The organism is Brevundimonas sp. UBA5713 (assembly GCF_002419815.1).
Classification (GTDB): domain Bacteria; phylum Pseudomonadota; class Alphaproteobacteria; order Caulobacterales; family Caulobacteraceae; genus Brevundimonas.
Genome location: NZ_DIGV01000048.1, coordinates 1 through 52,181, shown reverse-complemented (window position 1 = coordinate 52,181; position 52,181 = coordinate 1). Strand labels below are relative to the sequence as shown.

Here is a 52,181-nt window from a genome sequence, read left to right as displayed (position 1 = left end):
CGCCTCTTGCGCCTGAAGGGCGGCGGTTTGGGCGGCGGCCGAGGCGGTGGTGGCCTCGGCGACGGCGGCCTCGGCCTCGCGCAACTCCTTGCGCGCCCCCTCGGCAGCTTCCTTTGCGTCAGACCAGCGCACATAGAGCAGGGCGGCCTGCAAGGCGCGAATCTCGGCGCTGATCTTCTTGTATTTCTCGGCCTGACGGGCTTCGCGCTTCAGGCGGTTGAGAGTCGATTCCAACTCCTTGCCGATGTCGTCGAGGCGGTCGAGATTGGCTTCGGCGGCCTTGAGGCGCAACTCGGCTTCGTGGCGTCGGGTGTGCAGACCCGACACGCCACCCGCCTCTTCGAGGATGCGGCGGCGGTTCTGCGGTTTGGCCGCGATCAGTTCGGAAATCTGCCCCTGACGCACAAGGGCAGGCGAGTTGGCCCCCGTCGAGGCATCGGCGAACAGCAGCTGGACGTCCCGCGCCCGCACTTCCTTGCCGTTGATCCGATAAGTAGAGCCGCGCCCGCGCTCGATCTTGCGCGAAACCTCTAGCACGGCTTCGTCCGTATAAGGCTGGGGCGCGCGGCGCAGGGCGTTGTCGATGGTCAGGGTGACTTCGGCGTGGTTGCGCGGCGGACGGCCTGCGGCACCCGCAAAGATCACATCCTCCATGCCCTGACCGCGCATGGCCTTGGCCGAGTTGGCCCCCATGACCCAGCGCAGGCTTTCCAGCACATTCGACTTGCCGCAGCCGTTCGGTCCGACGATCCCGGTCAGTCCGGGTTCAATCTGAACCTCGGCGGGATCGACAAAGGACTTAAAGCCCGAAAGTCGAAGGCGCTGAAAATGCATCGGCGGAGGTTAGCGGACCAGCGGTTCGATGGCCGCCACCATACCCTCTAGGTTCGGTGCCGGCACGCGCTGGCCGTTCACGAACAGGGTCGGTGTGCCGGTGACACCCGCCGCCTGCGCGGACTGGATGTCCCCTTCGATGCTGGTGCGCATGGCGTCGGTTTGCATACAGGCCAGAAGTTCAGCCTCGGTGCGGCCCGTCACCGGAATGGCACCCCGGATCCAGCCATTCACGTCGCTGGAACGGAAAGCCGCTTCCTGACCCTGCATCAGATAGTCGGCATAGTCGAAGAACCGGTCTGGAGCCGCGCAGCGCCCCATGGCCACCAGTGCACTGGCCACCTGAACCGGCGGGGTCGGCAGATCACGGAAGACCAGCTTGGCCTTGCCGGTGTCGATATAGCGCTTCTTCAGTTCCGGCAGCACCTGCGTCGAGAAGGTGGCGCAGTGCGAGCAGGTGAAGCTCGCATACTCAATGATAGTGACCGGCGCATCGGCGCGACCCAACACGCGGTCCGACGGCAGGCTGGCCGGAACCGGCTGTGTCGGAGCGGCAGGGCGCGGTGCCGCCGACCCGGGCAGGGTCGGCGAGTTTTCCGCCACCGATGCGGCGGGGTGAACCAGAAGGGCCGCAGCGACGGCCAAGGCAATACGCCCGCGCATCGGCATCACCTTACTTGGCCAGCTCGGCGTCGATCACAGCCGACAGACCTGCCAGCGAAGGATCGTTCACCTTCACCCCATTGACCATGAAGGTCGGGGTGCCTTGAACGCCCGCCGACACACCGGCGCGGATACGCTCTTCCATGGCGGCGATGGCGTCCTTGTCACGCACGCAGGCGTCGATCTGCTCGGTGCTAAGGCCAGCGGCCTGACCGATACGGTTCAAGGTGACGCGCGGCGACACGCCGGCCTGCCACTCGCGCTGGGCAGCCATGATGTCGTGGATCACGTCGAAATATTTGTCCTCACCGGCGCAGCGGGCGATCAGGAAGCCTGCGACGGCCACGTCTTGCGGCGGGGTCGGGAATTCGCGGAAGACAAAGCGGACCTTGTTGTTGTCCACGTACTTGGTCTTGAATTCCGGCCAGACCTGCTCGTTCCACGCGGCGCAGGCACCGCAGGTGATCGAGGCATATTCCACGACGGTGACCTTGGCCCCTTCGGCCGCGCCCTTGGCCATGTCGCCCTCGGCCGAGGTAGCGCCCTTGGGCGAGCAGCCCGCGACGGTCGCCATGGCGGCCAGAGCGGCGGCGGTGAGGGCGGCGCGACGGCTCATGGCCGAAAACTTAAAGGTGGGAGCCATGGATCAGACCTCGATCGTCAAGAGTAACGCTTTTGGATGTGCGGGCGACTGAGCGTCAGGACGCACTGTGTTCGGTGTACGGCAAACAGAGCGCCGTGAATTTGTCAACGATAAGGATCATCGCCCTGTTCGGCCGTTCGCGCCATGGCCGCTCGACCCAGCTTCATCAGAGCTGATTTCAGCGCGTCGGGCACCTGTTCCAGCTGTTGGCTCAGTTCGGCTTCGGCCGCTGGAGGCATGGGCGGAAGCGGCGGGCGCTTGGGCGATTTGGGGGCCGCGCTGCTGTGGGGCAGCGGCTTGATCGGACCTTGCGAAATCCGCAGCTTTTCGACGGCCTTTGAGCCGAGGAACAGGTTCACCCGATCGACGATATCCTGCGTCTGGTGCTGGACCAGCAGGGCGGCAGGACCGACGACGCGCAACTCCAGCACGCCACCGGCGTTCCCGCGGCCTTTAACCAGCTTCATCGGACGGCACACGCGGGCCAGCCGGTCGCCCACAATCTCGACCCAGCGGGCCTCCAGCGCGGAGGCACCACGGCCAAACTGTTCGTCCAGCTTCTTGATGAAGGGGGCCAGCTGGCGACCCGCGCGCGGCGGAGGACGCATGGGCGGACGCGTCTTGCGTTGGGCCAGAATCTGGCGCGCTTCTTCTTCGGTGGGCAGGGGTCTGCGACGCATGCCGATACTATAGGCCAAAGTTGCGCCTCTGCCGATGGCAAGATGGGCTGCCGATGATGAATAAAGCGGCTATGGGACGGGTATGAAATCCGCTGACATCGCCAAACTGCGCTCGGCCCTGCTGGACTGGTATGACGCGCACGCGCGTGACCTGCCTTGGCGCGCGCCGCCGGGGGAGAAGGTGCGCACCGATCCCTATCGGGTCTGGCTGTCGGAGATCATGTTGCAGCAGACCACCACGGTTCATGCGGCTCCCTATTTTCATAAGTTCACCGAGCGCTGGCCGACCGTCAGCGATCTGGCCGCCGCCGAGGACGCCGATGTCATGGCGGCGTGGGCGGGGCTGGGCTATTACGCCCGCGCCCGAAATCTGCTGGCCGGTGCCCGTATGGTGGCGCATGACCACGACGGCGTCTTTCCCGACACCGAGGCCGAACTGCTGACGCTGAAAGGCGTGGGAGCCTATACGGCAGCGGCGGTGGCCGCCATCGCCTTTGGCCGTCCGGCCAATGTGGTGGATGGCAATGTCGAGCGGGTCATGAGCCGCCTGTTCGCGGTAAAGGTCGAAGTGCCTTCGGCCCGTCCCGAGCTAAAGCGACTGGCGGGCCTGTTCGTGACCGATCATCGACCCGGTGACTGGCCTCAGGCGCTGATGGACCTTGGCGCGCGGGTGTGCCGTCCAAAATCGCCTCTGTGCGAACAGTGCCCGCTGTCGTTTGGATGCGCCGCCTATAAGGAAGGCGACCCGCAGTCCTATCCGCGCAAGGCCAAAAAGGCTGAGCGCCCACACCGCTATGGCCATGTGTTCGTGCTGCGTGACGACAAGGGCAGGGTGGGGCTGGTGCGCAGGCCAGAGAAGGGCCTGCTGGGCGGTATGCTGGGGCTGGTGGGATCGGACTGGTCGGCGGCTCCTGCCTATGATCCGCCGTTCAAGGCGGACTGGGTCGAGGCGGGCACGATCAACCACGTCTTCACCCATTTCTCGCTGGACCTGACGGCCTATGTGGCGACGGGGCGTGCGGATGACCCCTCGCTGATCTGGATGGAGGAGGGCGAGGCGCTGGCCTCCTTGCCGACCGTGTTCAAAAAGGCGCTGGAGCGGGCGTTGGCCTAGGCGCTTTCCATTCCCTGCTTTTGCTGAGGACGAGGGGACGATGCGCGAAAGAAAAAAAGGACCGCACCTTATCGGCGCGGCCCTTGGCAGTTTCGGGCGATGCGCCGCCCTTAACCCTTACTGCATGCCTGCGCGGATTTCGGCGCGCAGGGCGTCGATCGGGCGCAGGCCCTGATCGGTCTTGATGCGCCAGTAGGTCCAGCCGTTGCAGGCCGGAGCATTCTCCAGCAGGGCCCCCAGTTTGTGGATCGAGCCGGTCAGCGAGCCGGACACCAGCGAGCCATCGGCACGCACGCGGGCCTCGCGCTCGCCCTTGGGGCAGTACAGTTTGTCACCCGGCGACAGCAGGCCTGCCTCGACCAGAGCACCAAACGGCACCTTGGGTTCGGCCTTCTTGGAGCCGGTGATCTGAAGGTCTTCCGGTGCAGCGGGGATCACGGCGTCGATGCGCGCCTGCGCCAGATCGGCATAGGTTTCGTCGCGCTCGATACCGATGAAGTGACGGCCCAGACGCTTGGCTGCCGCACCCGTGGTGCCGGTGCCAAAGAACGGGTCGAGGATCACATCGCCAGCGCGCGTGGCCGACAAGATCACACGGTGAAGCAGGGCTTCCGGCTTCTGGGTCGGGTGGGCCTTGTTGCCGTCAGCGTCCTTCAGACGCTCCGAGCCGGTGCACAGGGCCAGCGTCCAGTCCGAACGCATCTGGGTATCTTCGTTAAAGACCTTCAGCGCGTCGTAGTTGAAGGTATAGCGCTTTTGGTCGCGCGACTTGGCGGCCCAGATCAGGGTCTCGTGGGCGTTGGTGAAACGCGTGCCTTTAAAGTTCGGCATCGGGTTCGACTTGCGCCAGATGATGTCGTTCAGGACCCAGAATCCGAGATCCTGCATCGCCGAGCCAAGGCGGAAGATGTTGTGATAGCTGCCGATGACCCACAGCGTGCCATCGTCTTTCAGTACGCGCTGGCATTCGGCCAGCCAGGCACGGGTAAAGGCGTCATAGGCGGCGAAGCTGTCGAACTTGTCCCAGTCGTCGTCTACCGCGTCGACCTTGGAGTTGTCCGGACGCAGCAGGTCGCCACCCAGCTGGAGATTATAGGGCGGGTCGGCAAAGACCATGTCCACCGACTTGTCCGGCAGGCCTTTCAAACGTTCGATGCAGTCGCCTCTGAGGATGACGTCGGTTTGAATGTCGGACATGAATACGCGGCCCCTGTGGTGTTGAGGGCGCATGGTGAGTCATCGTGGTTAACGGCTGGTAATCAAAACGGTTTTGCGATTCTTCGCAGAGTCAAACGCTGATCTTTGTGACTCTCAAGAGTCCGGTGGATAAGGGTTTTGGCGGATTCAGAGTCCGTAAAAAATATTTTCATACGGCCTCGCCTGGCGGTGGTTCACAATGTTCGGCCATCGGCAGTTTGTTAATTTCCCCAGCCGTTCGCCTGTCGGAGACTTCGCACGCACGCCGGACGGGTCTATGAGGCGTTTATGATCCGTCGTCTTCGTCCCGTCCCGTTCGCCCTTGGCCCCGTCCACTTCGTCGGTATCGGCGGCATTGGCATGAGCGGCATTGCCGAAATCATGCTGAAAATCGGCTATCAGGTGCAGGGCTCGGACGCCAAGGCCAGCGCCAATACCGAGCGCCTCGAAAAGCTGGGTGCGCGCATCTACATCGGCCACGACGCCGCCCACATCACCGAGGGCGTTTCGGCGGTCGTCTATTCGACGGCAGTCAAGGCCGATAATCCCGAGATGGTCGAAGCGCGCGAACGCCGCATTCCGGTGGTGCGCCGCGCAGAGATGCTGGCCGAGTTGATGCGCCTGCAGTTCTCGATCGGCGTCGGCGGCACCCACGGCAAGACGACCACGACTTCGATGGTCGCGGCTCTGTTGGACGCCGGCAACCTCGACCCGACCGTGGTCAATGGCGGCATCATCAACGCCTATGGCACCAATGCCAAGGTGGGCGACGGCGACTGGATCGTCGTCGAGGCCGATGAGTCGGACGGCTCTTTCCTGCGTCTGAAATGTACCGTGGCGATGATCACCAACATCGATCCGGAGCATCTGGACCACTACGGCGACTTTGAAGCCGTTAAGAAGGCATTCCGCGACTTTATCGAGGACACGCCCTTCTATGGTTTTGGCGTGGTTTGCCTCGATCACCCCGAAGTGCAGAAGCTGGCAGCCCAGATCGTCAATCGTCGCCTGATCACCTATGGCCTGAACCCGCAGGCCATGGTCCGCGCCGAGAATGTGCAGATGGACCCTGATGGCTCGACCTTCGATGTCGTGATCCGCAGTTCCCACGCCAGCGACGAAGATATCCGCATCGATGGCGTACGCCTGCCGATGGCCGGTTGGCACAATGTCTCGAACGCTCTGGCTGCCATTTCTGTCGCCCGCGAAGTCGGCGTGGACGACGAGGGCATCCGTACGGGCCTTGCCAGCTTTGGCGGCGTGAAGCGCCGCTTCACCACCACCGGTTTTGCCCATGGCGTGCGCATCATCGATGACTATGGCCATCACCCTGTCGAAATCGCCGCCGTGCTGAAGGCCGCGCGTCAGGTTGTACAAAATGCCGATCAATCGGGCCGCGTTATCGCGGTGGTGCAGCCGCACCGTTTCACCCGTCTGCGCGACCTGATGTCGGACTTCTCGACCTGCTTTATGGACGCGGACAGCGTGCTGGTCGCCGATGTCTATCCGGCAGGTGAACAGCCCATCGAAGGCGTCGACAAACACGCACTTGTCAGCGGCATCAAACAGTTCGGTCACCGCCATGTGGCTGCGCTGGAAAGCGCCGATACGCTGGCGCAGGTGATCCGCGACGAGGCCAAGCCGGGTGATCTGGTCGTCTGTCTCGGTGCCGGTGACATCACCTCCTGGGCCTACGCCCTGCCGGCCCAGCTCGAAGCCATCGCTTAAGATCGGAGACTGCCATGTCTTGGACTGACACCCTTCCGACCGTGCGCGGCAAGCTGCTGCTGAACGAACAACTGGCCCCCTATACGTGGTTCCGCGTGGGCGGGGCGGCGGACGCGCTGTTCATTCCGGCCGATGAAGACGACCTGATCGACTTCCTGAAAGCTCTGCCCGAGGACGTGCCGGTCTATACTTTCGGCGTCGGCTCGAACCTGATTGTGCGCGACGGCGGCATGCCCGGTGTGGTCATCCGTCTGGCAGGCCGTGCGTGGGGGCAGGTGGTCGCCGATGGCCTGACCGTCACTGCCGGTGCGGGGGCACTGGATTCCATGGTGGCGCGCGCCTCGGCCAAGGCCGGTATTGCGGGGCTGGAGTTCTATGCCGGTATTCCCGGCTCCATAGGCGGCGCGCTGACCATGAATGCGGGGTGCTATGGCTCGGAGACCAAGGACGTTCTGGTGTCTGCGCGCGGCGTGAACCGCAAGGGCGAGAAGGTACAAATGACGGTCGACCAGTTCGGCTATACCTACCGCCACGCCAATGCGCCTGCGGACATCATCTGGATCGAGGCGACCTATCAGGGCACGGCTGATGAGCCCGAGGCTGTCGCCGCCCGCATCGCCGAAATCACCGCGCGCCGAGAAAAGACGCAACCGATCCGTGAAAAGACGGGCGGCTCGACCTTTAAAAACCCCGAGGGCCACTCTTCGTGGAAGCTGGTCGACGAGGCGGGCTGGCGCGGAAAGCTGTTCAAGATGACCGGCGGCGGTGCCAAGTTCAGCGAACTGCACTCCAACTTCATGATTAACCCCGGCGAGGCGACCGCAGCAGACCTCGAAGGGCTGGGCGAGACCGTGCGTCAGGACGTATTTTCCAAGACCGGCGTGCAACTGAGCTGGGAAATCAAGCGCATCGGGCGACCGGGCTGAGCCTGCGGGCGGGGGATAAAAAACATCCCCCGTTAATGCACTTTTTTAAGCGTGGCAGGAGCCGCTGGGGCCTATCGTTTCCAAGTGGTTAACCCTATTGAGGCGATAGGGGGAGGCTAGTCTTCGGATTGTCTCATGCACGCGCCTCTTGAATCCCTACACGTCGCTGTCCTGATGGGCGGCATCTCATCGGAACGCGAGGTCTCGCTGGATTCCGGTGCCATGTGCGCGGACGCCCTCGAGGGGCAGGTGGCCAAGGTCAGCCGCGTGGATGCCGGTCACGATCTGGCGCAGGTGCTGGGGGAATTGAAACCCGACGTTGTCTTCAACGCTCTGCACGGTGCATGGGGCGAGGACGGCTGCGTTCAGGGTATTCTGGAAACGCTCGAGATTCCCTACACCCATTCAGGCGTCATGGCCTCGGCGCTGGCGATGGACAAGCATCGCACCAAGGCTGTGCTGCAACAGGCAGGGATTACGGTACCCGGTGGCGGTCTGTTTGATCGCAATGAGGTCGCCAGCCGTCACGTGATGCCAACCCCCTATGTCGCCAAGCCGAACCGTGACGGGTCTTCGGTCGGTGTGCACATCGTCAAAGAAGGCGATGCGCCGGTGGCGGAAATCGGCACCGAACAGGAACGCCACGGTCGCCATATTCTGGTGGAGCCGTTCATTCCCGGTAAGGAACTGGCCGTCGCCGTGCTGGGCGAGGCCGAGGGACCCCGTGCACTGACCGTCACAGAGATCACCTCGACGCGCGGCTTCTATGACTATGAGGCCAAATATACCGCTGGCGGCTCTGTCCACATCCTGCCTGCGCCCCTGCCTCAGCATGTCTTTGACAAGGCTTTACGAATGGCAGAGGCCGCCCACGCTGCACTGGACTGCCGCGGGGTGTCGCGTTCCGATTTCCGTTATGACGACGTTAACGATGTTCTTGTCTTGCTGGAGGTGAACACCCAGCCCGGCATGACCCCGACCTCGCTCGCCCCCGAGCAGGCGGCCCATGCGGGCATGGATTATCGCTCTCTGGTTCGGTGGTTGGTGGAGGACGCTTCATGCCGGCGGTAGTACGGGGCGGAAAGCGACAGTCGGGTAAAGGGAGCGCCAAACGTGGCGCGCCCAGCGGCCGCATGGATGCCGTCGGGCGTCTGGACCTCTCGCCCAAGCTGATCGTCGCCAGCCTCATCGGCGGCGTGGCCCTGATCGGTGTGATTATGGCCACGGGCGCGCGCGCAGAGCGTATCTCGACTGCCGCTGTCGAAAAGTTCGATGCGGTCACTATCGGCATGGGGCTGAAGCTGCGTCAGGTGCATGTCACCGGCGCCTCGCCCGAGGCGCTGGGTCCGATCCAGCGCGCCGTCAACCTGCGCCAGAACCAGGCCATCGTCAGCCTCGATCTGGACGGTATCCGCCAGAATGTCGAACAGGTGGGGTGGGTGAAGGAAGCCCGCGTCATCCGCCTGTTGCCCGACACCATCATCGTGGACGTTAAAGAGCATAATCGTCTGGCCGTTTGGCAGGTGGATGGGCGCGCCCATGTGATCGACGCCAGCGGGCTGGTGATCGACGGGGCTGATCCCGGTCGTTATCCCGAACTGCCGCTGATCGTCGGCAAGGGTGCCGATCAGGCCGCAGCCGACATCCTGCCGCTGTTGCGACAGCGCCCGCGCCTGATGACCCGCGTGGATGCTCTGGTACGCGTGGACGAACGCCGCTGGGACCTGCGTCTCAAGGACGGTTCGCTGATCCAGCTTCCGGCTGTGGATCAGGATTCGGCCCTCATCCGTCTGGATGCGCTGGACCAAAGAGAACGACTTCTGGATCTGGGCTTTGCCCGGGTCGATCTTCGCACGCCCGAGGAAGTGGCCATCCGGCCCACCGAAGGCGCGGTTTAAACTTCTGATCGCAGGACTATGACATCATGGTTGGATTGATCCGGGACAGGAAGGCAGAGCAGGGCAGGGGGCACGTGCGTGCGCCGGTCGTGGCTGCGCTTGATCTGGGCCAGTCCAAGGTCGCCTGCTTCATCATGAAACCGGACGGTGTGCGCCATGCCGACCGCACCATCCGTGTGGCCGGTGCCGGCCATGTACAGTCGCGCGGCGTGCGCGGCGGGGCCATCGTCAATATGGATGACGCCGCCGAGGCCATCGCCCGCGCGGTTGAACGGGCCGAGCGCGCGGCCAGTGCGCCGGTCTCGGGTGTGATTGTCACCACCTCTATCGGTCAAATGGCCAGCCACCGCGTCTCGGTCAGCGTCTCTCTGGGCGCGCACCCGATCAGCGATGCCGATCTGGCACGGGCCATCGGGGCCGCTCTGGCCAAGATCAACCTGCCGAACCGTCGTCCGATCCACCTGCTGCCCGTGGCGTGGTCGGTGGACGGCGCGCGTGGCGTGCATGATCCGCGTCACCTGCAAGGCCGCTCGCTGGGGTTGGACCTGCTGGTCGTTTCCATGGCCGAGGGCGTGTTTGGCGCGCTGAGCAGCTGTCTGGAACGCGCTCACCTTGATCTGCAAGGCGTGGCGTCGGCGCCGGTGGTGTCGTCTCTGGCGGCGCTGGAAGAAGACGAGATGGAACTGGGCAGCCTGTGCATCGACATGGGTGCAGGCACCACGACCGCTGCCGTCTGGGGCGGTCGCTCGCTGCTGCACATCGAAAGCCTGAACGTGGGCGGTGATCACGTGACGGCCGACATCGCGCGCGGCCTGTCCACCTCGCGCACGGGCGCCGAGCGTTTGAAGACCCTGCATGGCTCGGCCATGGCCAGCGCCAATGAAGACCGCGAAATGCTGGAGGCCCCGCCGCGTGGCGAAGATCCGTCGGCAGGTCCGGTCATCGTGCCGCGTTCGATGCTGAAGACCGTCATCGCGCCGCGAGTGGAAGAGACTCTGGAACTGATGCGCGACCGTCTGCGTCATGCGGGCGTCGGGCTGGAGCCGGGCACCGGTATCGTCCTGACCGGTGGTGCCAGCCAGCTGAACGGCGTGCGTGAACTGGCCCAGCGTGTGTTCGACCATCGCCCTGTCCGCTTGGGCCGCCCGCAACGCGCGCCCCACTTGGCGGACGCTGCCGCAGGCCCTGCCTTCTGTTCGGCTGCCGGAGTGCTGCTCCGGGCCGCCTACGGCCCCCGCGAAGCCGTCTCGGCCCGAAAGCTGATGGCCCGCACCATCACCCCCGCCGACGGACCCCGTGTCCACAACGGTGGCGTTGTCACCCGCGCCGTCGGCTGGCTCCGCGAAAACTTTTAGAAGCGACCATTGTGTAGAGTTTGCACAGGGTTGCCAGCTTACTTCCCAGCCTTAAACTAAACAAAAAGGGCGGCAGGATTATCCTGCCGCCCTTCTGCTTATTCCGCCGTGATGATTACCAGGTGCGGGTGATGCTCAAGAATCCGCGACGGCCCAGGATATCGTACTGCGACGAGCGTGGCACATTACCCCAACCGCTGGCACGACCACCGCCCGATGCCGATGTGATGCTCGGTATTTCATCGAATACGTTCTGGATGCCAGCATGGAGTGTCCACTTATCCAGCTTGCGACGAACCGATAAAGTATGGTTGGCGTAGGCGTCGACCGTGCGGTCGTAGAAGACCGTTTCACCGAAGTATGTGCCTCGATTTGAGGCATATAGGTGATCGTTGGAGGTCTCCGGCACGTAGTTCATGGTCCAGTAGAAGGTCCAATCCTTGTGATCGAAGCGAGCGTTCATGTTCGCGACCCATTGGGGGTTGCCAATGCGGTCCACCAGAAGGTTTGGTTCGGAGTCCGTGAACAGTTGGCGATCCCATTCGAGAATGTACGACGCACGCGCGTTTAGTGTCAGGTCACCAAACGAGAATTCGCGGTTGTAACGGGCGGTCAAGTCGAGACCTTCGTTACGTTGCGAAGCAATGTTCACGTAGGAGTCGTTAACCTCCAGGATTTCGAACTTGCGAGTGGCATGATTCCCATCGGCGCGCGTGAACAGTGTGCAGAACGGATCGTTCGGGAAGTTTTCTGACAGATAACAGGCATTCACGATGTTGCCTGCGCCGAAGGTGGCGACTTCGTCCGAAATCTCGATATTAAAGTAGTCGAGAGCGATGTTGATATCGGCAAACTGTGGGGTCCAAACGATACCGGCCGAGTAGGACTTGGCGGTTTCAGCATCCAAGACTCCTTTGCCTCCGTTGCGGTATATCGTGGCGGATGATGATACGGCCGTCCCATGATCTTCCGGTACGCCAGCCGCCATGCAGTTCTGTTTCAAAATTTCATTCGTGGACAGGCCCCAACTGCGGCAGGGGTCAACCGACGTCTGGTCCAGGAAGCTTGACTGGTTGCCCAAGTACATCTCGTACAGAGCCGGGGCCCGGAAAGAAGTGCCGTGTGAGGCGCGGATACGGAACGACGGGTTAATCGCCCAGTTCAGACCAATCTTATAGGTGCTGTTGTCACCGTAAGAGTCATAGTCCGAGAAGCGGCCTGACAGGCTTAGGGTCAAATCTTGGACAAGTGGCAGGTCTTTCAGCAGCGGGAACTCCAGTTCCGCAAATAGCTCCTTAATGGTGTCATCGCCCACGGTCTGCTGGGCGTCGGACGACCCCCATAGATTGCCGTTGCGCTCTTGTTCACCTGGCATGTCGTTCAGACGTTCATAGCGGACCTGAAAGCCGAGTGCCGCGGCGACGGTGCCTGCCGGCAGGTCGAATAGTTCACCCGATACCACGCCCTCGATATAGCGGTGGTCATAGGTGGTGCGACCGACTTCATAACCCATAATGAAATCAAGGTGCTCCTGAGTCATCTCGCCGCGACCGACAACGCCTGGCGAGAAGAAGTCCACACCCCCTGCCGGACAGGCATTAGCGGTCGTCAGGAATGTTGGATTACAGCCGCTGGCCAAATAGCTGTTGTATTGAGCCCAGGTTAAAGGGCTGCCGTCAGCGTTTTCATCCATAATCGAAGCAGCGCTGATGCGGTCGTTATAGATGAAATTGCCGCCGTATTCGGCTTCAGAACGTGTCGCCTGAATCGCCAGTTCCCAGTCGAACCCGCGGTGGAAGTTGGACTTGCCACGGATACCTGCAACCACGCGACCGTAATCAACTTGTTGTTTGGCGCGGCTGTTGAGCAGCAGCGTCGGCTCAATATACGCCACTTCATAGGACTGGCCTGTTACGGGATCGTCAACGAACCCGAACTGGTCATTGCGAGGATGGTAGGAATCGATCAGGCCCCACCACTGACGCCACGAATTTTGGGAAGACTCGCGACGGTTAAGGAGGACTTCGCCGAATAGTTCGGTGGTAGCATTCAGATCATAGGCTCCGAAGAGCGAGGCGCTGTAACGACGGACCGGGGAAATAGCGGTGCGGCTGGCATAGCGGTCTGAATGTGCAGGTGATGCGCCAGCATAGTCACGTAGCACCTGGTTCCATTCTGCTTGAGTGCCCGTGAAGTAGGTCGGAGCAGCCGCCGGAAGGGCGCAGCCACGATAGCCGGTGAAGAAGGTCCGGTTTTGGCGCCACCCACTCAGATCGCAGCCCATCGCTCCTCCACCTGCGCTGGCAAGGGGGTCCGGCGAATAGTCGATGCCCCCGCCCAGGCCACCGGTGTCCGGATTGATGAGGTACAGCGAAACCATTTCTGCACCATAGCTGGAGCACTTATAGTCGCCGGTTAGAGGGTTAACGACGTCTGCGCGACCCTTCATGCTTTCCGAGTAATAGACCACGTCGTTGGGACACTTGAACGCGTCTCGGTCTCCGAACAGCATTTCCTTTTGTTCGTAGTAGTCCACAGCGGCGGTCAGGTAGCCACGGTTGAATGTCCAGCCTTGACCGAGGCTGATATTGAACTCTTCACCACCTGACTCGAAGGGTTGATTGTAGATGATAGCAGCCTGGCCACCATCAAGGTTCGTACGGGTAATGATGTTCACGACCCCGGCCACAGCATCCGAGCCGTAAACAGACGAGGCTGAATCCGTCAGGATTTCGACACGTTCGATCAGCGAGGCAGGGATGACATTGAGGTCAGTAGGCCCAACCTGACCGCGTGCACCTGCGGGACCAGCGCGTCGACCGTTCAGAAGCACGAGCGTACGCTGTGCGCCCAAACCGCGCAGCGACAAAGTGTTGACGCCCGGGCCACCTTCAACAACGGCACCGGTGAAGAAGTTATTGATCTGGCCAGCGGTATTGGCGGTCGTGGAGCCTTGCAGAATTTCGGTCGTGTCTACGAGGCCTTCCAGAGTGGCTTCTTCGGCGTTGATCACCTGCACAGGTTGGGTGCTGTTGAAGGTTGAACGGCGGATACGGGAGCCGGTAACCACAATGTCCTGAACCTGAGTGGCTCTTTCGGTGGAAGAGGCCTCCTGTTCCTGTTCCTGTTCCTGTTCCTGTTCCTGGCTCTGCGAAATGGTTTGCGCCCACGCAGTAGGAGCCAGCGCGAGGCTGCTTACCAGCAGACTGGTGGCAAGTAACTTTGCCTTATCGATTCTCATGAATGTGCCCTCCTTGGTCTCAAAACCACTCGCGGCCCCGAGTTGGGTCAGTGCGAATGCCATGTTTCCGACCCTATTCAGATTGTGGCGGTTTTTAAACGTATTGAAGGTTGCGGTGTCGCGAAGTTGTGGCGTTTGTCTCAAATTCGCCACATGATAGCCCTGTTTCACAAAACAAAGGAATTCGATGATGGTCGTGCTCAGGAATCCCGGGATTTTGACGGCTATTGGCTTGGGTGTGTTCGGAGCTACCGTTTTGGCCTGTTCGCCTGCGCAGGCCTTGGTAAACCAAGTGGCTACTCCGCCCACCGCGCAGGCGTTTGCGCGCCGTCAGGCGATTTCAAGCGTATCCATATCGCCCGATGGCAGCCGGGTGGTGGGCATAATTGCTAGCGATGGGAGCCAACGGGTCTTGGCAATCTGGGATACCGCCAACCTAGAGGCTGCCCCGTATTTGATCGGAGTGGACGATCGTTCCGAGTTAGTGGGGGTGCAGTTTGCTAAGGACGACCGTTTGTTCGTTTCCACGCAGCAGATGGTCAATTTCTCCCTTGGAGGGGAAGCGCAACGAAGTTTCCGTCGGCGAACGCAGATTGTCGATCTTCAAGGTCAACCGGTGCGAGTAAATTTGACCTTTGACGGCTTAACTGCGGAGCAGCAGGCCTACGTCGGTGTTGGGTCAGTCGTGTCTATCCTGCCGCGGGACTCGGAATCCATTCTGACTTCAGATCCAATGAGAGGAGATATTTATAAACTTAATCTCTACGACGGTAGGGCCGAGCGTGTTCAACGTGGCTCGTCGCGTTTCTCCACCGGAGTTGCTGATCATCATGGAGAAGTCCGCTCGCGCTCTGAGATAAATTTTGATAACGGCGCCGTATATTCCGCTTTATGGCTGCGAGACGCCCAAGGTCAGTGGGCCGAACATTTCCGATCCTATGCCCGAGATCGTAAATCAGTCAGTGTTGCAGGGTTTTCTTCTGACCCCAACATCATCTTCATTAGCATGGTCCCTGATAACGGGGAGCATGAGGCGATCTTTGAGTATAATATAGCCGATCGAAAAGTCGGAGAAGAAGCGTTCGCTCACCCTATCTTTGACGCTCAGGGTGTCATTACGTCTTCATCAGACGAGGATTTCGGCGAAGCCATCGGATTTAGCTATTCGGGAGAGCGTTCACGCACGGTTTGGGTGGACGAACGTATCGCTCAGATTGAGGCGCTGGCTCGTCGCGCTCTGAATATAGAAGAAGGGTCGATTATCTGGCAGCGCGCCAATGGGGCCCCCGCGCGGCTGGGCGTTTTTACTGGCGCGGACGTGTCCCTCGTTTCCATCTCGCGCGATCGCTCCAAGGCGATCCTGAGAAAGTCGGGGCCTGACGCCCCGCCAGAGTACTACATATATCAGAACGGTCGCTTTGCCCTGCTAGGACGGGCGTATCCTGAGCTTTCCGAGCAGAACCTTGCTGAGATGGAGCTGGTTCAGTATCGGGCGCGGGACGGCCTCTATATCCCAGCTTTCTTGGTCAAGCCGGATCCCGAAACGTTTGGCGCAGGCCCTTACCCAGCTATCGTAGTGCCGCACGGGGGGCCTTGGGCGCGTGACGATGCTGAGTGGGATCTTTCAGCGTGGACACAGTACTTCGCAACCCGAGGCTATGCGGTGATACAACCGCAGTTTCGAGGGTCGTTAGGCTGGGGGCAGACCTTGTGGCGGGCAGGGGACCGTCAATGGGGGTTGGCCATGCAAGATGATTTGGACGACGCAGTGCAATACATGATTGCCGAAGGCGTAACCGTTGCTGGTCGGGTGGCTATCCACGGATATTCTTATGGAGGCTATGCCGCCATGATAGCAGCAACGCGCGAACAACCGGTTTTCGCTTGCGCTATTGCCGGGGCGGGTCCGGCGACAATCGATCTGTTCAAAAAGGGCACTTACCAAAATCGTTACCTGCGAGAGTTCCAGCACCCGACGGCGGAAGGCATTGATCCCTTGCGGTACGTGAACTCGGTATCCATTCCAGTATATCTTTACACAGGTGATCGCGACACAGTTGTAGTGCCAGCGGAATCCCGCACTTTCGCTGCCGCTCTGCAGCGAGCGGGCAAAAAGGTGAAGCTAGAGATATTGCCCAATATGGAGCATTCTTTAGGGACCTGGACCCCTGACAATATCGCTCAAATCCTCACGACAGTAGAGGAGTTCTTGAAGAACGACTGTGGCCTGCCTGGGGCGGCTAAGATCGGATAACTTTGAAATGAGAGGGTGATGCGGGCAGATTAAACGTCTGCCTGCTGACCAAAAGCAGTAATGCGTATTAAATGTCAAAAAGAAGGCCTTAAGAACAAAGTTATTTATTATACCGTATACTGCAACGCCCAAAACAATATTTAATATCATTGGTATATCGGACGAGGTCGAGCAAGTTGATCAAATTGGAATATATTTCGATTAAAATGTACGATAACGAGATTTTTTCCGCTTCACGGCTGCTATAATAATCGCAAACTGCTAATATCACCGTTTTGTCAGAATAACGGTGCGCTCCTCGTGCGTGACAAACATGTAACGATATATTCTATACCAGTGTTACTTTAAGACTTAAATACGGCGAAGTGTTGCGCCCTATGGTCAAGCATGAGACCTCGACGCGTTCATACCGTGACCCTTGTCTGACGAGATCGCGGAGTTTCGTGAAAGAGTTGTTGAATGCGCACTAAACGTACTTTCCTGCTGGGGACTTCGGTTCTGGCAGGTGTGCTGGCAGCCTCCACTGCCATGGCTCAAGAAGCCACCGGCTCGGTCGATACCGAAGCCACTCAAGTCTCCGAGATCGTTGTCACCGGTTCGCGTATCCGTCGTGACCCGGCTTCGGCTCCGACCCCGCTGATCCAAGTCTCGCAAGAGCAACTGGTCTCGAGCGGTCAGGCCACCGTCATCGACTATCTGGCCACCATTCCTGCGCTGTCGAACTCGCAAGTGCCTTCGGACACCACGGGCTCTGGCCTGAACGACGGCGGTCTGTCGCTGGCTAACCTGCGCTCGCTGGGTTCGGGCCGCACGCTGACCCTGGTTGACGGTCGTCGTCACGTCGGTTCGTCGGCGGGTTCGCTGGCTGTCGACGTCGACACCATCCCGCGCCTGCTGATCCAGAACGTTGAAATCATCACCGGTGGTGCATCGTCGGTTTACGGCGCTGACGCGGTGTCGGGCGTGCTGAACTTCGTCCTGAAGAAGGACTTCGAAGGTCTGGAGATCGACTCCAACTACGCCATGATCAACAGCGATGGGCAGTCGTCCAAGCGCGTGTCGGCACTGGCAGGTAAGAACTTCTTCGACGGTCGTCTGAACGTCTATGCTCACGCTGAATACGAGCAACAAGACGAAGTGACCTCGATGGACATTGACTGGCTGCGTCGCGCGCCGGTCATGCTCGGCGTTGACGCTGACCCGGCTTCGGCTGCGGTTGGCCCGCGCAACGATGGCGTTCTGGACCAGCAGCTGTTCACCGGCGTCGTCCGTCTGGACCGTCCGCGCTGGGGTTCGCTGACTCTGGCAAACAACCAGCCGGGCAGCATTCTGACCAACCCGCTGATCCCTTACGCTGACTGCGCCGCCACCACCTCGGCAGCTTGCTATTCGGTTGATCCGTCCAAGACCTACTGGTTCGACGGCACCAACGCTCGCCTTGCCAACTTCGGCGAGCGCGTGGGCAACACCGGTGCAAACCGTCCCTACAACATCGGCGGTGACGGCGAAAACCCGGCGATGTTCTCGACCGGCAGCCGTCTGCCGAAATCGGAATCGCAGCGCTACCAAGTCGGTGGCCGTTTCGCGATCACCGAGAACATCAGCGCTTTCGCTGAAGCCAAGTACGTCACCGAAAAGACCTTTGACGAAGGCCAGCCGACCTTCTTCGACGTCTATCTGAACGACGAAACCTACGGCGCGAACCAAACCAACCGGATCATCTCGACCTCGGGTTTCCACCTGCGCTATTCGGATAACGCCTTCCTGTCGCAAGCCATGAAGGACGCTATCACGAACAACGAAGTCACCGTCTACAGCGCCCCGACGGCAACGGCGGGTGCAGTGGCAACGGGTACGGCGATTGTGCCGTGGGCCCGTCACGCAATGTTTGGTCCGATCCGTTCGCAAACCAACGAGCGTGAACTGCAACGCTACGTACTGGGCTTTGAAGGCGGCCACGACCAGTTCGGCTTCCTGAAGAATATCGCCTGGGATGCAGCCTACACCTACGGTAAGGTCGACATCGTCAACGCTGAACGCGGCGTGGACATCGAGCGCTTCAATTTTGCGGCTGACTCGGTCGTCGACCAACTGGGTCTGGTGAACGGCAACGCAGGTGAAATCGTCTGCCGCGTTCAGCTGATCAACGCCCAAAACCCAGCTATGCGTCTGCTGGGCAAGGACGCCGACGGCAAGACCATCGTCATCAACGAAGGCATGCAAGACTATGCCCGCGGCGGTGACGTGCGCGAGAGCGAAGCCGGCCGTGCAGCTATCGACGCTTGTAAGCCGCTGAACATCTTCGGTGCTGGCAACCAGTCGGCCGAAGCCATGGAATATGTGGATGCCACCATCCACGTCCGTCAGCAAAACGTTCAAGAAAACTTCGCAGCATCGGTTTCCAGCCAGCTGTGGGACTTCTGGGGCGCTGGCCCGCTGGGCGTGGCTGTCGGTGCTGAATGGCGTAAGGAATACACCGAAGCCGTTGGCCGCGACCGTGAAACCGGCGACCGTCTTCTGTTCCTGAACGGCGGCGCTGATTTCGAAGGCGCTTCGTATGAGTCGAAGGAACTGTTCGGCGAACTGTCGGTGCCGCTGTTCCGTGACAGCATGCTGGGCGAATACGCCGAACTGTCGGCTTCGTACCGCTATTCGGACTACACCACCGTTGGTGAGCAGAATGTCTACGGCGTGAACCTGGTCTACCGTCCGATCTCGGACATCACCTTCAAGACCTCGTTCAACACCTCGATCCGTGTTCCGTCGCTGAGCGAGAACTTCTCGCCGCTGTCGGAAACCTATGCGAACAGCTTCGTTGATCCGTGTGCAACCAGCGCTATCGCCGGTGTTGCAGACGCCGAGAAGAAGCAAAACCGCATCAAGAATTGTACGATCCTGGCTGAGCAAATGGGCCTGTCGTATGATTTCGGTTCGGTGACGGCTGACAACTCGGACGACTACGCTCCGGATTACAACACCACGGGCGGCATCTCGGGCCGCAGCGGCGGTAACCCGATGCTGGAACCGGAAGAGTCGGAATCCTTCACCTTCTCGACCGTTCTGCGTCCGCGTTTCATTCCGAACCTGATGGTGACGCTGGACTACTACGACATCGAGCTGACCAACGTCATCGCTTCGGTGACCGCCCAAACCGCAGCCAATACCTGCGTTGAAGGTGCCTCGCTGAACCAGCAGTCGTGCTCGACCATCTTCCGCGAGATGGAAGCGCACGCCGATCCGCAGACCAAAGAGCAGCGCTCGGAAGCCTTCAAGATCGGTGGCAACGCTCTCTACGACGCGTTCATCCAAGGCTCGATCAACTACGCCAAGCGTAACGTTCGTGGTCTGGACTTCGGTGCTCGCTACTATCTGAACACCGAAGATTTCGGCAAGAACTGGGGTTCGTTCGATTACTCGATCAACGGTTCCTGGCTGCTGAAGCAGGACAACTTCAACAACATTGAAGATCTGTCCGATACGACCGTTCTGGCTGGCCAGCTGTACTATCCGCGCGTCCGCCTGACCTCGTCGCTGTCGTGGACCCCGAACGACGCATGGCGCGTGACCTGGGTTGCCGACTGGCAGACCTCGCAAGACGTGCTGCACCCGCGTGATTTCATCACCGACGGCGACCGCTATGCGTTCAAGATGTCGCAATCGGGTGACTTCATGCGTAACGACCTGATCGTTCGCTGGAAGGCTCGCGAGGACCTGACGGTTCGCGCTGGTATCACGAACATCTTCGACGAAGCCCAGGCTCCGTGGCTGGGCACCACCCTGTACTCGAACTTCGACCCCTATGGTCGTCGCTTCAACATCGGCCTGAACTACACCCCTTGGTAAGTTCAGCCTGATCGACAGGTAAGGGAAAGGCAGTCCGAAAGGGCTGCCTTTTTCTTTGCTCTGGGGGCTATGAAAGGCGACCTGATTGCGAGCAAAGCCAAGGGAACAGTGAGCGTAGGAGCAGGCCCTGTCTCCGCTGGTGCATGCGGTTACGTTAGGGCTGGAGCGAGCAGGACAAAGCTTTTGAGTCGGTCTCACGTAAAAAGTTCGGAAATCCGCAATTTCCCTTATTTAGACACCTAGGCGAAACGCCGACTCATATTAGTTCGGTAATGATCCGTTAACGTTGTCGGGTCTTTTATTAACCCGCTCATAACCAATGCGATTCGGCGGGGGTCGTTTGGGATGAATGGGCAGGGTCGGAAGGTCGAAAAACAATGTCTCTCTCGCTGGTGAAGCCGCAAGCTACAGAATTGAAGCCACGGATCGTCGTTTTCGGCGTCGGCGGCGCAGGCGGTAATGCTGTTAACAATATGATCGACTCCGGTCTGGAGGGGGTCGAGTTTGTTGTGGCCAATACGGATGCCCAGCATCTGAGCTTCGCCAAGACCGACCGTCGTATCCAGCTGGGCGACACCATCACCCAGGGTCTGGGCGCAGGCGCACACCCCGAAGTCGGCATGAATGCCGCCGAGGAGTCCGCCGACGAAATTCACGCGCACCTCGAAGGCGCGCACATGGTCTTCATCACCGCCGGTATGGGCGGTGGCACCGGTACGGGTGCGGCTCCGGTGATCGCCAAGTGCGCCCGTGACCGCGGCATCCTGACCGTCGGTGTTGTGACCAAGCCCTTCACCTTCGAGGGCCGTCACCGCATGCGTCTGGCCGAAGCCGGCATTGCCGAGCTGCAGCGTTATGTCGATACCCTGATCGTCATTCCGAACCAGAACCTGTTCCGTGTCGCCAACGAACGCACCACCTTCGCCGATGCCTTCCAAATGGCGGACCAGGTGCTGCACTCGGGCGTGCGTTCGATCACCGACCTGATGATCCTGCCGGGCCTGATCAACCTCGACTTTGCCGACGTCCGTGCCGTGATGTCGGAAATGGGCAAGGCCATGATGGGCACCGGTGAGGCCACCGGTGACGACCGCGCCCTGCTGGCTGCTCAGAACGCTATCGCCAACCCGCTGCTGGACGAAACCAGCCTCAAGGGTGCCAAGGCCGTGCTGGTGAACATTACCGGCGGCATGGACATGACCCTGCTGGAAGTCGACGAAGCTGCCAACGCCATCGCTGCCGAAGTGGACGGCGACGCAAACATCATCTTCGGTGCCGCATTCGACCCGGCTCTGGAAGGCAAGGTGCGCGTGTCGGTTGTCGCCACGGGCATGGACGAAGCCGTCATCCAGCAAATCGAGCCGGTTGCCTCGTCGCTGCAAAACCGCCGTCCGGCCGATCCGGCCGCACCGGCTCCGCGCAACGAAGTCCGTATTGAACCCGTGGCTCAACCAGAGCCGGCTCCGGTGCAACCGGAACCGCAGGTGGCCCGCGCTCCCGAGCCGCGTCCGGAGGTTCGCCCCGAGCCGGTGATCCGCGACGCCCACCAGCGTCAGGATGCCCACTCGCGCAACCTTGAACCGATCGTCGATCCCTGGGTCGAGGAGTTCGAACAAGGCAAGACGGGCGGCGCGCAAAATGTGGCTGCCCAGCAGGAAGAGCAGGGCGACCTGTACATGGACCGCGAGCCGCAACGTCGTGAGCCGCCGCGTCGTCCGGAGCCGGAACCGCAAGAAGAGTATTACGAGGACTCGCACCGTCGTAGCGGGTGGTCTCTGTTCGGTCGCCGTCGCGCGGCCCCGCAGCAGCCGACCTATTCGCCGCCGCCGTCCTCGCCGAACCGCACCACGCAGCAACTGCGCCAGACCCAACAGCCGCAGTATCAGCAGCATCAGCAGCCGCAACAAATGGACGATGACGATCTGGAAATCCCGTCGTTCCTGCGCCGTCTGGCTAACTAAGGTTCGTCCTTAAGTCATTGAAAGCCCCGCACCTTTGGTGCGGGGCTTTTCTGTTGCGTAATGTCTGAAAGATTGTCGTGATTTCGAAACAATCGGAAACCGGACTTTCATACCGCGCTTGCCGAGCTTTGGTTAAAGAGGACCATCTGGCGCAGTCCGCTTGGACGCGCGATATTGTGAGTATCCGAGTGACGGTCCTGAACGACCCTTACGAACAGACGACCATGGCCCCCGCGATCTGCGCGGGCGTTGGCGTACACACCGGTCGCCGCGTGCGTCTGGTTGTGCGTCCTGCTGCCGCGGGGCAGGGGATCGTGTTCGTTCGCACGGACATCACCGATCGTGACAACCGTATTCCGGTGTCCGGCGAGGCCGTCATTGACGCCCGCCTGAACACCATGATTGCCAACGGCGATGACGTTCGTCTGTCGACCATCGAGCACCTGATGGCCGCCCTGTCGGCCATGAATATCTCGAACGCGGTGATCGAGGTCGACGGCCCTGAACTGCCGATCCTTGACGGTTCGGCCTTGCCGTTCGTGCAACTGCTGGATCGCGCGGGTTTCCGCCGTCAGGAACAGCCGCGCCGCTATATCGAGATACTCAAGACCGTCCACGTTGAGGAGGGCGACAAGCACGCCGCTCTGATGCCGTGCGACCGTTTTGAAATGCGCTTTGAAATCGACTTCCCGACGCCGGTCATCGGCAATCAGGTGATCGACTTCGTAGTGGACGAAAAGACCTTCCGTTCGGAAATTATGTCGGCCCGCACCTTTGGTTTCGCCCATGAGGTTGAAGCCCTACGTCAGGCCGGTCTGGCCCGTGGCGGTTCGCTGGAAAATGCCGTGGTGATCGACGGCGACGAAATCCTGAACCCCGGCGGCCTGCGCATGGAACGCGAGTTCGTGCGCCACAAGGCTCTGGACGCCATCGGCGACCTGTATGTGCTGGGTGCACCGCTGATGGGCCGCTACGAAGGCTATAAGGCCGGTCACCAGTTGAACAACAAACTGGTCCGCGCCCTGCTGGCCCAACCGGATGCCTATCGCGTGGTGACCCGCGTGCCGGACATGGCGATGGCGGGCTAAGCCACCAATCCCGATAAAGAAAAGGCCCGCTGGATCGCTCCGGCGGGCCTTTTTGTTGGGGCTTAAATAAGGGCGATGGCCCCGATCAGGCGTCCGAAGTCCGGCTCGCCATTCAGATAGGCGCGGCGGTTGGAATAGAAGCGGGCTTCGTTGGTGCGGGTATCATCGCCGGTCCAAGCTGCGTGTTGCACGCCAGCCTGATCCAGTCGCCACAGCACAAAGCCGGGCAGGTCGAACTGGCGTTTGTCCTTGGCCGTTCCGGCGGCAAAGAAGCGCTCGCTGCCGGGGGCCTCGGTGGCAAAGCGGGCCTGATAGTCCGCGCCCACCTCATAGGAGGTCTGGGAGATGCACGGACCGACGACGGCGCGGATGCGCTCGACTGCGGCCCCTTGTTGGACCATGGCCTCGACCGTGGCCTGAATGATGCCGCCCAGTGCGCCCTTCCAACCGGCATGGGCAGTGGCGACCACGCGGGCCTCGGCGTCGGCAAACAGAATGGGGGCGCAGTCCGCTGTCAGAACCGTCGCAACCGGTCCGGCCACGGCGGTGACGACCGCATCGCCTTCGGGGCGTTCGCCGCTCCAGCCCTGATTGGCAACTACGGCGTGGGCCGAGTGGACCTGATAGCAGCCGCAAAGATCGTCATAGTCGCGACCGAACCATGCGGCGACGCGGCGGCGGTTCTCGGCCACGTGGGCGGGATCGTCCTTGGAGCCGACGCCGCAGTTCAGCCCTTCATACAGGCCCTGCGACACGCCGCCCTCGCGGGTGAAGAAGCCGTGGCGAATGCCGGGCAGGTCCAGCAGCGGGTGTGTAATGGGCGTCATGCGTCAAACCCCGGCACGATCAGGCTGCGTGGAGAGAAGATGGCGGCTACTTTGAACAGCTGGCCCATCTGGTCATAGGAGGTCAGGCGCTCGAACTGGCGACGGATGATCGGCTCTGCCTCGGGGCGCGCGGCGGCCAGAGCGGCGGCGCGGTGCTCGATACCCAGACGCCCCAGAAACTCCGCCTGGGTGATGCAGCCCGTTACATCGGCCCCGCTGCGCACGGCGGCCTCCAGTACCAGCGGATAGTCGGCCCACTGGGTCAGGTCGGCTTCACCCGGCTCTTCCAGCGGATGCACCTTGGTGTGTCGCTTGAGGGCCTGAAGGGTGTCGCCCGCTTCGGGTCTGGCGCGGCCATAGTCGATCAGAAGCGCCGCTCCGCCGGTCTGGGCGATCAGGGTCGCCACATCACGCGCAAAGCCCGCCTGCTGTTCGGAAATCTCCAGAATCCGGCCCGGCTCGATATCCAGCGGCGGCTCTTCAAAGCCTTCGCTGATGGCAGTCAGGCCAAAGGTCAGGTCGCCATCGTCGGTCACACCGATGCGGCGCTCGGCCCAGCCGCCTTCGGTGCGTACGAACTGGCGTGCGGGCAGGCAGTCTAGCACCTCGTTGGCGATCAGGATAACCGGCGCATCGGTTTCGATCTTGTGCAGAGCCGAGACCCAGCGCGGCGACAGATCGGCGTCCGACAGGCGCTTTTCCTGTTCCCTGCGCAGCGGCAGGCTGGGCTCGATCAGGATTAGTTCGGCGGCTTCCAGAAAATCGGGCGACAGGCGCGCGGCGCGAAGCGCATCGCTCATCAGCGTGCCATCACCGGGGCCCACCTCGACCAGACGTACCTTCTCCGGTGCACCCAGACGCTGCCACGTTTCCACGGCCCACAGGCCTAGCAGTTCGCCGAACATCTGGCTGACCATCGGGGCGGTGATGAAGTCGCCCCGCTCGCCCAGCGCCGGACGGGTGGCGTAATAGCCGCCTTTGGGATCGTGCAGGCAGCGCGTCACATAGTCGGCAATGGTCATGGGGCCGGTGAGGGTGATTTCCCGCACCAGCCTTTGCTTCAAACTCTCACTCATGGCTGTCAGCCTTCGGCTACAGGTCGCTTCAGCGCACGCACAATCAGGATCAGGCCCACGATGATCATGGGGATCGACAGGATCATGCCCATGGTCAGGCCCAGCGGCAGGTTCGCCAGATGGGCGTCCGGCTCACGCACGGTTTCCAGCGCGGCCCGCGAGGCCCCGTAACCCACCAGAAACAGGCCGGTGACAAAGCCCGGACGCTTCAGCATACCAAAGCTCCAGATCGCCAGCGACAGGATGACCAACAGGGCCAGCCCTTCCAGACCGGCTTCATAAAGCTGGCTGGGGTGACGCGGCACGTCGCCAGCGGGGCAGAAGCCATAGGTTTGCAGGATGCGTTCATTACAGAAGCGAATGGCCCACGGCACCGTCGTCTCGCGTCCCCACAGCTCGCCGTTGATGAAGTTGGCCAGACGGCCGAACATCAGCCCGATCGGCACAACAGGCGCGATCAGATCGCCAAGGTTCAGCGGATTGATCTTCTTGCGCCATGCAAAGACCGAAACGGCCAGCACCACGCCGAGGAAGCCGCCGTGGAAGCTCATGCCGCCGGTCCACATCTGGAGGATTTCCAGACGCTCTCCGAGAGAGCTGCCGGTGAATATCTGGCCGAACAGTTGCGGCTGATAGAAGAGGGCATAACCGAAACGCCCGCCCAGAATGATGCCCAGTACAATCCAGAACACCAGATCGTCCAGTTGCGGGCCCGTCAGCGGCGGCTTGCCACCGGCCCACAGGCGCGGCGTCTTGACCAGTCGCGTCGCATACCACCAGCCCAGAATGATGCCGGCGATATAGGCCAGCGCATACCAGCGGATCGGTAGCGGGCCGAGGTGGATGAGGACGGGATCGAACTCGGGAAAGGGCAAAGGGCAGCTCCTGCGTGATCGTGAACAGGATTTAGCAGGGAAATCTACCGGCGTCGCCCCATGGTTGAGCGCGAGTTGTCCAGTAACGGCAAGAAAACCCGCCGTTTATGTGCCGTTTTGAATCACTGAATTCGTCAAACTTCGAAATTTGTCATTCGGCTTGAACAATAGGGCGAAGCAGCAGATTTAAAGGTTTCGTTCACCAAATCAGGTGAAGTTTTCTTAACCAAATCCGGAGGGAAAGCACATGCAGACCCGCAATCCTATTCTCGACGAAATCGCCAAGATGACGACGGGGGCTATGGGCTTGGCCCAGGCTGCCGGAGAAGAGGCCAAGACGGCTTGGCGCGCACAGGCCGATCGTCTGGTCGCCGAAATGGATTTGGTGCGTCGTGACGAGTTCGACGTCCTCAAGGACGAAATCGCCGCCTTGCGCGCCGAGATCGCGGCCTTGAAGGCGGATAAGAGCAACCCCTCCACAGAATCGCAAGATTCGGCCCGTTGAGCCGAATCTCCGAACACGCCTACCGTCCTTTTTGCGGCCTTGTTGAGTCGCTCCCGTTTGAGAAGTTGAAGCCCTGATGGACGCCGCTAGACCCGACGAGGTCGAACTGCCTTTTGATCCGCTGGACGTGGTCGAACACGTTCTTGTCGCGGAGAACCTGCCGTTCGACCGCACGGACGAAGGCGACCTGGCCTTTGAACTGGCCGGGAGCTGGAAGGACTATGAACTGTGGTTCGCGTGGCGCCCCGAGGGAGACTGCCTGCAGCTGTGTCTGGCGCTGGACCTGCGGGTGTCCAAGTCACGCCGCGCCGCCGCCTATGAACTGGCCTCGATGATCAACCAGCGCACCTGGCTGGGCCATTTCGAGATCTGGCCGGACGAGGGTGAAATCGTTTTCCGCCATGCTCTGGCCTTGCCGCACGGCGAGCGCCCGACGCTGGCACAGGCCGCCTCCATGATCGACGCTGCCGTCGAGGCCGCAGATCGTTATTATCCGGCGTTCGATTTCATGGTCCGTGGCTCGAAGAAGCCGCAGGAAGCCATCGACGCCTGTCTGTTTGAAACCGTAGGTAACGCCTAAAATGTCCAATGCAGTTGTTCTTCAAGGTGTCGGTCGTCTGGGTTCGGCCATTCTTGAAGGGTGGCTGCTGACAGGGGCGATCGATCCCAAGGATCTGGTCATCCTGACCCCCAGCGAAAAGCCTGCCGCCCAGAGGGCGCGCGCGCTGGGTGCCCGCATCAATCCGCCGCTGGAAGACCTCGCACAGGCCAAGGCCTTTGTGATCGGGGTAAAGCCTGCCAAATGGGCGGAGGCTTCCAAGGCTGTTCTGCCGCACCTGAACAAGGATGCCGTGATCGTCTCGGTCATGGCCGGTGTGCCAGAGGCCACCATTTCCGAAGGTTTTGAAGGCCGCAAGGTCGTGCGCGTTATGCCCACCACGGGCGTGGCCCATGGCAAGGGCGTGGCCAGCCTGTGGTCGTCGGACAAGGCGGCCTTTGATCTGGGCCTGAAACTGTTCGAGCCCATCGCCGAGACGGCCATTCTGGAGAGCGAAGACCTGATGCACGCGGCCACCGCCGTGTCGGGTTGCGGTCCGGCCTATTTCTTTGCCTTTACGCGCGCCCTGGCCGAGGCGGGCATCGCCGAAGGCCTGCCGCAAGACGTCGCCATCAAACTGGCCCGCGCGACCTTGCGCTCGGCAGCATCGGGCGTGTCGGGCACCGAGACGCTGGATGCCCTGATCGACCGCGTGGCCTCGCCGGGCGGTGTGACGGCTGCGGGTCTGGTGGTGCTGAACGAAAACGGCGCCCTCGACCGTCCGGTCAAAGGCGCCGTGAAAGCGGCTGTCGATAAATCAACCGAGCTTAGCGCGTAACGAAGCGCCCGTTGGCCAGATTATTGGCCAGACGGTCATAGGCACGACTGGCGTCATGCCACGTCGTTGCGCCGACCGCGTCGCGGATCGTAGGGCTATAGTAGCTGTACTTTACCGGCTGCACCGTGCCGTCGGCCAAGGTCACTGTGCCCTCGAACGATGCACCGCCGATGGACAGGCTGCGTATAGCGTCCAGACCCGGACGGTCCGATAGCTGTTGGATAGTCGGGCGGTTGGGCTTCAGGTCCTTGATCACCAGGTCGATCTTGGCACCATCCAGCGCGTCTTGGCGCGTCAGGGTGCGTTCGACCGTACGAATGATGTCAGACACCTGTTGGTCCACCTCGCGTTGACCCAGCTTTTGGGCGTCGGAGGCAAACTCAGGGGCGATGGTCACGCTGACGGCTTCGGGCTGGGCCCAAGCGCTGCCTGCCATTACCAGCGTCGCAGCGCCGGCGATCAGTGCCGTGTGTGCAAAAATGCGCATCTTGAACACTCCTATATGTCCAGGCCCCCCTGGAACCCGATGAACATGGTTCAGCGCGTACGGTAACGCTAGGGGGTGTTGTAAAATTTGATCAACCGGGCAGGCGGATAGAGGCTTTCAGCCCCCCCAGATCGCTGCGGTCCAGAAGGATATCGCCGCCGTGGCTGCGAGCCACGTCGCGGGCAATGGCCATGCCCAGACCCACGCCCTTGCGGTTTTGGCTGCGTGACGGGTCCAGTCGCGAGAAGGGCCGAAACGCCTCTTCGCGCATGTCATCGGGAATGCCGGGACCGTCGTCCTCTATCACGACCTCCACACCGCCGGAGGGCAGTTCGCGGGCCGACAGACGCACCTTCTCCCCGTGGGAAGCCGCATTTCCTGCCAGATTACTGAGCGCGCGGCGGAAGGCCATGGGGCGCAGCGGTGTGGTCAGGGAAGGGGGTACGTTCAGCTCTACCTCGGCACCGGCCAGTTTTACATCGTCGGCGGCGCGGTTCAGCATCTGGACCAGATCGACGCTGGTGGTCGGTTCTCCGGCTTCGCCACGGGCAAAGGCTAGATATTCGTCGATCATATGCTCCATCTCGTCCATGTCCTGACGCATGGCTTCGGCCCGTTTGAAGGGCGGAGCCAGCGCCAGCTCTAGACGCAGACGGGTCAGCGGTGTGCGCAGGTCGTGGCTGACCGAGGCCAGCATGGCGGTGCGCTGGTCGATATGGCGCTGAATGCGGTCACGCATGTCCAAAAAGGCACTGGCGGCGGCGCGCACTTCACGCGCGCCATGCGGTTTGAAGCGCGGCACGGACTCGCCGCGACCAAAGGCTTCTGCCGCCTCGGCGAGACGTTCAATCGTGCGCACCTGATTGCGGATAAACAGCACGGCCACCGACAACAGCAGGAAGGTCGCCAGCATCAGCCACAGCACAAAGATATGGGCCTGTGTGGCCACGGCGCGCTCGCGCGGGGCGATGATCCGCAGCACGCCATCGGGTTCCTGCACGCGGATATCGACATAGGCCGGATAGCGGGTGGTGTCGTACCAGAACGGCTGATCCAGTCGTCCGCGCAGGGCTGCTTCCAGCGTGCGGTCCACCACACCCAGCGGGCCGCGTTCGATGCTGTCCGGCAAGACAGCGTCTTCCTGCAGCGCGATGGAGAGCTGCATGTTGCGCTCGGCCCGATCAATAATGATCGACAGGTTTTCCGGCGTCGGGTCGTCGCGATAGGACTCCGCCGCCCAGGCGATATCGCCCGCCAGACCGTCCGACAGGCGTGCGGTCACGGTCTGCCAGTGGGCGTCGAAGAAGGCAAAGGTCACCGCGCCCTGCATGATCAGCACAGGGATGACGATGATCAGCAGGGATCGCCCCCACAGCGATGTCGGCAGGCGGCGCTTGATCCAGCGCGCCCAGACGTTCAACGGGGTGACCCGCAACCGCATGCTTCAAACTCTCAATCGGGGGCCAGCATATAGCCGACGCCGCGCACGGTTTGCAGGTAGCGCGGGTTCTTGGGATCGACTTCCAGCTTGCGGCGCAGGCGCGTGACCTGAACATCGACCGCGCGGCCGGTGATGTCGGCAGTGTCGGGCGACAGGTCCATACGCTCGACAGGCGCGTGGGCATTGATGGCCAGGGTCTTCAGCAGCTGGGCCTCGGCCTCGGTCAGGCGCTGGGGCTGGCCGTTTACGGTCAGTTCCAGCCGCTCCATGTTGAAGACGGCGGGGCCCATCTTGATTTCCTTGGCCGTCAGCGGCTTGCCGCCCGTGCGGCGCAGGATGGCCTCGATGCGCAGTGCCAGTTCGCGCGGATCGAACGGCTTGGACATGTAGTCGTCGGCCCCGCGCGACAGACCCTCGATGCGATCATTCGGATCGCCCTTGGCCGTCAGCAGCAGCACCGGCGTCTTGGACAGGGCCGCCTGTGAGCGGATCCACGTCGTCAGATCAAACCCGCTTTCGCCCGGCATCATGACGTCCAGCACGATCAGGTCGAACTCGATCAGTTCAACCAGACGGCGAGCGGCACCCGCGTGGGCGGCTCCGGTCACGCGATAGCCTTCACGGGCCAGAAACTCTTTAAGCAGTTCGCGGATGCGGTCATCGTCATCGACAATGAGCAGATGACGCCCGCTGCCCGGCGCGGCAACGGGACCGGAACGGCTGCTGGGGCGAAGGTCGTTAAGGCTCAACGGAGCACTCCGGAAGAAAAGTCGTAGGTGACGGCGTTGACGAGACGGCCGTCGAGGCGTCTAAAGCAACCACTGGTGTAGGGAGATTGTATAGCAGTGGCCATCGTTCCTTTTGATGATCGTGACGGTTGGATCTGGTTCGACGGGGAATTCATTCCCTGGCGAGACGCAAAAACCCACGTCCTTACTCATGGCCTCCACTATGGCTCATCCGTTTTCGAGGGTGAGCGTATGTACAATGGCGAAATCTTCAAGCTCACCGAGCACAGCGAACGCCTGAAGCGTTCGGCAGAGCTGCTGGACTTCGAGATTCCCTATAGCGTGGCCGAGATCGATCAGGCCTGCAAGGACACCTGCGAACGCAATGGCCTGACAGACTGCTATATTCGTCCTGTCGCCTATCTGGGCGCGGACAAGCTGTCGGTCTCCTCGATCGGTAACACGGTGCATCTGGCCATCGCGGCCTGGGAATGGCCGTCTTACTTCGATCCGGAAGTAAAGAAGAAGGGCATCGCTCTGGAATGGGCGAAATGGCGTCGTCCCGATCCGGCAACGGCTCCGTCCACGGCCAAGGCTGCGGGTCTGTACATGATCTGCACCATGTCCAAGAACGCTGCCGAGCAGCGCGGCTTTGCGGATGCCCTGATGCTGGACTGGCGCGGCTATGTGGCCGAGGCCACCGGTGCCAACGTCTTTTTCGTCAAGGAGGGTGTGATCCACACGCCGGACGTGTCGAACATCCTGAACGGCATCACCCGCCAGACCGTGATCGATCTGGCCCGTGCCAAGGGCATCGAGGTCGTCATCCGTGACATCAATCCCGAAGAGCTGTCGGACTTCTCGGAATGTTTCCTGACCGGGTCTGCCGCCGAAGTGACCCCGGTGGGTCAGGTGGCCGAATACAACTTCGTCCCCGGCGACATCAGCCTCGGCCTGATGACCGACTACGAAAAACTGGTACGCGGCCAGCTGTAAGCCACCGCGAAAACCGGACTGGAAAGGGCGGCATGTCACAGGACATGCCGCTTTTTCTTCGTTGAGACCAAAGAATGTTGGAAAAACCCAGCCGAAGCGGGGCGGGGCTCTTGCCATCAGGGTGTGGGTGTCGTTGAAGCGGGGTTTGGACCAAGCCGGACAGTCCGGCGAAGAGATGCCGGATTATGTTCAATCTGTTGAACCTTCAGAGCCTGCTTGGCCTTGCTGCGATTGTTGGCCTTTGCTGGGCCGTGTCGGAGAACCGCAAGCGTTTTCCGTGGCGACTGGCCATTGGAGCAATCCTGCTGCAGTTCGCGCTGATCCTTGCGACGTTTGCCATCCCGGGCTCGCAGGTGGTTCTGGACGGCATCAATAACTCGGTGAAGGGGCTGGAAGAAGCCACCGCCAAGGGCACCCAGTTTGTGTTCGGCTATTTGGCCGGTGGCGATCAGCCCTATGTGGTGCAGAACCAGGGCGCGCTGTTCACCTTTGCCTTTAACGTCCTGCCGCTGGTGATCGTGATTTCGGCGCTGTCGGCGCTGCTGTGGCACTGGCGTATTCTGAAATGGCTGACGCTGGGCTTTGGCTTCCTGTTCCAGCGCACCATGGGTCTGGGCGGTGCCTCGGCTTTGGCTGTGGCGGCCAACATCTTCCTCGGCATGGTTGAAACACCGCTGGTCATCCGCGCCTATCTGGACAAGCTGTCGCGTTCGGAAATCTTCCTGATGATGGTGGTGGGTCTGGGGACCGTCGCCGGCTCGACCATGGTGGCCTATGCGACCATCCTGTCGCCGGTGCTGACCAATGCGGCGGGTCACGTGCTGGTCGCCTCGGTGGTATCGGCCCCCGCAGCCGTGCTGCTGGCGCGCATCATCATTCCGGAAAAGCCCGGCGAGGGCGGCGAGAATGCCAATTATTCCTCGGCCCTGAAATACGACAGCGCCATCGACGCCATCGTCAAAGGCACGGCTGACGGCCTGATGGTGGTGCTGAACATCTCGGCAGTGCTGATCACCTTTGTGGCCTTTGTGGCGCTGGTGAATGTGATCCTCGGCAACTTCTGGCTGGGCGGGGAAGCCCTGTCGGTTGAACGCATTCTGGGCGTTCTGTTCGCGCCGGTGGCGTGGCTGACGGGTGTGCAGTGGTCCGAGGCCTCGCAGGCCGGTTGGCTGCTGGGCGTCAAGCTGACCCTGACCGAGTTCGTGGCCTTCATCGAACTGGGCAAGGTGGCCCCCGAGGCCATGAGCGAGCGCACGCGCATGCTGATGACCTATGCCCTGTGCGGCTTTGCCAACATCGGTTCTGTCGGCATCACGGTGACGGGCCTGTCGGTCCTGCTGCCGGAACGCCGTCAGGAAGTTCTGGGTCTGGTGTGGAAGGCCCTGCTGGGCGGTTTCCTCGCCACCCTGATGACGGCTTGCGTCGTCGGTGCCTTGCCTGCCAGCATTTTTGCCTGATAACTTCGTTCTCAAAGAAAACTGAGTGTCACGTCGGTGACGCTCGCTTTGGGGACGGAAGATGAAACTCTATACAACCAAGATGGCCCCCAACCCGCGCCGTGTGGCGTGGGTACTGGCGGAAAAGAACATCTCCGACATCGAGATCGTCGAGGTGAACCTGCTCGCGGGCGAACACAAACAGCCCGCCTATCGCGACAAATTCAGTCTCGGCCACTTACCGGGACTGGAGCTGGATGACGGCACCTGCTTCACCGAGACGGTGGCGATCGCCCGCTATCTGGAGACTGTCTACCCCGAGCCGAACCTGCTGGGCATCGATGCCAAGGAGACGGCGGTCATCGAGATGTGGACCCGTCGGGCAGAACTCTATCTCGCCAACCCCATGATGATGTTCGTGCGTATGACGCATCCGGCCCTGTCGGCGTTGGAAGCGCCAGTGCCAGAGGTGGGGGCCTATAACAAAGCCTCGGCCGAGAAGTTCATGAAGGCCATGAACCGCCATTTGGCCGACAATGAATATCTGGCGGGCCGGTTCTCCATGGCCGATATCGTGGGAGCCTGCGGCATCGATTTCGGGCGTCTGGTCAAATACCGTCCGCCTGAAGAGTATGAGCACCTGAACCGCTGGCTGGCGGCGTGCAATGCGCGCCCCGCCGCCACAGCGGGCCTGAAATAATGCAAAAGGGCGGTCTTCGGGCCGCCTTTTTCATGAAACGGGGCAGGGGCGATCAATGTCGGGCCTTACTAAAGGCACGGACCTGACGCATAAGGGCGACCATGAGCGATCCTATCGAATCCGCAATCTTCGACCGCCTGAACCAACTGGGTGAAGGCAAGAGCGTCGAGCCGGCTGAAATTGCCAAGATCCTGCAGCCCGAGCAGTGGCAGCGCATGTTGCCGAAAGTCCGCGCCACGGCGCTGGGCCTGATGCGTCAGGGCAAGCTGACCATCACCAAAAAGGGCAAGCCGGTTGACCCTGATGCCTTCCGCGGTGTGACCCGTCTGCGTCTGCCGACGGCAGATGAGACGGCGCTGGCCCTGTCCAAGCTGCCGCCCAAGCCCGAAGTCGAGGATGACGACGACTTCTGATCTGGACCAGTTGCTGGGAGAGATCCGCGCCTGTCGGGCGTGTGCGCCATACCTGCCGCATACGCCCCGTCCGGTCATCTGGGTCTTTCCCGAGACGAAGCTGCTGATCTGCGGTCAGGCTCCGGGCCGTCGCGTACACGAAAGCGGACGGCCCTTTACCGACCCCTCCGGCGATCGCCTGCGCCAGTGGATGGGGGTAGACTACGACACCTTCTATGCCGATCACCGTATCGGCGTCGCCGCGCAGGCCTTCTGTTATCCGGGCACCAATCCCAAGGGCGGAGACTATCCGCCGCCGCCGCGCTGTGCGGCCCGGTGGCGTGACCGTCTGTTCGAAACCCTGCCACCCATGGAATTGATCCTGCTGGTCGGTTCCTATTCCATCGACTGGTTTTTAGGCGACCGCGCCAAATCCAATATGACCGAGACGGTCAGGGCATGGCGCGAGTACGGCCCGCAACTTCTGCCCCTGCCGCACCCGTCATGGCGAAACACGGCGTGGCTAAAACGTAACCCGTGGTTCGACGCCGAGGTGGTGCCGCATCTGAAGTCGCGTGTCAGCCGAATTTTGGCTTAAGAAATCGAATATAATCAATATCTTAGGAAATGATCATGGCACTTCTATTGTTAAAATACATCGAAGATATATCTTAGAGCTATCTTTAATGGAGTGAAGATAGAGATTGAATAAGAACGAAACCGCCCACATCACGCTAAACCTCAATCTGGAGGCCCCACGCGGCCGCCATAGAAAGCACGGCCCGGGCCACCATCATTGGGGAGGCGTAAAGGGCCGTCCGCGTCATCATGGGGGTAGGCACCGTCGTCGCGGTCATGGCCATTCCATACTGGAAGGCCTAAGGAGTGAGCGCATGGATGGACACGGTCATAACCGCCTGCGGCGTCGTAGGGTGATGAGTGGGGACCAATTAAAACTGGTCCTGATGCATCTGCTGCGCGAGCAGCCGCGCCATGGCTATGATTTGATCAAAGAAATCGAATCCTTGTCGAGTGGTGCCTATGCGCCCAGCCCGGGCGTGGTTTACCCGTCGTTGTCGCTGCTCTCCGATATGGGCCGCCTCAGTGTCAGGGAGGATGCCGAGGGGCGCAAACTCTTCGACCTTACGCCCAAGGGGCAGGTGGCTCTGAAGTCGGGCGAGGACGAGTTGAAAATCGTGCTCGCCAGCCTGTCGCGACTGGCCGACGAGCGTGAGAAAATCGATGGCGGGCCGGTACGCCGCGCGATGCATAATTTGAAGTCGTCGATGCGTGAGCGCCTGACAGCAGAGTCTGTCGATCGCGATACCTTGCTTAAGGCGGCTGCCATTCTGGATGAAGCGGCAGCGAAAATCGAACGCCTTTGAGGGGTTGTTTGAAGCTATAAGGTTCAACAACGGTCGGCTCTATGTCGGCCGTTGTTACTCTTTCTGATGTATCCTCAAGGCCGTGGTGATGGACGTGAACACTCGACAGCGTGTTTTGAAGGGCATCCTGGCCGGAACCATGGCGCTCTCCTTGGCAGCCTGCGCGCCCTTGGTGCAGCAGGCCTTTTCTCCGCCGACGGATTTTCAGGGGCCGCAAAGGGTGCCGACCGGCGAGGGGATCGGTCACTTTATCGTTCAGGACGGGGCCAGTCTGCCGTATCGGGTGTGGTCTCCGGCCCATCCGCCCAAGGCAGTGGTCATTGCCCTGCACGGGTTCAACGATCACTCGGCCGCGTGGCGGCTGGCGGGGCCTTGGTGGGCCGAGCAGGGGATAGAGGTCTGGGCCTATGATCAGCGCGGTTTCGGCGCGGCACCGGGCAGGGGCATCTGGGCGGATCCGGAGCTGAGCCGTGAAGACCTGCGTACAGTCACGGCTATGATCCGTCAGCAGTATCCGCACACCCTCATCGCCATCATGGGCGAAAGCATGGGCGGGGCGGTGGGCATCACCGCTTTTGCCTCCAGCCGACCGCCGCAGGCTGATCGGCTGATCCTGCTGGGACCGGCGGTGTGGGGCTGGTCCAGCCAGAATACCTTCAACCGAGTAGGTCTGGCAGCCGGAGCGCGCTTACTGGGCGGGCGCGTGGTCGAGCCACCGTCTTTTGCCGTGCGCCACATACGCGCGACAGACAATGTGGTCGAACTGCTCAGGAATGGTCGCGATCCGCGCTTTATTCTGGGCACCCGTTTCGATGCCCTTCACGGTCTGGTGGGACTGATGGAAGAGGCCAGCGAGGGTTTAGGGTGCGTTCAGGTGCCCACGCTGCTGGCCTATGGCGCGCATGACCGGATCGTACCGCCGGCGGCCATGAAATTGGCGCTGGAGCGGGCCGGCGAGCGGCCCGATATGACGACCGCCTATTACCCCGATGGCTGGCACATTCTGAACCGCGATATGGAAGCTGAGCGCCTTTATGGCGATGTCGCGGCCTGGCTGGAAGGGAAGCCACTGCCCTCGGCACCGCCGCCGGTTACGCCCGACGCCCTGCGCCGCTCCAACTGATCAACAGTTACCCAAATGAAGCCTTGATCAGCGACTTGCACTCGCCGACGCGTCTGCCTATGCCATAGGTACAAAAAAATACCCCGAGGAAAGGCTCTAAGGGCATGACGCTTTTCGATTCCCCCAGTTTCGCGCACCACGAAGGCGTACACGCTTTCCACGATGAAAAAACTGGTCTGAAAGCCATAGTTGCAGTCCACTCGACCGCGCGCGGTCCGGCCGTGGGCGGCACCCGCATGTGGAACTACGCCACTGCCGCCGAGGCTCTGGAAGACGTGCTGCGTCTGTCCAAAGGTATGAGCTATAAGAACGCCATCGCCGATCTGGAGATGGGCGGCGGCAAGTCGGTCATCATCGGTGACAGCCGCACCCAGAAGACGCCGGAGCTGTTCGAAGCCTTCGGTCGCTTCCTGAACGGTCTGGGCGGCAACTATTACGCCGCCGAAGATGTGGGCACCTCGGTCGAGGACATTGCCTCGGCTCGCAAGGTGACGCCTTATGTTCTGGGCCTGAAAGACGGTCCGGAAGCTTCCGGCGATCCCAGCCCCGTGACCGCAGAGGGCGTGTTCCGCTCGAACATGGTCGTGGCGCGTCGCCTGTTTGGCCAAAACGACATGACCGGTCTGACCGTCGCCGTCCAGGGTGTCGGCCACGTTGGCGCATACCTGTGCGAAAAGCTGCACGCAGCCGGTGCCAAGCTGATCATCACCGACGTCAATCAGGACAACCTGAAAGCCGTGGCTGAAAAGACCGGCGCGCAGATCGTGGCTCCGGAAGACATCTATGCGGTGCAAGCCGACATCTATGCGCCGTGCGCGCTGGGGGCGACGCTGAACCCGACTACGCTCGGCCAGTTGAAGGTCAAGGCAGTCTGCGGTGCGGCCAACAACCAACTGGCGACGCCGGATATCGGTGACAAGCTGCACGAGATGGGCATTCTGTATTCGCCCGATTACGTCGTGAACGGCGGCGGCATCATCAACGTCGCCTCGGAAATGAACGCCCGCCAGAACGGCACCGCCTATGATCCGCAATGGGTCGAAGGCAAGCTGTCGCGTCTGATGGAGACGTTCGAGGAAATCCTCGAGCGCGCCGAGCGCGAGAACAAGCCGACCTATCAGATCGCCGACGCCATCGCCGAAGAGCGTATCAAGGCCGCCGCCAACAAGAAGGCCGCAGCCCTCAAGGCTTAAGATCCACAGCACTGTGGATATGTGGAAAAGGGGCAGTCCGTCGGGCTGCTCCTTTTTTCGCGAGCATGCACCTATAGCCACGCTTCTTAACGCATCTTAACGCGGCGTTTACCAAACAGGCGGCACTTTCTGCCTAGCGGAGCAGTAAAGCTTCGGATGTGTCTGATGGGCGGGGCGCGTGGGCGGCTTTACGGCGGCAATACAAAAGTTCGGAATCGGACGTCTGGCAGCAGTGCTGGGTGTATCGGCTGGCGTTGCGGCTGTGCTGGTCGCCATCATGCTGCGTGTGGGTCAGGCTCCTGACGCCCTGCTGTATTCCAACCTCGACCTGCGCGAAGCTGCTGAAATCGGCGCGGCACTGGATACGGCAGGCATCAAATATTCCGCCAAGGGCGACGGCTCGACCATTTTTGTCAGCCGCGATGATGTCGGCACCGCTCGTCTGATGCTGGCAGGGCAGGGCTTGGTGACGTCCGGCTCGGTCGGCTACGAAATTTTCGACAACCAGTCGGTGCTGGGCCAGACCGAGTTCCAGCAGAACCTGAACGAACAGCGCGCGCTGCAAGGCGAACTGGCCCGCACCATTATGTCGATGCGCGGTATTTCCTCGGCGCGCGTGCATATCACCATGCCGCGTCGCGAGATGTTTCAGGCTGCCGCTATCGACCCGACCGCCGCCGTTGTGGTGGGGCTGTCGGGCCGTGACCTGACACCGGACCAGATCCGCGCCATCCGCAATGTGGTGGCCTCCTCGGTGCCCAATCTGAAGCCGGAAAAGGTCACGGTAACCGATCAGGCCAACCGCACGCTGGCGGCAGGCTCCGAAGACGACGGTTTTACCACCGCCACCGCCGAGGCCGCCAAGGCCACTACCGAAGCCCAGATGCAGGCTCGCATCAAGGACATCGTCGAAGGTGTGGTGGGCAATGGTGCCGCCCGCGTACAGGTGACGGCGGATATCGATCATACCCGTTCCACCACGCAGGAGCAGCGCTTCGATCCGGATGGACAGGTGGTTCGCTCTACCTCGACCAACGGCACCCAGTCGCGCGACACCACGGGCGTGCCGCTGGGCGGCGTAACTGCTACAAACAACATTCCGGGCGGCGCCGATCCGGCACAGGCCGATCAGGCGTCGACCAGCGCGGAAAACTCGGAAACCATCAACTACGAGATTTCCAACACCACCACGACCACGGTCAAGGAGCCGGGCGAGGTGAAGAAGCTGTCCGTCTCGGTGGCCGTGGACGGCACCTATACCCCGCCCGCCAATGGCGAGGGCGCGCCGACCTATACCCCGCGCTCGGACGAGGAAGTCGCCCAGATCCGCGCCCTTGTGGCCGCCGCTGTCGGTATCGACGAAGAGCGCGGCGACAAGCTGGAAGTGGTCAATGTTCGCTTCAACCGCGAGGCTGAGGCGGCGGGCGGTGCCAACGGTGAAAGCGGCGGCCTGATGTCGAGCTTTGCCTTCGACAAGAATGACATCATGCGCGGCATCGAATTGGCCGTGTTGGCGATTACTGCCCTGTTGCTGATCTTCTTCGTGCTGCGCCCCCTGCTGCGGACCGCCACCGGCAAAGAAGCCAAGGCCAAGGCCCAGCCGGGCGTGACGTCAGTGGATGAACAACTGGTTGGCGGAGCCCTGCCAGGCGGTGCCGCCGCCATGCTGCCGGGGCCGACCGAAGTGGAGCAGCGCATCGACATCGCCCGCATCGAGGGACAGGTAAAGGCATCGTCCATCAAGAAGGTGGCTGACTTTGTCGACGCCCACCCAGAGGAGTCTACCGCGATCCTTCGCGCGTGGATGAACGAAGCCTGATGGCCGCGCGTCTTGTCACCAAATCGCCCGCGGTCGAAGACGTCCGCAAGCTGACGGGGCCCGAGAAGGCCGCTGTGGTCCTGCTGTCTCTCGGCGAGGAACACACCGCCCTGTGGGAGCGGCTGGAAGAGGACGAGATCAAGGAAGTGTCCCAGGCCATGGCGGGCCTTGGTACTGTGACGGCCGAAGTGGTCGAACAAATCCTTGTCGAGTTCGTCTCGGGTCTGGGCGGGAACGGCACCCTGATGGGGTCGTATGAACAGACCCAACGCCTGCTGTCGTCCTTCATGCCCATCGATCGGGTCGAGGCCCTGATGGAGGAAATCCGTGGTCCGGCCGGCCGGACCATGTGGGACAAGCTTGGCAATGTGAACGAGGCGGTTCTGGCGAACTACCTCAAGAATGAATACCCGCAGACGGTCGCGGTCGTGCTGTCCAAGATCAAGCCGGAACATGCCTCGCGCGTGCTGACAGCCCTGCCGGAAGACTTTGCACTGGAATGCGTACAGCGCATGCTTCGCATGGAGCCGGTGCAGCGCGATATCCTCGACAAGATCGAGCAGACCCTGCGCACAGAGTTCATGTCGAACCTCGCCCGCACCTCCAAGCGCGACAGCCATGAGCTGATGGCCGAGATCTTCAACAGCTTCGACCGCCAGACCGAAAGCCGCTTCATCGGTGCGCTGGAAGAACGCAACCGCGATGCGGCCGAGCGTATCCGCGCCCTGATGTTCGTGTTCGAGGACCTGTCCAAGCTGGACCCGGGCGGCGTGCAGACCCTGTTGCGTGCGGTGGAGAAGGACCAGTTGGCGCTGGCTCTCAAGGGGGCCTCGGATTCCTTGCGCGAAATGTTCTTCTCCAACATGTCCGAGCGGGCCTCCAAGATCATGCGCGAAGATATGGATTCCATGGGGCCGGTCCGTCTGAAGGACGTCGATGCTGCCCAGATGGCTATGGTGCAGGTGGCCAAGGACTTGGCCGCGCGTGGGGAAATCATGCTGGCCGGTCAGGGCGGCGATGACGAGTTGATCTACTGATGACCCAGCCCGCCACCCCGCGTCCGTTTGGCTTTGACACCGAGTTTGGTGCTGACGGCCAGATTGTGCGCCAGACCGAATGGCAGCCGCCCAAGCGCAGCTATTCGCCCGCCGAGGTCGAAGCCATGCTTGCCCAGGCCCGTTTGGAAGCCCGCCAACAGGCTCTGTCCGAGGTCGAGGCCCTGCGCGCCGATGCCCTGTCGGTGGTGGCCCAGACGGTGGCCAATGCCGCCAATGCCTTGGGCCAGATTGCCGAACAGTACCGCCAGCAGTCTGCCGAACTGGCGGTCGCGTGCGGGCGCGCCCTGTCGGGGGCGGCGTTTGACCTGTTCCCGCGGCGCCCGCTGGAGGTCACGCTCGAACAGCTGGCACAGGAAATCGACGCCAGCCCGCGTCTGCTGATCCGCGCCCCCCAATTGGACGCCGAGGCCCGCGCCCAGATCGAACAACTGTGCGTTCAATCCGGATTTTCCGGCATGGTGGTGTTTCGTCATGAGGCCGGTGCGCCGGCGTCTTTTGTGCTGGAGTGGGCCGATGGCCGCGCCAGCTTCGATCCGGCGGAGGCCGAGACGCGCCTTCGCGACGCGCTGCAGGTGGCCTTGGCTGCCGAAGATCGCAGCACCCCTCAAACCTTCCCGAACGGGAGTGACTTCTGATGGCCATTGACGATCTGCCGCTCGAAGAATTTGCCGAATCCACAGCGCTGACACTGGGTGAAGACGGGGGCGAAAAGACCGCTGCCGACCTCGCGACGGTGTTTGACGTGCCGGTCAACATCTCTGCGGTGTTGGGCAAGGCCAATATGTCGGTGTCGCAACTGCTGAAACTGAACAAGGGATCGGTGCTGGAACTGGACCGCAAGGTCGGCGAAGCCATCGATATCTTCGTGAACAACCGTCTGGTGGCGCGTGGCGAGGTTGTGCTGGTCGAGGATCGACTGGGCGTGACCATGACCGAAATCATCAAGACCGACGATAAGGGCGCCTGAGCGGCGACCGGATGAAGGACTGAAGGAGCCCGATGATGCGTCTACTGGTTGTGGGCCGCCTGAGCGGCCAACTGGCAACGGCAGTGAAAATGGCCATGACCCACGGGGCCAAGGTCAGCCATGTCGAGCGTGCGGACCAAGCCACCGAACAGCTGCGTCGCGGGCAGGGGGCCGACCTGTTGATGGTCGACTATCGCATCGACATCGCCGCCTTGATCGCCGCCAACGAGGCCGAGCGCATCCATGTGCCGGTGGTAGCCTGTGGTGTGGACGCTGACGCCCGCGAGGCCGCCGATGCCATTCGCGCAGGGGCCAAGGAGTTCATCCCGCTGCCGCCGGATGCCGAGCTGATCGCGGCCGTGCTATCGGCGGTGGCCGATGATGAAAAGCCGATGATTTTGGCCGATCCGGCGATGAAGTCGGTGGTGCAGCTGGCCGATCAGGTCGCGGCCTCCGAGGCTTCCATCCTGATCACCGGGGAAAGCGGTGTAGGTAAGGAGGTGATGGCCCGTCACCTGCACAGCCGCTCGCGCCGCGCGGACAAGCCGTTCATCAGCGTCAATTGTGCGGCCATTCCGGACAATCTGCTAGAATCCGAACTGTTCGGTCACGAGAAGGGTGCCTTCACGGGCGCCGTCGCGCGCCGCATCGGTAAGTTCGAAGAGGCCGACGGCGGCACCCTGCTGCTGGACGAAATCTCGGAAATGGATGTGCGCTTGCAGGCCAAGCTGCTGCGCGCCATTCAGGAGCGTGTGATCGACCGTGTGGGCGGCGGAAAGCCGGTGCCGGTCAACATCCGCATCATCGCCACCTCCAACCGCGATCTGGCCAAGTCGGTCGCTGAAGGCAGCTTCCGCGAAGACCTGCTGTACCGCCTGAATGTGGTGAACCTGCGCATCCCGTCCCTGCGCGAGCGCCCGGGCGACATTGCGGTTCTGGCCGATCACTTCATCAAGAAATACGCCGCCGCCAATGGCGTGCCCGTCAAGCCGATCTCGGCCGGTGCTGTGCGCGCTATCACGAGCCATCCATGGCATGGCAACGTCCGCGAGCTGGAAAATGCCATGCACCGGGCGGTGCTGCTTTCGACCGGCCCGGAAATCGATGTCGATGCCATCCGCCTGCCGGACGGTCGTCCGTTGCTGGGCGGCGTGGTAGCCTCGGCCCCGACCGCCAGCGCCTATGATCCGGGCGTAGCCGGGCAGGCGGCACAGGTGGCCGACGCCGTTACCCGCAGCTTCGTCGGCCAGACCGTGGCCGAGATGGAAAAGACGCTGATCCTCGACACCCTGAACCATTGTTTGGGGAACCGCACCCACGCGGCCAATATTCTGGGTATTTCAATCCGCACCCTGCGGAACAAACTCAATGAATATGCCGATCAGGGCACGTCCATTCCGGCACCCCAGTCGGGCGTGGCCAATGCCTATGGTTCGGCGGGATAGGGTCAGATGATAGATCGGCGGAACCTACTGGTCGGGGCAGGGGCACTTTCCATCGCAGCGTGCCAGCCCGCGCAAACCACCGCCGATACCGCAGCGGTTACCAAGCCCATGCGCACCGTGCCGCTGGATTTCGCTGCATTGGAAGATCGCTTCAAAGGCCGCATGGGCTTTGCCTTTGCGACCGAGGGAGCCGAGGGCGCATGGCGCGGCGATGAACGCTTCATCTATTGCTCGACCTTCAAGCTCTATTTGGCCGCGGCCATGTTCATCCGCGCCCAGGACGGGTTGGAAGATCTGACCCGTCAGGTCCCGATCACGCAGGCCGACATGATTTCGCACGCACCGATCACCGAGCCAGCGGTTGGGCGTGCGCTGAGCCTGCTGGAGCTTATGAAGGGCACGGTGGAAACCAGCGACAATCCCGCCGCCAACATCCTGCTGCGCGAAATGGGCGGGCTGGAACCGATGCGACAGTTCTATCGCGATCTGGGCGACACCTCGACGACGGTGGACCGGTATGAGCCGACCATGAACCGTCTGGACGGCGACAAGGACACGATTCTGCCGGTGCAGTCGGTCAGGAACCTGCAAAAGCTGCTGGTCGATGCAGACACGCCGCTGAACGCCGACTCCAAACAGACGCTGCTGAAATGGCTGCATGACACGCCGACCGGTGCGGATCGCCTGAAAGCGGGCGTGCCCGCCGCATGGCGTGTGGCGCACAAGACCGGCACGGGCGGCTACGGTCCGGCCAATGACATCGGCGTGCTGTATCCGCCGCAGGGCGCACCGATCGTGGTCGCCGCCTATTTCCACGGTTCACCACAGTCCACCCCTGCAAGCCGCGAAGAGGCGATCGCCGAGGCCACGCGCCAACTGCTGGTCGCACTGGGTCATGGCTGAGCACAGCCGAATCCTGTCATCAGGGACCGTAATGCAAAGCTGGGTCAGAAATCGCCGCCATGGCTGACGCCCCCTTCATGAAGGACGGCATGGCCCGCCCCACAGGGCGGGATGCTTTGGGCTGGCTGCTGCGCGGCGAAGTGGGCATGGCGGCGGGTGTGATCGGCATCCTACTGCTGCTGATCCTGCCGGTTCCGGCCTTCATGCTGGATCTGCTGCTGGCCATCTCTCTGGTGTCCAGCGTGCTGATCCTGATGACGGCGGTCATGATGAAGAGGCCGCTGGACTTCGCCATCTTCCCGACGGTTCTGCTGATTTCGACGCTGTACCGTCTGGGGCTGAATATCGCCTCGACGCGCCTGATCCTGTCCGAAGGGGCGACCGGCCACACCAGCGCCGGTGCCATCATCGCTGCCTTTGGCGAACTGATGATGAGCGGCAGTTTTGTCATCGGCCTGATCATCTTTGCCATCCTGCTGGTGGTGAACTTTGTCGTCATCACCAAGGGCGCGACCCGTATCGCCGAAGTGTCGGCCCGCTTCACCCTGGACTCCATGCCGGGCAAGCAGATGGCGATCGACGCCGATCTGTCATCGGGCCTGATCGACGAAGAACAGGCCAAGACGCGCCGCAAGGAGCTGGAGCAGGAATCCACCTTCTTCGGGGCCATGGACGGTGCGTCCAAATTTGTACGCGGCGATGCCATTGCCGGTCTGATTATCACCTTCATCAACATCATCGGCGGCATGCTGATCGGTGTGATCCAGCACGACATGTCGGCAGCCGATGCGGCCAACACCTATGTGCAGCTGTCGGTCGGTGACGGTCTGGTCACACAGATTCCGGCTATTATCGTCTCCGTCGCGGCGGGCTTCCTCGTCACCAAGGCAGGCGTTGAAGGCTCTGCGGACAAGGCCTTCGTGTCGCAAATGGCGACCAACCCTGTGGCGCTGGGTGTGGTGGCAGGCACTTCGGGTCTATTGGCTCTGGTGCCGGGTATGCCGATCCTGCCGTTTGCGGCCTTGGCTGCCGGTTCGGGCTTTCTGGCCTGGCGCACAGGCCGAGAGCGCCTGAAGCCGCCGCCTGCCGAGCCTTTGGAGGCCGCGCCGCAAGCCGCCGATGTGGAAGAGCCCATCGCCACCGCCCTGACCATCGACGATGTGAAGATCGAGCTGGGTTATTCGCTGCTGGCCCTGATCAATGATCTCGAAGGGCGTCGCCTGACCGACCAGATCCGCGCCCTGCGCCGTTCTCTGGCGCAGGAGTATGGCTTCGTCATGCCCAGCGTGCGCATCCTCGACAACATGCGCCTGCCCAATCAAGGCTATGCCATCCGCATCAAGGAAATGGACGCGGGCACGGGCGAAGTGCGTCTGGGCCAGCTGATGGCCATGGACCCGACGGGACGTCAGGTCGAACTGCCGGGCGAGCACACGCGCGAGCCTGCCTTTGGCTTGCCCGCGACGTGGATCGACGATTCCCTGCGCGAGGAAGCCACCTTCCGTGGCTATACGATTGTGGACCCGTCCACGGTGCTGACCACGCACCTGACGGAAATCCTGAAAGAGAACATGGCCGAGCTTCTGTCCTATACCGAGGTGCAGAAGCTGCTGAAGGAACTGCCCGCCGAGGCGCAAAAACTGGTGGACGAACTGATCCCGTCTACGGTCACCGTCACCACGCTACAGCGCGTACTCCAGACCCTTTTGCGCGAACGGGTATCGATCCGCGACCTGCCCGCCATTCTGGAAGGCTTGGCCGAGGCTGCGCCGCATACCAGCAGCGTCACCATTCTGGTCGAGCACGTGCGGACGCGACTGGCCCGCCAGCTGTGCTGGCAACATCGCGGCGAGGACGGGGCGCTGCCTATCGTCACTCTGTCGCCCGACTGGGAACAGGCCTTTGCCGATGCTCTGGTGGGTCCAGGCGAGGACAAACAGCTGGCCATGGCTCCCAGCCAGCTACAGGACTTTATCCGCGCGGTCCGTGATGTGTTCGAGCGTGCCGCCATGGTCGGCGAGAATCCGGTCCTGCTGACCGGCCCGCAGATACGGCCCTATGTGCGCTCGATTATTGAACGTTTCCGTGGCCAGACGGTGGTGATGAGCCAGAACGAGGTCCACCCCAAGGCCAAGTTGCGCACAGTCGGCAGCGTCTGATTTTCAGCCGCTGCTAGACAGCCGTGCCGGGACGGGCTTTTCTGGCCGTATGATCGCTAGAGCTACGGTCTCTGACCGCTTCAATGTCATCCGTAAATTTCTACCGCTTAACCGGGCGATCGTGGCCCTGTTGGCTCTGGCACTGGCCCTGCTTCTGGCGGTTAACATCGCCACCTATGTTATGGTCCAGCGTGCTGCGGCCTATAATGATGTGGTCTCGCACAGCAAGCACACCCAGCTGGCGGGTTGGGAACTGATTGCCCTGCTGACGGACGCCGAGACGGGTCAGCGCGGCTATATGCTTACGGCCCAGCCATCCTATCTGGCGGTCTACAGAAACGCTCTGGAGCGCCTGCCGGCGGTGATTGACCGCATGGACGCGCTGGTGACAGAAAACCCCGATCTTGCCCCCAGAGCCGCGCGTATCCGCTCGCTGTATGCCGAACGCCGCGAACTGATGACCGAGACCGTCGAACTGACCCGAATGGGTCGTATTGGCGAGGCCGTCAGTCTGGTGCGTTCCGGTCGTGGCAAGGAACTGATGGATGCCATGCGCGAGGAGGTGTCCCGCATCGGAGCCTATGAAGAAGCGCGCCTGACCACCTTGACCAACAGCTCCAAGCGGGCGCAGGCCTACACGCTATCGTTCAATATTCTGGGCACGATACTTGTGCTTATGCTCGGCCTGATCAGCGCCCTTTTGGTGCGCAGGCAGTTTGCCACGCTGATGGCGGCACAAAAGCAGCTGGACCAGATCAATATAGGCCTGGAAGAAGAGGTCCGCGAACGCACCTCGGAACTGGTGCGCGCCAACGAGGAAATCCAGCGATTTGCCTATATCGTCAGCCACGACTTGCGTGCGCCGCTGGTGAACGTGATGGGCTATACGTCCGAACTGGAGCAGGTGGGTCTGGCGCTGGATAGCCACCTTAAAATGCTGGAAGAGAAACAGCCCGATCTGCTGGATGAAGAGATTGTACGGGGCGTGCGCGAGGATGTTCCCGAAGCGGTCGGCTTTATCCGCGCCTCGACCGCCAAGATGGACGGGTTGATCAAGGCCATCTTGCAGTTGTCACGCGAAGGACGTCGCCCGCTGGCCGTGGAAAAGCTGGACATGACCGAGGTGGTGCAGGGGCTGATCGATGCGGTCGCACACCCGATCGTGGAAAGCGGCGGAGAGGCGCGGGTCGAGGCCTTGCCCGATATCGCCAGCGACCGACTGTCGATCGAGCAGATTTTCGGCAACCTGATCGACAACGCCGCAAAGTACCAGCATCCGGAACGACCTTTGCAGTTGGTCGTTAAAGGTCGTGAAGTCGAGGGTGGCTGGGTCGAGTTCGAGATTTGCGACAATGGTCGTGGTGTGGCGACCAAGGATCATGAGCGTATTTTCGAACTTTTCCGCAGATCGGGCAAACAGGACCGGCCGGGCGAAGGCGTGGGCCTGGCATTTGTACGAAGTGCGGTTCGCCGCTTGGGCGGCACCATCCGTCTCGATTCAGATTTGGGTGACGGTGCAACCTTTATACTCAGGTTTCCTCGTCAACTGAACGTGCGTGCGGAGTAAGGAGACGTTGTGAGCCAGTCTGTGAAAATCGTCATGATCGAGGATGATCATGGCCATGCCCGTCTCATCGAGAAGAACATCCGGCGTGCCAACATCGGTAATGACATCGTGCATTTCGATAGCGGGGAGGCCGGTCTTGAATACCTGTTCGAGAGCGAAGTCGGACGCAGCGGCTCGCTGTTGATCCTGCTCGACCTGAACCTGCCCGATATGTCAGGGACGGATATCCTCGAAAAGGTAAAGTCCGACGAGAACCTTCGCCGCGCCCCCGTGGTGGTGCTGACGACCACGGACGACAAGCACGAGATCCAGCGATGCTACGATCTGGGCTGCAACGTCTATATCACCAAGCCGGTGGACTATGAGTCGTTCGCCGTGGCCATTCGTCAACTGGGCCTGTTCCTCTCGGTGATGCAGGCACCCGAGATTACCGCAGCGTGAGCGATCCCTTCCGCCTTTTGTACATCGACGATGACCCCGCCCTTGGTCGTCTGATCCAGAAAGACTTTGCGCGCCGCGGGCATACGGTCGATCTGGCCCACGACGGCGAAGAAGGCCTCAAGGCCTTGTCGCAGAGCCACTATGACGCCTGTGCGCTGGATCATTACATGCCCGGACGCGACGGGCTTGAGGTGCTGCCGGAAATACTGGCGCTGAAAGACGCGCCCACGGTCATCTATGTCACCGGCGTGCAGGAAGGCCGTGTGGCTGTTGCTGCCCTCAGGGCGGGTGCGGCCGACTATGTGATCAAGGATGTCTCGCACGACTTCACCACCTTTCTGGAAAAGGCGGTGGCCGATGCCATTTTGCGCCGTCGTTTAGAGCAGCAAAATCTGGCGGCACAGGAAGAGGTACGCCGGGAGCGCGACCGCGCCGAGGCCCTACTGCGGGAGGTGAACCATCGCGTGGGTAACTCGCTGCAACTGGTGTCCAGCTTTATCCACCTGCACCGACGCCAGCTGGCAGGTTCCGATGCCGAGGCGGCGCTGGCCGAGGCTCAGGTGCGTATCGAGGCTGTATCGCAGGTGCACCGCCGCCTGTATCAGTCCCATGATATGCGCGGCGTGGCGCTGGATGAATATCTGGGCGGACTGGTGGACGAGCTGTCCCAGTCGCTGTTGCACGGCCATGGCCCAACCTTGTCGTTAAAGGCCGAGCCGATCTTCATCACCACTGATCAGGCCGTGTCGGTGGGCGTTGTGGTGGCCGAATTGGTGACCAACGCTGTCAAATACGCCTATGGCCCCAACGGCGAGGGCGAGATCCGCATTATAGCCAAGCGCAACCCCAATGGCTCGGCCAGTGTGCGGGTCGAAGATGACGGCTCGGGCATGGGTGATGGCAGCCCCAAGGGCACGGGGCTGGGCAGCCAGATCCTGAAGGCCATGGCCTCTGACTTGCGCGGCGAAATCCGTTTCGAAACGTCCGAGCGCGGCACCCATGCGGTCGTGGACTTCACGCCCGATGGCGGCGTGATGGGCGGCGAATAGGCGTCTGCGATGAAGTTGCAATTTGGAATGGCAAGGCCGGAACTGGATTACCGGCATCGTCCTGCTGTTTTCGGCATAGCCGAGCGCGACGGGCTCATCGCCTGCGTGCAGATCAAACGCGACGCCAGTCCGGCCTATTATGACCTGCCGGGCGGCGCTATCGAGGGCGAGGAGACAGAAGCCCAGGCGTTGGCCAGAGAGTTCACCGAAGAGACCGGCCTCAGCGTCTCTGCGGTCGACCGCCTGACGGAAGCATCGCAGTATTTCGTTCGCACCGATGGCGAGGCGCTGAATAATGTCTGCGCTTTCTGGATTATGCAGATCGAGGCGCGTCATCCGGAGCGCCAGCAAGAGCAAGACCACAAACTGGTCTGGCTGACCCCGCAAGAGGCTCTGAGCAAGGTCCGTCACGACGCCCATGCTTGGGCCATTTCCTGCTGGCTGCGTCAAAAAGCGCGGCATCAGGAAACGGCTTTTTTAGCTGAGCCTTAGGAACTCCGACAAGTACAGCTTCGTTCTCTTTACGAACATCGCTTCAATCGAGGTGATACGAAAGGAGTCAACCATGGCTGATAAAGATCGTATCGAAGGCGCTGCCAAGAACATCGGCGGTAAGATCAAAGAAGGCATCGGCAATCTGACCGGTGACGAAAAGATGAAAGCCGAAGGCAAGGTCGACCAAATCGAAGGTAAGGCCCAAAATGCCGTCGGCGGCGTCAAGGATACTTTGAAGGGCAACTAATCGTTGCCAACTTTGAGAGATTAAGACTTTAAGGGCTGCGTTTCGGAATGCAGCCTTTTTTCTTATTTCGTCAGTGTCCGCATGGCGTCGTCCAGCCCTGACAGGGTCAGCGGATACATCCGGTGCTCCATCAATTCCTGGAGCAGGCCGACCGACGCCGTATAGGTCCAGTGGCGCTCGCCTACGGGGTTAAGCCAGACGGACTTGGGCCACTGTTCGACCGCACGTCGCATCCACACGGCACCAGCTTCTTCGTTCCAGTGCTCTACCGAACCGCCGGGGATGGTGATCTCATAGGGGCTCATGGTCGCATCGCCCACGAAGATGGGGCGCCAGTCGCTGCCGTATTTGTGGATCAGGTCCCATGTCGGAATGCGCTCGGCGTGGCGGCGGCGATTGTCCTTCCACACGCCTTCGTAAAGGCAGTTGTGGAAGTAATAGAACTCAAGGTTCTTGAACTCGGTTTTGGCCGCCGAGAACAACTCCTCGCACATCTTGATGTGGCCATCCATCGAGCCGCCGATGTCGAAAAACAGCAGGACCTTGATGGTATTGCGGCGCTCTGGGCGCATCTGGATATCCAGCCAGCCCTGACGTGCGGTGCCGTCGATGGTGCCGTCGATGTCCAGTTCGTCGGGCGCACCGGTGCGGGCAAAGCGGCGCAGACGGCGAAGCGCCACCTTGATGTTGCGTGTGCCCAGTTCGACGCTGTCGTCCAGATTTTTGAACTCGCGCTTTTCCCAGACCTTTACCGCGCGGCCATGTTTGCCCGGGCCGCCGATACGGACGCCTTCGGGATTGTAGCCCCCGTGGCCGAACGGGCTGGTGCCGCCGGTGCCGATCCATTTGTTGCCGCCTTCGTGGCGCTCTTTTTGCTCTTCAAGGCGCTGTTTCAGCGTCTCCATCAGCTTTTCAAATCCGCCGAGCGCCTCGATCTGGGCCTTTTCTTCCTCGGTCAGATATTTCTCGTTCAGGAGCTTTAGCCAGTCTTCGGGGATGGCGGCAGACACTTCGTCGCCCGCGACAGGGCCTTCAAAGCCTTTGAAAACCTTGCCGAATACCTGATCGAAGCGATCATAGTGTTTTTCGTCCTTCACCAGCACGGCGCGCGACAGGTGATAGAAGTCGTCGATGCTGCGGCCAGTGGTGTCTTCGGCCCCCGGACCGATCACGCCCTTGTCCATGGCTTCCATCAGATGGAGCCATTCCTTCAGCGAAACCGGAACCTTGGCGTCGCGCAGGGCAGTGAAAAACGGCAGCAGCATGGGCAGTCCTGAACCCCTTGAAAAGGCGTGATCTGATTTAGACCATGGCACTAAGGCAGCGTCTATGCCCGCCGCAGGATGAACTCGTCGTCCAGCCATTGGCCGACAGGGTACTGGTACTCGCCGACCTTTTCGAAGCCGTGGGCACCATACAGTTTCTGGGCTTTCAGATTGCCGCTCCAGACGCCGATCCACAAAGCGCCTGTCGTCTGTTTTTCCATCCATGACAGAGCACGTGTCAGCAACTCGGTCCCGAGGCCCCGACCCTGTGCGGCCTTGGCGACATACAGGCGGCGCAGTTCCATCTCGCCCTCTTGGGCCAGCGGGTGGGGCAGCCCGTTAGGCCCAGCATGGCACAGAGCCAGAATCTCGCCATCCCGTTCGGCCAGCCAGAAGATGCACGCCGGATCGTGGATGCGTTTGGCCAAGGCCTCTTCGCTAAAGCTTTCGGCAAAAAACACGTCCAGATCGGCCTGCGGATAGGGGATGCCAAAGCCGTCTACGAAGGTCTCGAAAAAGGTTTGGCGGCTGAACGCCGACAGGGCGGTCAGGTCGGCGTCGGTGACAGGACGGATGTGGTAATCGCTCATGTTTGACTGCCTAGCGGCTGTCTGCGCCGGTTGCCAGAGGTCAGGAAAAACGTCCTGGCGCGATCCAATATTCATATACCCAAGGTTGATCGCCCTTCGCCCAGACGGTACGAAACGAAGAATCGCATGTGTCCGGTCGTATTCGGACCAGAGGGGAGGGAGCGGGGATGGACAGGCCGTCAGGCCGTGATCTCCTATGATAATGGCCAAT

The 52,181-nt window shown here is 61.4% G+C and carries 47 protein-coding genes; 33 read left to right on the top strand and 14 right to left on the bottom strand.

Annotation, left to right across the window (positions count from 1 at the left end; all coding sequences use genetic code 11):
* The 4 genes from B3B04_RS12040 to B3B04_RS12025 all read right to left on the bottom strand — a co-directional run.
* Positions 1-834, bottom strand: an 834-nt coding sequence (locus B3B04_RS12040) for an AAA family ATPase (protein WP_292043236.1), incomplete at its 3' end; no start/stop codon positions are given.
* Between the two features lie 9 nt (positions 835-843).
* Positions 844-1,497: a DsbA family protein gene (locus B3B04_RS12035; protein ID WP_292043235.1), complete on the bottom strand. Its 654-nt coding sequence runs from the start codon at positions 1,495-1,497 to the stop codon at positions 844-846.
* A gap of 10 nt (positions 1,498-1,507) precedes the next feature.
* A complete protein-coding gene (locus tag B3B04_RS12030) occupies positions 1,508-2,140 on the bottom strand; it encodes a DsbA family protein (RefSeq protein WP_292043234.1) in 633 nt (210 codons plus the stop codon).
* Between the two features lie 104 nt (positions 2,141-2,244).
* Positions 2,245-2,838 (bottom strand): DUF721 domain-containing protein, encoded by a 594-nt coding sequence (locus B3B04_RS12025; RefSeq protein ID WP_349679370.1) that lies wholly within the window; start codon positions 2,836-2,838, stop codon positions 2,245-2,247.
* A gap of 64 nt (positions 2,839-2,902) precedes the next feature.
* Here B3B04_RS12025 and mutY point away from each other — a divergent pair, with 64 nt between their 5' ends.
* Positions 2,903-3,934, top strand: coding sequence for an A/G-specific adenine glycosylase (gene mutY, locus B3B04_RS12020; protein ID WP_292043233.1), 1,032 nt, complete (start codon positions 2,903-2,905; stop codon positions 3,932-3,934).
* A gap of 117 nt (positions 3,935-4,051) precedes the next feature.
* Here the strand turns inward: mutY and B3B04_RS12015 are convergent, their stop codons facing one another.
* The gene (locus B3B04_RS12015) at positions 4,052-5,131 is read right to left on the bottom strand and encodes a site-specific DNA-methyltransferase (protein WP_292043232.1); all 1,080 of its coding nucleotides are present in this window, start codon (positions 5,129-5,131) and stop codon (positions 4,052-4,054) included.
* 288 nt (positions 5,132-5,419) lie between these two features.
* On the opposite strand from B3B04_RS12015, the gene murC reads away from it, so the two are divergent.
* The 5 genes from murC (at position 5,420) to ftsA (ending at position 11,038) form a co-directional block, all read left to right on the top strand.
* Positions 5,420-6,859 (top strand): UDP-N-acetylmuramate--L-alanine ligase, encoded by a 1,440-nt coding sequence (gene murC / locus B3B04_RS12010; RefSeq protein ID WP_292043231.1) that lies wholly within the window; start codon positions 5,420-5,422, stop codon positions 6,857-6,859.
* Between the two features lie 14 nt (positions 6,860-6,873).
* On the top strand, positions 6,874-7,785 hold the full coding sequence (gene murB / locus B3B04_RS12005; protein ID WP_292043229.1) for a UDP-N-acetylmuramate dehydrogenase: 912 nt from the start codon (positions 6,874-6,876) through the stop codon (positions 7,783-7,785).
* A 135-nt stretch (positions 7,786-7,920) separates the two neighbouring features.
* The gene (locus B3B04_RS12000) at positions 7,921-8,856 is read left to right on the top strand and encodes a D-alanine--D-alanine ligase (protein ID WP_292043228.1); all 936 of its coding nucleotides are present in this window, start codon (positions 7,921-7,923) and stop codon (positions 8,854-8,856) included.
* A complete protein-coding gene (locus tag B3B04_RS11995; protein WP_292043227.1) occupies positions 8,844-9,683 on the top strand; it encodes a cell division protein FtsQ/DivIB in 840 nt (279 codons plus the stop codon). Before B3B04_RS12000 ends, B3B04_RS11995 begins: the two co-directional genes overlap by 13 nt.
* Before the next feature lie 26 nt (positions 9,684-9,709).
* Entirely contained in the window at positions 9,710-11,038 is a 1,329-nt protein-coding gene (gene ftsA / locus B3B04_RS11990) for a cell division protein FtsA (protein ID WP_292043226.1), read from the top strand.
* A 115-nt stretch (positions 11,039-11,153) separates the two neighbouring features.
* On the opposite strand, the gene B3B04_RS11985 is transcribed toward ftsA, so the two are convergent.
* Complete coding sequence (locus tag B3B04_RS11985; RefSeq protein ID WP_292043225.1) at positions 11,154-14,342, bottom strand: TonB-dependent receptor plug domain-containing protein; 3,189 nt, start codon at positions 14,340-14,342, stop codon at positions 11,154-11,156.
* Positions 14,343-14,466: 124 nt separating this feature from the next.
* Here B3B04_RS11985 and B3B04_RS11980 point away from each other — a divergent pair, with 124 nt between their 5' ends.
* From B3B04_RS11980 to lpxC, 4 genes are all read left to right on the top strand, one after another.
* Positions 14,467-16,533 carry an alpha/beta hydrolase family protein gene (locus B3B04_RS11980; protein ID WP_292043224.1) on the top strand — a complete coding sequence of 689 codons (2,067 nt, stop codon included), beginning with the start codon at positions 14,467-14,469 and terminating at the stop codon, positions 16,531-16,533.
* Positions 16,534-16,992: 459 nt separating this feature from the next.
* Entirely contained in the window at positions 16,993-20,376 is a 3,384-nt protein-coding gene (locus B3B04_RS11975) for a TonB-dependent receptor domain-containing protein (RefSeq protein ID WP_292043222.1), read from the top strand.
* A 377-nt stretch (positions 20,377-20,753) separates the two neighbouring features.
* Positions 20,754-22,337, top strand: coding sequence for a cell division protein FtsZ (gene ftsZ, locus B3B04_RS11970; RefSeq protein WP_292043221.1), 1,584 nt, complete (start codon positions 20,754-20,756; stop codon positions 22,335-22,337).
* Positions 22,338-22,525: 188 nt separating this feature from the next.
* The gene (lpxC, locus tag B3B04_RS11965; RefSeq protein ID WP_292043220.1) at positions 22,526-23,425 is read left to right on the top strand and encodes a UDP-3-O-acyl-N-acetylglucosamine deacetylase; all 900 of its coding nucleotides are present in this window, start codon (positions 22,526-22,528) and stop codon (positions 23,423-23,425) included.
* 62 nt (positions 23,426-23,487) lie between these two features.
* Here the strand turns inward: lpxC and pgeF are convergent, their stop codons facing one another.
* From pgeF to lgt, 3 genes are read right to left on the bottom strand one after another with little or no spacing between them, the layout of a single operon-like run.
* Positions 23,488-24,252 (bottom strand): peptidoglycan editing factor PgeF, encoded by a 765-nt coding sequence (gene pgeF / locus B3B04_RS11960; RefSeq protein ID WP_292043218.1) that lies wholly within the window; start codon positions 24,250-24,252, stop codon positions 23,488-23,490.
* Positions 24,249-25,328 (bottom strand): class I SAM-dependent methyltransferase, encoded by a 1,080-nt coding sequence (locus tag B3B04_RS11955; protein ID WP_292043217.1) that lies wholly within the window; start codon positions 25,326-25,328, stop codon positions 24,249-24,251. The genes pgeF and B3B04_RS11955 overlap by 4 nt, the downstream gene beginning before the upstream one ends.
* A 5-nt stretch (positions 25,329-25,333) precedes the next feature.
* Positions 25,334-26,203: a prolipoprotein diacylglyceryl transferase gene (gene lgt / locus B3B04_RS11950; RefSeq protein WP_292043216.1), complete on the bottom strand. Its 870-nt coding sequence runs from the start codon at positions 26,201-26,203 to the stop codon at positions 25,334-25,336.
* A gap of 247 nt (positions 26,204-26,450) precedes the next feature.
* On the opposite strand from lgt, the gene B3B04_RS11945 reads away from it, so the two are divergent.
* From B3B04_RS11945 to B3B04_RS11935, 3 genes are all read left to right on the top strand, one after another.
* Positions 26,451-26,708, top strand: a complete 258-nt coding sequence (locus B3B04_RS11945) for an accessory factor UbiK family protein (RefSeq protein WP_292043215.1) — start codon at positions 26,451-26,453, stop codon at positions 26,706-26,708.
* 76 nt (positions 26,709-26,784) lie between these two features.
* Complete coding sequence (locus B3B04_RS11940) at positions 26,785-27,288, top strand: YbjN domain-containing protein (protein ID WP_292043214.1); 504 nt, start codon at positions 26,785-26,787, stop codon at positions 27,286-27,288.
* A gap of 1 nt (position 27,289) precedes the next feature.
* On the top strand, positions 27,290-28,084 hold the full coding sequence (locus B3B04_RS11935; protein WP_292043213.1) for a pyrroline-5-carboxylate reductase family protein: 795 nt from the start codon (positions 27,290-27,292) through the stop codon (positions 28,082-28,084).
* Here B3B04_RS11935 and B3B04_RS11930 read toward each other — a convergent pair.
* The 3 genes from B3B04_RS11930 to B3B04_RS11920 form a co-directional block, all read right to left on the bottom strand.
* Positions 28,074-28,571 (bottom strand): hypothetical protein, encoded by a 498-nt coding sequence (locus B3B04_RS11930; protein ID WP_292043211.1) that lies wholly within the window; start codon positions 28,569-28,571, stop codon positions 28,074-28,076. The two genes, B3B04_RS11935 and B3B04_RS11930, sit on opposite strands and share 11 nt — an antisense overlap.
* A gap of 91 nt (positions 28,572-28,662) precedes the next feature.
* Complete coding sequence (locus tag B3B04_RS11925; protein ID WP_409516044.1) at positions 28,663-30,012, bottom strand: ATP-binding protein; 1,350 nt, start codon at positions 30,010-30,012, stop codon at positions 28,663-28,665.
* Positions 30,013-30,023: 11 nt separating this feature from the next.
* Entirely contained in the window at positions 30,024-30,692 is a 669-nt protein-coding gene (locus tag B3B04_RS11920) for a response regulator (RefSeq protein ID WP_409514402.1), read from the bottom strand.
* Between the two features lie 165 nt (positions 30,693-30,857).
* Here B3B04_RS11920 and B3B04_RS11915 point away from each other — a divergent pair, with 165 nt between their 5' ends.
* The 20 genes from B3B04_RS11915 (at position 30,858) to B3B04_RS11820 (ending at position 50,115) form a co-directional block, all read left to right on the top strand.
* The gene (locus tag B3B04_RS11915) at positions 30,858-31,736 is read left to right on the top strand and encodes a branched-chain amino acid aminotransferase (protein WP_292043209.1); all 879 of its coding nucleotides are present in this window, start codon (positions 30,858-30,860) and stop codon (positions 31,734-31,736) included.
* A gap of 185 nt (positions 31,737-31,921) precedes the next feature.
* A complete protein-coding gene (locus B3B04_RS11910; protein WP_292043208.1) occupies positions 31,922-33,193 on the top strand; it encodes a NupC/NupG family nucleoside CNT transporter in 1,272 nt (423 codons plus the stop codon).
* 61 nt (positions 33,194-33,254) lie between these two features.
* Entirely contained in the window at positions 33,255-33,872 is a 618-nt protein-coding gene (locus B3B04_RS11905) for a glutathione S-transferase family protein (RefSeq protein ID WP_292043207.1), read from the top strand.
* Between the two features lie 101 nt (positions 33,873-33,973).
* On the top strand, positions 33,974-34,285 hold the full coding sequence (locus tag B3B04_RS11900) for a DUF3253 domain-containing protein (protein WP_292043206.1): 312 nt from the start codon (positions 33,974-33,976) through the stop codon (positions 34,283-34,285).
* The gene (locus B3B04_RS11895) at positions 34,269-34,862 is read left to right on the top strand and encodes a uracil-DNA glycosylase family protein (RefSeq protein WP_292043204.1); all 594 of its coding nucleotides are present in this window, start codon (positions 34,269-34,271) and stop codon (positions 34,860-34,862) included. The genes B3B04_RS11900 and B3B04_RS11895 overlap by 17 nt, the downstream gene beginning before the upstream one ends.
* Before the next feature lie 295 nt (positions 34,863-35,157).
* Positions 35,158-35,649, top strand: a complete 492-nt coding sequence (locus B3B04_RS11890) for a PadR family transcriptional regulator (RefSeq protein WP_292043203.1) — start codon at positions 35,158-35,160, stop codon at positions 35,647-35,649.
* A gap of 88 nt (positions 35,650-35,737) precedes the next feature.
* A complete protein-coding gene (locus tag B3B04_RS11885) occupies positions 35,738-36,772 on the top strand; it encodes an alpha/beta fold hydrolase (protein WP_292043202.1) in 1,035 nt (344 codons plus the stop codon).
* Between the two features lie 104 nt (positions 36,773-36,876).
* Positions 36,877-37,965, top strand: a complete 1,089-nt coding sequence (locus B3B04_RS11880; protein WP_292043201.1) for a Glu/Leu/Phe/Val family dehydrogenase — start codon at positions 36,877-36,879, stop codon at positions 37,963-37,965.
* 178 nt (positions 37,966-38,143) lie between these two features.
* Positions 38,144-39,784 carry a flagellar basal-body MS-ring/collar protein FliF gene (fliF, locus tag B3B04_RS11875; protein ID WP_292043200.1) on the top strand — a complete coding sequence of 547 codons (1,641 nt, stop codon included), beginning with the start codon at positions 38,144-38,146 and terminating at the stop codon, positions 39,782-39,784.
* Entirely contained in the window at positions 39,784-40,821 is a 1,038-nt protein-coding gene (gene fliG / locus B3B04_RS11870) for a flagellar motor switch protein FliG (protein WP_292043199.1), read from the top strand. Before fliF ends, fliG begins: the two co-directional genes overlap by 1 nt.
* Positions 40,821-41,477: a flagellar assembly protein FlbE gene (locus B3B04_RS11865; protein WP_292043198.1), complete on the top strand. Its 657-nt coding sequence runs from the start codon at positions 40,821-40,823 to the stop codon at positions 41,475-41,477. Before fliG ends, B3B04_RS11865 begins: the two co-directional genes overlap by 1 nt.
* Complete coding sequence (gene fliN, locus B3B04_RS11860) at positions 41,477-41,809, top strand: flagellar motor switch protein FliN (RefSeq protein ID WP_292043196.1); 333 nt, start codon at positions 41,477-41,479, stop codon at positions 41,807-41,809. Before B3B04_RS11865 ends, fliN begins: the two co-directional genes overlap by 1 nt.
* Positions 41,810-41,844: 35 nt before the next feature.
* Positions 41,845-43,254 carry a sigma-54 dependent transcriptional regulator gene (locus B3B04_RS11855; RefSeq protein ID WP_292043237.1) on the top strand — a complete coding sequence of 470 codons (1,410 nt, stop codon included), beginning with the start codon at positions 41,845-41,847 and terminating at the stop codon, positions 43,252-43,254.
* 6 nt (positions 43,255-43,260) lie between these two features.
* Positions 43,261-44,157 carry a class A beta-lactamase gene (bla, locus tag B3B04_RS11850; protein ID WP_292043195.1) on the top strand — a complete coding sequence of 299 codons (897 nt, stop codon included), beginning with the start codon at positions 43,261-43,263 and terminating at the stop codon, positions 44,155-44,157.
* A 59-nt stretch (positions 44,158-44,216) separates the two neighbouring features.
* The gene (flhA, locus tag B3B04_RS11845) at positions 44,217-46,316 is read left to right on the top strand and encodes a flagellar biosynthesis protein FlhA (protein ID WP_292043194.1); all 2,100 of its coding nucleotides are present in this window, start codon (positions 44,217-44,219) and stop codon (positions 46,314-46,316) included.
* Positions 46,317-46,365: 49 nt separating this feature from the next.
* Positions 46,366-47,883, top strand: coding sequence for a sensor histidine kinase (locus B3B04_RS11840; RefSeq protein WP_292043193.1), 1,518 nt, complete (start codon positions 46,366-46,368; stop codon positions 47,881-47,883).
* Between the two features lie 9 nt (positions 47,884-47,892).
* Positions 47,893-48,324: a response regulator gene (locus B3B04_RS11835; RefSeq protein ID WP_292043192.1), complete on the top strand. Its 432-nt coding sequence runs from the start codon at positions 47,893-47,895 to the stop codon at positions 48,322-48,324.
* Positions 48,321-49,373, top strand: coding sequence for a sensor histidine kinase (locus B3B04_RS11830; protein WP_292043190.1), 1,053 nt, complete (start codon positions 48,321-48,323; stop codon positions 49,371-49,373). Before B3B04_RS11835 ends, B3B04_RS11830 begins: the two co-directional genes overlap by 4 nt.
* Positions 49,374-49,382: 9 nt before the next feature.
* The gene (locus B3B04_RS11825; RefSeq protein WP_292043189.1) at positions 49,383-49,865 is read left to right on the top strand and encodes an NUDIX domain-containing protein; all 483 of its coding nucleotides are present in this window, start codon (positions 49,383-49,385) and stop codon (positions 49,863-49,865) included.
* A 73-nt stretch (positions 49,866-49,938) separates the two neighbouring features.
* The gene (locus B3B04_RS11820) at positions 49,939-50,115 is read left to right on the top strand and encodes a CsbD family protein (protein WP_292043188.1); all 177 of its coding nucleotides are present in this window, start codon (positions 49,939-49,941) and stop codon (positions 50,113-50,115) included.
* A 62-nt stretch (positions 50,116-50,177) separates the two neighbouring features.
* Here B3B04_RS11820 and B3B04_RS11815 read toward each other — a convergent pair whose 3' ends face one another.
* Positions 50,178-51,380, bottom strand: coding sequence for a vWA domain-containing protein (locus tag B3B04_RS11815; protein WP_292043187.1), 1,203 nt, complete (start codon positions 51,378-51,380; stop codon positions 50,178-50,180).
* A 62-nt stretch (positions 51,381-51,442) separates the two neighbouring features.
* A complete protein-coding gene (locus B3B04_RS11810) occupies positions 51,443-51,970 on the bottom strand; it encodes a GNAT family N-acetyltransferase (protein WP_292040483.1) in 528 nt (175 codons plus the stop codon).
* Between the last annotated feature and the right edge of the window lie 211 nt (positions 51,971-52,181).

Coding starts and splice junctions, on each gene's coding strand:
- B3B04_RS12035 (WP_292043235.1), bottom strand. CDS start 1,497: ATGCGCGGGCGTATTGCCTTGGCCGTCGCTGCGGCCCTTCTGGTTCAC.
- B3B04_RS12030 (WP_292043234.1), bottom strand. CDS start 2,140: ATGGCTCCCACCTTTAAGTTTTCGGCCATGAGCCGTCGCGCCGCCCTC.
- mutY (WP_292043233.1), top strand. CDS start 2,903: ATGAAATCCGCTGACATCGCCAAACTGCGCTCGGCCCTGCTGGACTGG.
- B3B04_RS12015 (WP_292043232.1), bottom strand. CDS start 5,131: ATGTCCGACATTCAAACCGACGTCATCCTCAGAGGCGACTGCATCGAA.
- murC (WP_292043231.1), top strand. CDS start 5,420: ATGATCCGTCGTCTTCGTCCCGTCCCGTTCGCCCTTGGCCCCGTCCAC.
- murB (WP_292043229.1), top strand. CDS start 6,874: ATGTCTTGGACTGACACCCTTCCGACCGTGCGCGGCAAGCTGCTGCTG.
- B3B04_RS12000 (WP_292043228.1), top strand. CDS start 7,921: ATGCACGCGCCTCTTGAATCCCTACACGTCGCTGTCCTGATGGGCGGC.
- B3B04_RS11995 (WP_292043227.1), top strand. CDS start 8,844: ATGCCGGCGGTAGTACGGGGCGGAAAGCGACAGTCGGGTAAAGGGAGC.
- ftsA (WP_292043226.1), top strand. CDS start 9,710: ATGGTTGGATTGATCCGGGACAGGAAGGCAGAGCAGGGCAGGGGGCAC.
- B3B04_RS11985 (WP_292043225.1), bottom strand. CDS start 14,342: ATGGCATTCGCACTGACCCAACTCGGGGCCGCGAGTGGTTTTGAGACC.
- B3B04_RS11980 (WP_292043224.1), top strand. CDS start 14,467: ATGATGGTCGTGCTCAGGAATCCCGGGATTTTGACGGCTATTGGCTTG.
- B3B04_RS11975 (WP_292043222.1), top strand. CDS start 16,993: ATGCGCACTAAACGTACTTTCCTGCTGGGGACTTCGGTTCTGGCAGGT.
- ftsZ (WP_292043221.1), top strand. CDS start 20,754: ATGTCTCTCTCGCTGGTGAAGCCGCAAGCTACAGAATTGAAGCCACGG.
- pgeF (WP_292043218.1), bottom strand. CDS start 24,252: ATGACGCCCATTACACACCCGCTGCTGGACCTGCCCGGCATTCGCCAC.
- B3B04_RS11955 (WP_292043217.1), bottom strand. CDS start 25,328: ATGAGTGAGAGTTTGAAGCAAAGGCTGGTGCGGGAAATCACCCTCACC.
- B3B04_RS11945 (WP_292043215.1), top strand. CDS start 26,451: ATGCAGACCCGCAATCCTATTCTCGACGAAATCGCCAAGATGACGACG.
- B3B04_RS11940 (WP_292043214.1), top strand. CDS start 26,785: ATGGACGCCGCTAGACCCGACGAGGTCGAACTGCCTTTTGATCCGCTG.
- B3B04_RS11935 (WP_292043213.1), top strand. CDS start 27,290: ATGTCCAATGCAGTTGTTCTTCAAGGTGTCGGTCGTCTGGGTTCGGCC.
- B3B04_RS11930 (WP_292043211.1), bottom strand. CDS start 28,571: ATGCGCATTTTTGCACACACGGCACTGATCGCCGGCGCTGCGACGCTG.
- B3B04_RS11925 (WP_409516044.1), bottom strand. CDS start 30,012: ATGCGGTTGCGGGTCACCCCGTTGAACGTCTGGGCGCGCTGGATCAAG.
- B3B04_RS11910 (WP_292043208.1), top strand. CDS start 31,922: ATGTTCAATCTGTTGAACCTTCAGAGCCTGCTTGGCCTTGCTGCGATT.
- B3B04_RS11905 (WP_292043207.1), top strand. CDS start 33,255: ATGAAACTCTATACAACCAAGATGGCCCCCAACCCGCGCCGTGTGGCG.
- B3B04_RS11900 (WP_292043206.1), top strand. CDS start 33,974: ATGAGCGATCCTATCGAATCCGCAATCTTCGACCGCCTGAACCAACTG.
- B3B04_RS11895 (WP_292043204.1), top strand. CDS start 34,269: ATGACGACGACTTCTGATCTGGACCAGTTGCTGGGAGAGATCCGCGCC.
- B3B04_RS11890 (WP_292043203.1), top strand. CDS start 35,158: ATGGATGGACACGGTCATAACCGCCTGCGGCGTCGTAGGGTGATGAGT.
- B3B04_RS11885 (WP_292043202.1), top strand. CDS start 35,738: ATGGACGTGAACACTCGACAGCGTGTTTTGAAGGGCATCCTGGCCGGA.
- B3B04_RS11880 (WP_292043201.1), top strand. CDS start 36,877: ATGACGCTTTTCGATTCCCCCAGTTTCGCGCACCACGAAGGCGTACAC.
- fliG (WP_292043199.1), top strand. CDS start 39,784: ATGGCCGCGCGTCTTGTCACCAAATCGCCCGCGGTCGAAGACGTCCGC.
- B3B04_RS11865 (WP_292043198.1), top strand. CDS start 40,821: ATGACCCAGCCCGCCACCCCGCGTCCGTTTGGCTTTGACACCGAGTTT.
- fliN (WP_292043196.1), top strand. CDS start 41,477: ATGGCCATTGACGATCTGCCGCTCGAAGAATTTGCCGAATCCACAGCG.
- B3B04_RS11855 (WP_292043237.1), top strand. CDS start 41,845: ATGCGTCTACTGGTTGTGGGCCGCCTGAGCGGCCAACTGGCAACGGCA.
- bla (WP_292043195.1), top strand. CDS start 43,261: ATGATAGATCGGCGGAACCTACTGGTCGGGGCAGGGGCACTTTCCATC.
- flhA (WP_292043194.1), top strand. CDS start 44,217: ATGGCTGACGCCCCCTTCATGAAGGACGGCATGGCCCGCCCCACAGGG.
- B3B04_RS11840 (WP_292043193.1), top strand. CDS start 46,366: ATGATCGCTAGAGCTACGGTCTCTGACCGCTTCAATGTCATCCGTAAA.
- B3B04_RS11825 (WP_292043189.1), top strand. CDS start 49,383: ATGAAGTTGCAATTTGGAATGGCAAGGCCGGAACTGGATTACCGGCAT.
- B3B04_RS11820 (WP_292043188.1), top strand. CDS start 49,939: ATGGCTGATAAAGATCGTATCGAAGGCGCTGCCAAGAACATCGGCGGT.
- B3B04_RS11815 (WP_292043187.1), bottom strand. CDS start 51,380: ATGCTGCTGCCGTTTTTCACTGCCCTGCGCGACGCCAAGGTTCCGGTT.
- B3B04_RS11810 (WP_292040483.1), bottom strand. CDS start 51,970: ATGAGCGATTACCACATCCGTCCTGTCACCGACGCCGACCTGACCGCC.